Origin of the sequence: Tabrizicola sp., from assembly GCF_051645465.1 — a bacterium.
Classification (GTDB): Bacteria; Pseudomonadota; Alphaproteobacteria; order Rhodobacterales; family Rhodobacteraceae; genus Tabrizicola.
The window spans coordinates 1-56,585 of sequence record NZ_JBOFBI010000237.1; the positions used below are offsets into that span (position 1 = coordinate 1).

49 protein-coding genes are annotated in these 56,585 nt (G+C 64.2%); 22 read left to right on the forward strand and 27 right to left on the reverse strand.

The genetic code is table 11. The features are described 5' to 3' along the window. Positions 1–29: 29 nt before the first annotated feature. The 4 genes from ACRCSW_RS15325 to ACRCSW_RS15340 are packed head-to-tail and all read left to right on the forward strand — an operon-like array spanning position 30 to position 4,017. Positions 30–830 carry a carbohydrate ABC transporter permease gene (locus ACRCSW_RS15325; protein ID WP_438706549.1) on the forward strand — a complete coding sequence of 267 codons (801 nt, stop codon included), beginning with the start codon at positions 30–32 and terminating at the stop codon, positions 828–830. A 7-nt stretch (positions 831–837) separates the two neighbouring features. Continuing rightward, positions 838–1,827 carry an ABC transporter ATP-binding protein gene (locus tag ACRCSW_RS15330; RefSeq protein WP_438706461.1) on the forward strand — a complete coding sequence of 330 codons (990 nt, stop codon included), beginning with the start codon at positions 838–840 and terminating at the stop codon, positions 1,825–1,827. Then, positions 1,824–2,588, forward strand: a complete 765-nt coding sequence (locus tag ACRCSW_RS15335) for an L-iditol 2-dehydrogenase (RefSeq protein ID WP_438706463.1) — start codon at positions 1,824–1,826, stop codon at positions 2,586–2,588. Before ACRCSW_RS15330 ends, ACRCSW_RS15335 begins: the two co-directional genes overlap by 4 nt. Position 2,589: 1 nt before the next feature. Continuing rightward, positions 2,590–4,017 carry a mannitol dehydrogenase family protein gene (locus ACRCSW_RS15340; RefSeq protein WP_438706464.1) on the forward strand — a complete coding sequence of 476 codons (1,428 nt, stop codon included), beginning with the start codon at positions 2,590–2,592 and terminating at the stop codon, positions 4,015–4,017. Here the strand turns inward: ACRCSW_RS15340 and ACRCSW_RS15345 are convergent. From ACRCSW_RS15345 to secA, 3 genes are all read right to left on the reverse strand, one after another. Then, positions 4,014–5,516 (reverse strand): OmpA family protein, encoded by a 1,503-nt coding sequence (locus tag ACRCSW_RS15345; protein ID WP_438706466.1) that lies wholly within the window; start codon positions 5,514–5,516, stop codon positions 4,014–4,016. The genes ACRCSW_RS15340 and ACRCSW_RS15345 overlap by 4 nt on opposite strands. Before the next feature lie 18 nt (positions 5,517–5,534). Further along, positions 5,535–6,404 (reverse strand): hypothetical protein, encoded by an 870-nt coding sequence (locus ACRCSW_RS15350; RefSeq protein ID WP_438706468.1) that lies wholly within the window; start codon positions 6,402–6,404, stop codon positions 5,535–5,537. 199 nt (positions 6,405–6,603) lie between these two features. Further along, the gene (secA, locus tag ACRCSW_RS15355) at positions 6,604–9,336 is read right to left on the reverse strand and encodes a preprotein translocase subunit SecA (protein WP_438706470.1); all 2,733 of its coding nucleotides are present in this window, start codon (positions 9,334–9,336) and stop codon (positions 6,604–6,606) included. Between the two features lie 187 nt (positions 9,337–9,523). Between secA and ACRCSW_RS15360 the strand changes: the two genes are divergently transcribed. The 4 genes from ACRCSW_RS15360 (at position 9,524) to ACRCSW_RS15375 (ending at position 13,942) form a co-directional block, all read left to right on the forward strand. Continuing rightward, positions 9,524–10,429 (forward strand): peptidylprolyl isomerase, encoded by a 906-nt coding sequence (locus ACRCSW_RS15360; protein ID WP_438706472.1) that lies wholly within the window; start codon positions 9,524–9,526, stop codon positions 10,427–10,429. 22 nt (positions 10,430–10,451) lie between these two features. After that, positions 10,452–11,789: a bifunctional glutamate N-acetyltransferase/amino-acid acetyltransferase ArgJ gene (gene argJ, locus ACRCSW_RS15365; protein ID WP_438706474.1), complete on the forward strand. Its 1,338-nt coding sequence runs from the start codon at positions 10,452–10,454 to the stop codon at positions 11,787–11,789. Continuing rightward, positions 11,786–12,184: a (deoxy)nucleoside triphosphate pyrophosphohydrolase gene (locus ACRCSW_RS15370; protein WP_438706476.1), complete on the forward strand. Its 399-nt coding sequence runs from the start codon at positions 11,786–11,788 to the stop codon at positions 12,182–12,184. The genes argJ and ACRCSW_RS15370 overlap by 4 nt, the downstream gene beginning before the upstream one ends. A 189-nt stretch (positions 12,185–12,373) precedes the next feature. Further along, a complete protein-coding gene (locus ACRCSW_RS15375; RefSeq protein WP_438706477.1) occupies positions 12,374–13,942 on the forward strand; it encodes a hypothetical protein in 1,569 nt (522 codons plus the stop codon). 64 nt (positions 13,943–14,006) lie between these two features. Here ACRCSW_RS15375 and infB read toward each other — a convergent pair whose 3' ends face one another. Genes infB through rimP form a run of 4 tightly spaced genes read right to left on the reverse strand, consistent with a single transcriptional unit; the run spans position 14,007 to position 19,489 of the window. Beyond that, positions 14,007–16,586, reverse strand: coding sequence for a translation initiation factor IF-2 (infB, locus tag ACRCSW_RS15380; RefSeq protein WP_438706479.1), 2,580 nt, complete (start codon positions 16,584–16,586; stop codon positions 14,007–14,009). A 5-nt stretch (positions 16,587–16,591) separates the two neighbouring features. Then, positions 16,592–17,239 (reverse strand): RNA-binding protein, encoded by a 648-nt coding sequence (locus ACRCSW_RS15385; protein WP_438706481.1) that lies wholly within the window; start codon positions 17,237–17,239, stop codon positions 16,592–16,594. Positions 17,240–17,260: 21 nt separating this feature from the next. Beyond that, complete coding sequence (gene nusA / locus ACRCSW_RS15390) at positions 17,261–18,871, reverse strand: transcription termination factor NusA (protein WP_438706482.1); 1,611 nt, start codon at positions 18,869–18,871, stop codon at positions 17,261–17,263. A gap of 12 nt (positions 18,872–18,883) precedes the next feature. Continuing rightward, positions 18,884–19,489, reverse strand: coding sequence for a ribosome maturation factor RimP (rimP, locus tag ACRCSW_RS15395; protein ID WP_438706484.1), 606 nt, complete (start codon positions 19,487–19,489; stop codon positions 18,884–18,886). A 229-nt stretch (positions 19,490–19,718) separates the two neighbouring features. On the opposite strand from rimP, the gene ACRCSW_RS15400 reads away from it, so the two are divergent. Together ACRCSW_RS15400 and ACRCSW_RS15405 are read left to right on the forward strand one after the other, a co-directional pair. Next, positions 19,719–19,991 (forward strand): hypothetical protein, encoded by a 273-nt coding sequence (locus ACRCSW_RS15400; protein ID WP_438706486.1) that lies wholly within the window; start codon positions 19,719–19,721, stop codon positions 19,989–19,991. Next, on the forward strand, positions 19,981–20,394 hold the full coding sequence (locus ACRCSW_RS15405; protein WP_438706488.1) for a type II toxin-antitoxin system HicB family antitoxin: 414 nt from the start codon (positions 19,981–19,983) through the stop codon (positions 20,392–20,394). The genes ACRCSW_RS15400 and ACRCSW_RS15405 overlap by 11 nt, the downstream gene beginning before the upstream one ends. 12 nt (positions 20,395–20,406) lie before the next feature. Here the strand turns inward: ACRCSW_RS15405 and ACRCSW_RS15410 are convergent, their stop codons facing one another. After that, entirely contained in the window at positions 20,407–21,033 is a 627-nt protein-coding gene (locus tag ACRCSW_RS15410) for a class I SAM-dependent DNA methyltransferase (protein ID WP_438706490.1), read from the reverse strand. A 197-nt stretch (positions 21,034–21,230) separates the two neighbouring features. Between ACRCSW_RS15410 and ACRCSW_RS15415 the strand changes: the two genes are divergently transcribed. The 3 genes from ACRCSW_RS15415 (at position 21,231) to ACRCSW_RS15425 (ending at position 26,982) form a co-directional block, all read left to right on the forward strand. Further along, positions 21,231–23,033, forward strand: a complete 1,803-nt coding sequence (locus ACRCSW_RS15415) for an autotransporter assembly complex protein TamA (RefSeq protein ID WP_438706492.1) — start codon at positions 21,231–21,233, stop codon at positions 23,031–23,033. Continuing rightward, positions 23,033–26,560, forward strand: a complete 3,528-nt coding sequence (locus ACRCSW_RS15420) for a translocation/assembly module TamB domain-containing protein (protein WP_438706494.1) — start codon at positions 23,033–23,035, stop codon at positions 26,558–26,560. The genes ACRCSW_RS15415 and ACRCSW_RS15420 overlap by 1 nt, the downstream gene beginning before the upstream one ends. 92 nt (positions 26,561–26,652) lie before the next feature. Continuing rightward, the gene (locus ACRCSW_RS15425; protein ID WP_438706496.1) at positions 26,653–26,982 is read left to right on the forward strand and encodes a hypothetical protein; all 330 of its coding nucleotides are present in this window, start codon (positions 26,653–26,655) and stop codon (positions 26,980–26,982) included. Here the strand turns inward: ACRCSW_RS15425 and ACRCSW_RS15430 are convergent. The 6 genes from ACRCSW_RS15430 to ACRCSW_RS15455 form a co-directional block, all read right to left on the reverse strand. Further along, positions 26,964–27,641 (reverse strand): YjbF family lipoprotein, encoded by a 678-nt coding sequence (locus ACRCSW_RS15430; protein WP_438706498.1) that lies wholly within the window; start codon positions 27,639–27,641, stop codon positions 26,964–26,966. The two genes, ACRCSW_RS15425 and ACRCSW_RS15430, sit on opposite strands and share 19 nt — an antisense overlap. After that, positions 27,638–29,722: a YjbH domain-containing protein gene (locus ACRCSW_RS15435; RefSeq protein ID WP_438706499.1), complete on the reverse strand. Its 2,085-nt coding sequence runs from the start codon at positions 29,720–29,722 to the stop codon at positions 27,638–27,640. Before ACRCSW_RS15435 ends, ACRCSW_RS15430 begins: the two co-directional genes overlap by 4 nt. A 157-nt stretch (positions 29,723–29,879) precedes the next feature. Next, positions 29,880–30,329: a MarR family winged helix-turn-helix transcriptional regulator gene (locus ACRCSW_RS15440; RefSeq protein WP_438706501.1), complete on the reverse strand. Its 450-nt coding sequence runs from the start codon at positions 30,327–30,329 to the stop codon at positions 29,880–29,882. Continuing rightward, a complete protein-coding gene (locus tag ACRCSW_RS15445; RefSeq protein ID WP_438706503.1) occupies positions 30,326–31,156 on the reverse strand; it encodes a carbon-nitrogen hydrolase family protein in 831 nt (276 codons plus the stop codon). The genes ACRCSW_RS15440 and ACRCSW_RS15445 overlap by 4 nt, the downstream gene beginning before the upstream one ends. Beyond that, positions 31,156–31,413 (reverse strand): glutaredoxin 3, encoded by a 258-nt coding sequence (grxC, locus tag ACRCSW_RS15450; RefSeq protein WP_438706504.1) that lies wholly within the window; start codon positions 31,411–31,413, stop codon positions 31,156–31,158. Before grxC ends, ACRCSW_RS15445 begins: the two co-directional genes overlap by 1 nt. Positions 31,414–31,448: 35 nt before the next feature. Continuing rightward, positions 31,449–32,171, reverse strand: coding sequence for a double zinc ribbon domain-containing protein (locus tag ACRCSW_RS15455; protein WP_438706506.1), 723 nt, complete (start codon positions 32,169–32,171; stop codon positions 31,449–31,451). Positions 32,172–32,194: 23 nt separating this feature from the next. Between ACRCSW_RS15455 and ACRCSW_RS15460 the strand changes: the two genes are divergently transcribed. From ACRCSW_RS15460 to ACRCSW_RS15470, 3 genes are all read left to right on the forward strand, one after another. After that, on the forward strand, positions 32,195–33,034 hold the full coding sequence (locus ACRCSW_RS15460) for an SAM-dependent methyltransferase (RefSeq protein ID WP_438706507.1): 840 nt from the start codon (positions 32,195–32,197) through the stop codon (positions 33,032–33,034). A 53-nt stretch (positions 33,035–33,087) separates the two neighbouring features. After that, on the forward strand, positions 33,088–34,188 hold the full coding sequence (gene hemH, locus ACRCSW_RS15465) for a ferrochelatase (RefSeq protein WP_438706509.1): 1,101 nt from the start codon (positions 33,088–33,090) through the stop codon (positions 34,186–34,188). 468 nt (positions 34,189–34,656) lie between these two features. Next, complete coding sequence (locus ACRCSW_RS15470) at positions 34,657–35,919, forward strand: ankyrin repeat domain-containing protein (protein WP_438706510.1); 1,263 nt, start codon at positions 34,657–34,659, stop codon at positions 35,917–35,919. A 216-nt stretch (positions 35,920–36,135) separates the two neighbouring features. Here the strand turns inward: ACRCSW_RS15470 and ACRCSW_RS15475 are convergent, their stop codons facing one another. Beyond that, positions 36,136–36,729, reverse strand: a complete 594-nt coding sequence (locus ACRCSW_RS15475) for a L,D-transpeptidase (RefSeq protein WP_438706512.1) — start codon at positions 36,727–36,729, stop codon at positions 36,136–36,138. Between the two features lie 176 nt (positions 36,730–36,905). Here ACRCSW_RS15475 and ACRCSW_RS15480 point away from each other — a divergent pair, with 176 nt between their 5' ends. Then, positions 36,906–37,418, forward strand: coding sequence for a CAP domain-containing protein (locus ACRCSW_RS15480; RefSeq protein WP_438706514.1), 513 nt, complete (start codon positions 36,906–36,908; stop codon positions 37,416–37,418). Between the two features lie 37 nt (positions 37,419–37,455). On the opposite strand, the gene ACRCSW_RS15485 is transcribed toward ACRCSW_RS15480, so the two are convergent. The 3 genes from ACRCSW_RS15485 to ACRCSW_RS15495 all read right to left on the reverse strand — a co-directional run bounded on the left by ACRCSW_RS15485 (position 37,456) and on the right by ACRCSW_RS15495 (position 41,106). Next, positions 37,456–37,947, reverse strand: a complete 492-nt coding sequence (locus tag ACRCSW_RS15485) for a L,D-transpeptidase family protein (protein ID WP_438706516.1) — start codon at positions 37,945–37,947, stop codon at positions 37,456–37,458. Between the two features lie 79 nt (positions 37,948–38,026). Beyond that, positions 38,027–39,256 (reverse strand): class I SAM-dependent RNA methyltransferase, encoded by a 1,230-nt coding sequence (locus tag ACRCSW_RS15490; RefSeq protein ID WP_438706518.1) that lies wholly within the window; start codon positions 39,254–39,256, stop codon positions 38,027–38,029. Further along, positions 39,253–41,106, reverse strand: a complete 1,854-nt coding sequence (locus ACRCSW_RS15495) for an ABC transporter ATP-binding protein (protein WP_438706520.1) — start codon at positions 41,104–41,106, stop codon at positions 39,253–39,255. The genes ACRCSW_RS15490 and ACRCSW_RS15495 overlap by 4 nt, the downstream gene beginning before the upstream one ends. A gap of 253 nt (positions 41,107–41,359) precedes the next feature. Between ACRCSW_RS15495 and ACRCSW_RS15500 the strand changes: the two genes are divergently transcribed. Beyond that, a complete protein-coding gene (locus ACRCSW_RS15500; RefSeq protein WP_438706522.1) occupies positions 41,360–42,304 on the forward strand; it encodes a formylglycine-generating enzyme family protein in 945 nt (314 codons plus the stop codon). Between the two features lie 9 nt (positions 42,305–42,313). Here ACRCSW_RS15500 and ACRCSW_RS15505 read toward each other — a convergent pair whose 3' ends face one another. The 4 genes from ACRCSW_RS15505 to ACRCSW_RS15520 all read right to left on the reverse strand — a co-directional run bounded on the left by ACRCSW_RS15505 (position 42,314) and on the right by ACRCSW_RS15520 (position 47,080). Next, positions 42,314–44,161, reverse strand: a complete 1,848-nt coding sequence (locus tag ACRCSW_RS15505) for an ABC transporter ATP-binding protein (RefSeq protein ID WP_438706524.1) — start codon at positions 44,159–44,161, stop codon at positions 42,314–42,316. A 179-nt stretch (positions 44,162–44,340) separates the two neighbouring features. Then, entirely contained in the window at positions 44,341–45,486 is a 1,146-nt protein-coding gene (locus ACRCSW_RS15510; protein WP_438706526.1) for a CCA tRNA nucleotidyltransferase, read from the reverse strand. Then, on the reverse strand, positions 45,483–46,082 hold the full coding sequence (locus ACRCSW_RS15515; RefSeq protein ID WP_438706528.1) for a CoA pyrophosphatase: 600 nt from the start codon (positions 46,080–46,082) through the stop codon (positions 45,483–45,485). Before ACRCSW_RS15515 ends, ACRCSW_RS15510 begins: the two co-directional genes overlap by 4 nt. Beyond that, positions 46,079–47,080 (reverse strand): Hsp33 family molecular chaperone HslO, encoded by a 1,002-nt coding sequence (locus tag ACRCSW_RS15520; RefSeq protein WP_438706530.1) that lies wholly within the window; start codon positions 47,078–47,080, stop codon positions 46,079–46,081. Before ACRCSW_RS15520 ends, ACRCSW_RS15515 begins: the two co-directional genes overlap by 4 nt. A gap of 76 nt (positions 47,081–47,156) precedes the next feature. Here ACRCSW_RS15520 and ACRCSW_RS15525 point away from each other — a divergent pair, with 76 nt between their 5' ends. Then, positions 47,157–47,597 (forward strand): NUDIX domain-containing protein, encoded by a 441-nt coding sequence (locus tag ACRCSW_RS15525; protein ID WP_438706532.1) that lies wholly within the window; start codon positions 47,157–47,159, stop codon positions 47,595–47,597. On the opposite strand, the gene ACRCSW_RS15530 is transcribed toward ACRCSW_RS15525, so the two are convergent. Next, on the reverse strand, positions 47,520–48,830 hold the full coding sequence (locus ACRCSW_RS15530; RefSeq protein ID WP_438706550.1) for a PP2C family protein-serine/threonine phosphatase: 1,311 nt from the start codon (positions 48,828–48,830) through the stop codon (positions 47,520–47,522). The genes ACRCSW_RS15525 and ACRCSW_RS15530 overlap by 78 nt on opposite strands. Before the next feature lie 176 nt (positions 48,831–49,006). Between ACRCSW_RS15530 and ACRCSW_RS15535 the strand changes: the two genes are divergently transcribed. Beyond that, positions 49,007–49,345 carry an Hpt domain-containing protein gene (locus ACRCSW_RS15535; protein WP_438706534.1) on the forward strand — a complete coding sequence of 113 codons (339 nt, stop codon included), beginning with the start codon at positions 49,007–49,009 and terminating at the stop codon, positions 49,343–49,345. Here the strand turns inward: ACRCSW_RS15535 and ilvA are convergent. Beyond that, positions 49,342–50,589, reverse strand: coding sequence for a threonine ammonia-lyase IlvA (gene ilvA / locus ACRCSW_RS15540; RefSeq protein WP_438706536.1), 1,248 nt, complete (start codon positions 50,587–50,589; stop codon positions 49,342–49,344). The genes ACRCSW_RS15535 and ilvA overlap by 4 nt on opposite strands. A 138-nt stretch (positions 50,590–50,727) precedes the next feature. Between ilvA and ACRCSW_RS15545 the strand changes: the two genes are divergently transcribed. Continuing rightward, positions 50,728–51,957 (forward strand): argininosuccinate synthase, encoded by a 1,230-nt coding sequence (locus ACRCSW_RS15545; RefSeq protein ID WP_438706537.1) that lies wholly within the window; start codon positions 50,728–50,730, stop codon positions 51,955–51,957. A 57-nt stretch (positions 51,958–52,014) separates the two neighbouring features. On the opposite strand, the gene ACRCSW_RS15550 is transcribed toward ACRCSW_RS15545, so the two are convergent. Together ACRCSW_RS15550 and ACRCSW_RS15555 are read right to left on the reverse strand one after the other, a co-directional pair. Beyond that, positions 52,015–52,959, reverse strand: coding sequence for a hypothetical protein (locus ACRCSW_RS15550; RefSeq protein WP_438706539.1), 945 nt, complete (start codon positions 52,957–52,959; stop codon positions 52,015–52,017). A 21-nt stretch (positions 52,960–52,980) separates the two neighbouring features. Then, positions 52,981–54,891 (reverse strand): alpha/beta hydrolase, encoded by a 1,911-nt coding sequence (locus ACRCSW_RS15555; protein ID WP_438706541.1) that lies wholly within the window; start codon positions 54,889–54,891, stop codon positions 52,981–52,983. Between the two features lie 266 nt (positions 54,892–55,157). On the opposite strand from ACRCSW_RS15555, the gene msrA reads away from it, so the two are divergent. Next, positions 55,158–55,751 (forward strand): peptide-methionine (S)-S-oxide reductase MsrA, encoded by a 594-nt coding sequence (gene msrA / locus ACRCSW_RS15560; protein WP_438706543.1) that lies wholly within the window; start codon positions 55,158–55,160, stop codon positions 55,749–55,751. A 16-nt stretch (positions 55,752–55,767) separates the two neighbouring features. Here the strand turns inward: msrA and ACRCSW_RS15565 are convergent, their stop codons facing one another. Continuing rightward, positions 55,768–56,511 carry an SDR family NAD(P)-dependent oxidoreductase gene (locus ACRCSW_RS15565; protein ID WP_438706544.1) on the reverse strand — a complete coding sequence of 248 codons (744 nt, stop codon included), beginning with the start codon at positions 56,509–56,511 and terminating at the stop codon, positions 55,768–55,770. Positions 56,512–56,585: the final 74 nt, after the last annotated feature.

Below are 56,585 nucleotides of genomic sequence, written 5' to 3' on the forward strand. Positions count from 1 at the left end.
TGGCACGCGCCCTTTCCCCCCGCCGCAAGCTGATCACCACCATCGCAGCCTGGTCGGTGGCGCTGATCATCTTCTTCCCCGTGCTGTGGATGATCCTGACCAGCTTCAAGACCGAAGCCTCGGCCGTCGCCTCGCCGCCCGAGCTTTTCACCGCGGACTGGACCTTGGAGAACTATGCCGATGTCTGGGCCCGGTCGGACTATCCGCGGTTCTTCTGGAACTCGGTGGTCATCTCGGTCGGCTCGACGCTTCTTGGCCTGCTGATCGCGGTTCCGGCGGCGTGGGCCATGGCCTTCGTGCCGGGCAAGAAGACCAAGGACCTGCTGATGTGGATGCTTTCCACCAAGATGATGCCTGCGGTTGCAGTGATGATCCCCCTGTACCTTCTGTTCCAGCGGATGGGGCTTCTCGACAGCCGCATCGGCCTTGTGGTCGCGCTGATGCTGATGAACCTGCCGATCATCGTCTGGATGCTTTACACCTACTTCAAGGAAATCCCCGGTGAGATCCTGGAAGCCGCGCGGATGGACGGGGCGGCTCTCTGGAACGAGATCGTCTACGTGCTGACCCCGATGGCGCTGCCCGGCATCGCCTCGACCATGCTCTTGAACATCATCCTGGCGTGGAACGAGGCGTTCTGGACGATCATCCTGACCACCACAAAGGCGGCACCGCTTTCGGCTTTCATCGCCAGCTTCTCGGCGCCGCAGGGGCTGTTCTACGCGAAACTTTCGGCGGCCTCGGCCATGGCCATCATGCCGATCCTTATCCTTGGCTGGTTCAGCCAGAAACAACTGGTCCGCGGCCTGACCTTCGGCGCGGTGAAGTGAGGCAGAGATGGGCAAGATCGAACTGACGAAAGTCCGCAAGTCCTTTGGCCAGGTGGATGTCATCCCCGGCATCGACCTGACGATCGAGAACGGCGAGTTCGTCGTTTTCGTCGGTCCTTCGGGCTGCGGGAAATCCACGCTTCTGCGCCTGATCGCGGGGCTGGAGGACACGACCTCGGGCACGATCGAGATCGACGGCAAGAACGCGACCTACCTGCCGCCCGCAAGGCGGGGTCTGGCCATGGTGTTCCAAAGCTATGCGCTTTACCCGCATATGACGGTCAGGAAGAACATCGCCTTCCCGCTGAAAATGGCGGGGATGCCCCCGTCCGAGCAGAACAAGCGCGTCGAACGCGCGGCGAAGGTGCTGAACCTGTCGAACTACCTGGACCGCCGCCCTGGCCAGCTGTCGGGCGGCCAGCGGCAGCGGGTTGCCATCGGTCGGGCCATCGTGCGGGAGCCGGCGGCGTTCCTGTTCGACGAGCCGTTGTCGAACCTGGACGCGGCGCTTCGGGTGGGGATGCGGCAGGAAATCTCGGAGCTGCATCAGTCGCTGAAGACCACGATGGTCTATGTGACGCACGATCAGGTCGAAGCGATGACTATGGCGGACAAGATCGTGGTGCTGAACGCAGGGCGGATCGAGCAGGTCGGCGCGCCGCTGGAACTGTACAACCACCCGCGCAACCTGTTTGTTGCGGGCTTTATCGGCAGCCCGAAGATGAACCTGATCGAGGGCGCCGAGGCTGCGAAGCACAACGCCCACACCGTTGGCGTCCGGCCCGCGCATATCACGGTGGGTGACGGCCCATGGGAAGGCATCGTGGGGTTGTCCGAGCAACTGGGCTCGGACAGCTTCCTGAAGGTCGCGGTCGAGGGGATCGGCACGCTGACCGTTCGTACGCCCGGCGAAGTGAACGCCCGGCACGGCGACCGCATCCGTCTGGCGCCGGCCGGAAAGATCCACCGCTTCGACGCAAATGGAATGGCCATATGAGGCTCGACGGAAAAACCGCGCTGATCACCGGCGCCGCGCGGGGCATCGGGCTGGCCTTTGCACGCGCCTATCTGGCCGAGGGCGCCCAGGTGGCCATCGCCGATGTCTCGGGCGCCGAGGCGGCTGCGCAGACGCTTGGCGAGAAGGCGTTCGGGCTGACCATGGATGTCACCGATCCCGCCTCGATCGAGGCGGGCGTGGCAGCGGTGGCGGAGTGGGGGGGTGGCATCGACATCCTTCTGAACAACGCTGCGGTCTTCGACCTTGCCCCGATCGTCGAGATCACCCGCGAAAGCTATGACCGCATCTTCAGCGTGAATGTTGCGGGTACGTTGTTCCCCCTCCAGGCTGTAGCCAAGCGCATGATCGCGCAGCGCCGTGGCGGCAAGATCATCAACATGGCCAGCCAGGCGGGCAGGCGTGGCGAGGCGCTGGTGGCGGTCTACTGCGCGTCGAAGGCTGCCGTGATCAGCCTGACGCAGTCGGCGGGCCTGGACCTCATCAAGCACGGGATCAACGTCAACGGCATCGCTCCGGGCGTGATCGACACGCCAATGTGGGGCGAGGTCGATGCGCTTTTCGCGAAGTACGAGCATAAGCCGCTTGGGCAGAAGAAGCGCGAGGTCGGCCTGGCTGTTCCCTTCGGCCGCATGGGCATGCCCGAAGACCTGACGGGTGCGGCCGTCTTCCTTGCCTCTTCCGAGGCCGATTACATCGTTGCCCAGACGCTTAACGTCGACGGCGGGAACTGGATGAGCTGACATGACCCCTGCCCTGCCCGCTTACGACCGATCGAAACTGACCCCCGGCATTGTCCATATCGGGCTTGGCAACTTCCATCGCGCGCATATGGCGGTTTATCTGGATGACCTCTTCGCCCTTGGCGAAGGGCATGACTGGGCGATCATCGGCGCCGGGGTGCGTGAGGGCGATGCCCGGATGCGTGAGGCGCTGAAGGCTCAAGGGTGCCTGTCGACGGTGATCGAGCTGGACCCGAAGGGCAAGTCGGCCCGGCGGATCGGGGCGATGATCGATTTCCTGCCGGTGGAGCCCTCGAATGATGCGCTGATCGCCGCGATGTCACGGCCGGAGATTCGCATCGTCTCGTTGACGGTGACCGAGGGGGGCTATTTCATCAACCCGGCGACCGGGGAGTTTGATCCAGGCCACCCCGAGATCCTTGATGACGCTCCCGAACCCCGCCGCACCGCCTTTGGCGCGATTATAGCTGCGCTGAAGGCCCGGCGTGAGGCGGGGGTGCCGCCGTTCACGGTGATGAGTTGCGACAACCTTCCCGGCAACGGTCATGTGACGAAAGCTGCGGTCACGGGCCTTGCCGGGATCGAGGACCCGGACCTTGCCTACTGGATTGCCGACAACGTCGCCTTTCCGAACGGGATGGTGGACCGGATCACCCCCGCGACCGGCCCGCGCGAACGGGCGATGGCGGCGGCCTTTGGTCTGGGCGACGACCCCGTGCCGGTGACCTGCGAGCCGTTCCGGCAGTGGGTGCTGGAGGACAACTTCCCCTCGGGCCGCCCGGCGTTCGAGAAGGTCGGCGTCACGCTGACCCCGCATGTCCATGCCTTCGAGATGATGAAGATCCGCATCCTGAACGGCGGGCACGCGACAATCGCCTATCCCGGCGGGCTGATGGATATCGAGTTTGTCCACGAAGCGATGGCGGACCCGCTGATCAAGGGTTTCCTCGACCGCGTCGAGACCCGCGAGATCATTCCCTACATCCCGCCGGTCCCGGATACGGATATCGCCGAGTACTACAAGCTGATCGTTCAGCGCTTCTCGAACCCCGAGGTTGCCGATACCGAGCGGCGGCTGTGTCTGGACGGGTCGAACCGGCAGCCGAAGTTCATCGTGCCGTCGATCCGCGATGCTCTGGCGGCGGGTGGGTCGGTCGAGGGGCTGGCGTTGGTGTCGGCGATGTGGTGCCGGTACTGCTATGGCGAGACCGACAGTGGCACGGCGATTGCCCCCAACGACCCGGACTGGGACCGGCTGGTCGAACGGTCGAAGGCGGCGAAGGGCCGTCCGGCGGCATGGCTGGAAATGACGTCGGTCTACGGTGAGGTGGGGAGCGACGCGCGGTTCGGGGCGGCGTTCGAGCGGCATCTGAACCGGCTTTGGCAGGTGGGGACGCGACAGGTGCTGACGGACTTCCTTTCAGCCTAAGGCTCTGCTGGCGCGAAGTCAGGCACGACCCAAAGCTCGACCCTGCGGTTCAGGTGGCGGCCGATGGCGGTTTCGTCGCAGGCCATGGGGAGCGCTTCGCCGAAACCCTCGACCACCGGAAGGTCTGTGGGGTCAAGGTCCGGCGCGATGGCGGCCAGCTCTTGGGCCACTTTGGCCGCGCGTTCGACCGAGAGCGCGAGGTTCGCTTCGGCCGCGCCGGAGCCGTCGGAGAACCCCGCCAGAACCAGCTTTTCGTTGCGGTACTGGCCCGAGGCGATGATCTGCGCCAGGTCTTCAAGGTTATCCTGCGACTGGGCGTCGAGGGTCGACGACCCATCCTCGAACCGGAAGGTCAGGGACACCCGGTCGGCGCCGTCCATGATCCCGACAAGCCGCTTCAGATCGGCAAGCGTGATATCCTCACCCGCGCCCTGGATCGCGTTGATCAGGCGAAGGCCGTCCGAGGTCATCGGCTGACGTGAGGCGGAGCGGTCGATGTACCCCGCTGCGGCCACGGCGTCCTGCGCGGCCGGGGTGCGGAGGAAATCGAGGAACTCGCGGGTCAGAAGCGGCAGGCGGCGCTTGGGGGCGAGCAGCATCACCGGAAGCGCCAGGGGATAGTCCTCGGCCTTGATCGCAAGCGCGGTGGGGAGGAGAGGGAAGCCGCAGGAATCCGTCAGCGGGATGCGGCGGGCGGGGGCGATGGAGGAGCGGCCACTGATCGCGATGGCCCAGGGGTCTTTCGCGACCGCTTCGGCCAGGCTTTGCAGGTTGGAATGCAGGACCTCGGCCGTCTCGCTGGCCCCGAGGCGGCTGGAAAGGGCAAGCTGTACATCGGTTTCGGGCCTTAGCGCGTGAAGCACGATCGGCATGTCCGGGCCGCCGATCTGGGCCCAGTTCGTCACTTCGCCCGAAAGCACCCCGGCCAGTTCGACCGTGGAAATCTCGGGCGTCGGGTTGTCGGGAGCGACGATGGCGACCAGCGCGTCCATGGCGACGGAATGGGTGCCGAAGGCGTCTTCGGGCTGGAACGAAAGCTTCAGGTCTGCGGCCCCGGCCTCAAGCGCGGCGGTTGCCTCAAGGGGCGACAGGGGGGCGAAGGAGAGGTCGGCGAGTTCCTTGCGGCTTTCGGGGTCGAGGATGCGGGCCTGATAGCTGGCGCCCTCCCCGGGCTGATAGATCAGGCCGCGGCTGGCGGCGAATGCCTGGAACAGGGTTGGGAGAAGGTCGCTTGCGTCCGATGCGCCGACGACACGGATCACCGCCTTGGGGGCGATCAGGTCGGGACAGGCTGGGCCTTCGCAGATCACGCCCTGACCATCGACAGTCAGCGTGCCGTAGGAGGTTTCGATCCGGTAGAACTCGCCATCATAGCCCTGCAGCGTGCCGGTCAGCACGATGCCGCCTTCGCGGGCCACCAGCGTGACATCCTGCGCAAGGGCGGAATCTGAAATGAACACGGCAGCGCATAGCGCCGCGATCCCTGCCTTCACGCCCATTACCTGCCAATCCGGCCTTTACTCAGGAGCGGCGAGTTTCAGCGCGGGCGCGAGATTTTTCAACACCAGAATGTCGCCAGAGGTGCCACAAAGCGGGACCGAAATCGACCGTTCGGCGGGGGTTACAGTCCCGGCCACTGACAGCACGGTTTCTACCCGCAGGGTCCGCCCGCAGGTGGCCGGGGTGATACGGAGTTCGCCGGTGATATCGGCGGCACCAAAGTCTTCCCCGCGCACGGAGTAGACGCGGGCCAGGACGGGGGACTGCACACTGGTAGAGCCAAGCGCCATGACCGGATGTGCCGCGCCGCCCGAAAGGACATCGCTGCCGACCAGAACCTTTCCGTCTTCGTTGACGCGAAGCTCCAGTTCGGTCGGATGCTCCCAGACGATGGCAAAGCGGGTGTAGGATGCGGCATCCGGCACATCGACCTTGCCCAGGACAAGGCGGGCGTCGTTCAGATAGACGGCAACCATCGCCTCGGACTTAAGCGCAGGCAACACTGCCACCGCGCGACCGTCCGATCCGGTGCGGGCCGAGAACGACAGGCCCGAATGGCGGACAACGATCTTTTCGCTGCGGTTGCAGGGCGCCGAAAGCGTCAGCTGGATCATGGCGCCGGGTGCTGCGGCCAGGGTGAGCTCGGGGCTGCAACGATCGCCGTTGGCAGGCGGGACAGTTCCGGCGACCGACGTGATGCCGGTGATTGCCCCGAGATCGCCCGTAGGGCTGCCGCTGAGCGAGGCGGATTTCGGGATGGAGGCGTCGGTCGGAGAGACCGACTGACGGGCTTCGGTTGCAGCTTGCGCGGCGGAAAGCAAAAGTGATTGCTCGACCGCGGGGGCCCGCAGCTTCTCGGCCGTATGCGCGGCCGAAAATGCGACCACCAGGACGGCAGATACTTTAACTAAGCGCTTTCCCCAAAGCATGGCAGTGCCCCGGCACGAGAATCGTACTGTCTTCGGCTAAAGCCCAATGGAGGCGGAGAAGTGGCATTATTGGGGTCGGCTTGCGATCTTCCCGCAAAAACGCCACAAAGACGCCGCGTCACTTAACGCGGCGCCTTTATTCTTAACGCGCGAAGCGTCAGACGACGCGACCGTGGCAGTGCTTGAACTTTTCGCCCGAACCACAGGGACAAGGGTCGTTGCGGCCGGGGTTGCCCCAAGTTGACTGGTCGCTTTCGTCGAATCCGGTCAGGCGGGTCGCCACTGGTTCGGCCACCGGCCCGGCAACGGCTGCGACGGCGACCGGAGCCGCAGCCTCGACCACTTTCGGCTGGGCCGCCTGTTGCGCTGCAAGCATCTGCCGCATCATCGCTTCCTGCTCTTCCTTCGAGACCGGACGGATACGGGAAAGCTGCTGGGTCACCTGCTCGCGCAGAGAGTTGAGAAGCCCCCCGAACAGCTGGAAGGCTTCGGTCTTGTACTCGTTCAGCGGATCGCGCTGGGCATAGCCGCGGAAGCTCACGACCGAACGGAGATGTTCCAGCCGCATCAGATGCTCCCGCCACTTGCTGTCGATGGACTGCAGAAGCACCTGCTTCTCGATGGTCTGCATCGTCGACTTTCCGAAGGCTTCGGTCTTTTCGGCCATCATCTTGTCCGAAGCTTCGATGATGCGTTCAAGGATGCCGTTCTGGTCCACACCTTCTTCGGCGGCCCAGTCGGCAATCGGCAGGTCCATGTTCAGCATGTCGCGGCAGGCGGCGGCCAGGCCGTCGGTGTCCCAGCTGTCGGGGTAGGACTTTGGCGGCATGTTCAGGTCGACGAGGTCCTCGATCATCTGATGGCGCATATCCTTTGCGACATCTTCCACATGATCCGCCTGGAGGATTTCCAACCGCTGGCTGAAGATGGCCCGGCGCTGGTCGTTCATCACGTCGTCGAACTTAAGAAGCTGCTTGCGGATGTCGAAGTTGCGGCCTTCGACCTTGGCTTGCGCCTTTTCCAGGCTCTTGTTGACCCAGGGGTGAACGATGGATTCGCCTTCCTGCATGCCGAGGGTCGACAGGATCTTGTCCAGCCGTTCCGATCCGAAGATGCGCATCAGGTCGTCTTCCAGCGACAGGAAGAAAGCCGAGCGGCCGGGGTCGCCCTGGCGACCGGAACGGCCGCGGAGCTGGTTGTCGATCCGGCGGCTTTCGTGGCGTTCGGTGCCAAGAACGAAAAGCCCGCCCGCGGCCTTCACCGCCTCTTCCTCGTCGATGTGGTCGGCCTCGATCTTTGCGCGGATCGCGACGTGGTCACCTTCGGGGTCGGCTTCGATGGCCTCCATGATCTTGAACTCGACGTTGCCGCCAAGTTTGATGTCCGTCCCGCGCCCGGCCATGTTCGTGGCGATGGTCACCGCGCCAAGCTTGCCGGCATCGGCGACGATCTTGGCTTCCTGTTCGTGCTGGCGCGCGTTCAGGACGTTGTGCGGGATGTCCGCGCCTTTTAGAAGGGCGGCAAGCTGTTCGGACTTCTCGATCGAGGTCGTGCCCACAAGGATCGGCTGGCCCTTGGCATGGGCTTCCTGGATCGACTTGAGGATCCCGTCGAACTTTTCGCGGGCGGTGCGGAAGACCTGATCATGCTCGTCAGCCCGCGCGATGGGGCGGTTGGTCGGCACCTCGACAACGCCAAGGCCGTAGATCTCGCGGAATTCCTCGGCCTCGGTCGCGGCGGTGCCGGTCATGCCGCCCAGCTTTTCGTAAAGCCGGAAGTAGTTCTGGAACGTCACGCTCGCGTAGGTCACGTTCTCGGGCTTGATCTGGACGCCTTCCTTGGCCTCGATCGCCTGGTGCAGACCGTCCGACAGGCGGCGGCCCTTCATCATGCGGCCGGTGAATTCGTCGATCAGCATCACCTCGCCGTCGCGGACGATGTACTGCTGGTCCTTGAAGAACATCTTGTGCGCCCGGAGCGCCTGGTTCACGTGGTGGACGATCGACGTGCTTTCCGCCGCATAGAGGTTCTGGTCCTCGGGCAGGATGCCTGCCTTGCGCAGAAGGTCCTCGATCGCGTCGTTCCCCTCTTCGGTCAGGGTCACATTCCGCGCTTTTTCGTCCAGCTTGTAGTGATCGGGCTGAAGGCTTGGGATCACCGCGTCGACCGCCTGGTAAAGCGGGCTGCGGTCCTGGCTTGGGCCGGAGATGATCAGCGGGGTCCGTGCCTCGTCAATCAGGATCGAGTCCACCTCGTCGACGATGGCATAGTAATGCCCGCGCTGCGCCATATCCTCAAGCGAGCCCTTCATGTTGTCGCGAAGGTAGTCGAAGCCCAGCTCGTTGTTCGTGGCATAGGTGATGTCGGCGCGGTAGGCGGCCAGCTTTTCGGCGTCCGGCTGGTGCGAATAGACGACGCCGGTGGTCAGGCCAAGCTGGGAATAGACCTTGCCCATCCATTCGGAGTCGCGCTTGGCGAGGTAGTCGTTCACAGTGACAACATGGACGCCACGCCCGTTCAGCGCGTTCAGATAGGCGGCGAAGGAGGCGACAAGGGTCTTGCCCTCACCCGTCTTCATTTCGCTGATGTTGCCCTGATGCAGGAACATCGCGCCTTTCAGCTGCACGTCGAAAGCCCGCAGGCCCAGCGCCCGGCGCGCGGCTTCGCGGCAGTTCGCAAAGGCCTCCGGCAGGACTGCATCCAGGCTTTCGCCGCCCTCTTGCACCCGCTTTTGCAGGGCGCGGGTCCTGGCGATGATCTCGTCGTCCGACAGCTTCTGGAACTCGGGCTCAAGCGCATTGATCTGCGCCACGACCGGGCGGGCGGACTTTACCTTGCGGTCGTTCGGCGAGCCGAACACCTTCCGCGCCAGCGATCCAAATCCAAGCATGCTTTCTCCGTCGGGCGGCTTCTGACAGCATCGTGTGGCCCTTGGACTTGCCCGCCCTCACGGCCTTCCATAGAAGGGCCAGAGAATGACCGGACGGCCCCATTCCACGCGACTGTCGCGATGTAAGGGTAAGGACCGGGATAGTCAACGCAAGCGGGCGGATCGACCCGATCAGGAGATGGTGAAAATGACGAAACGTTCAGGCTTCTGGTCGGTTCTGGCATTGACGACGGCTTTGGTCTCGCCCGCCTGGGCAGAAGGCGAAGCCGCCAAGCCGGCCGAGACCACGACGCCCGCGGAAACCACAGAGGCCACGACGCCCACGGAAACCGCCGATACGGTGGTCGCAACGGTGAACGGGGTGAAGATCACCCTGGGCCACATGATCGCGCTGCGTGAAACGCTGCCGGGCGAATACCAGTCGCTGCCGGACGATGTGCTGTTCAAGGGCATCTACGAGCAGCTGATCCAGCAGGAAGTGCTGGCCCAGTCGGTCAAGGACCTGGGGCCGCGCGGACTGGCGATGATCGACAACGACAAGCGCGGCTTCGTCTCGGGCGTGGCCATCGAAGGCATCGTGGCCGAGGCGGTGACGGATGCGGCGCTGCAGGCTGCCTATGATGCACGCTTCAAGGATGCGGCCCCGCAGACCGAATACAGCGCCGCACATATCCTGGTTGAAACTGCGGAAGCGGCTGAAAAGCTGAAGGCCGAGCTGGCTGCAGGTGCGGATTTCGCGGAACTGGCCAAGGCCAATTCGACCGACACCGGAACGGGCGCCAATGGCGGGGACCTGGGCTGGTTCGGCCTTGGCATGATGGTGAAGCCGTTCGAGGATGCCGTCGTCGCGGCCAAGGTCGGCGAAGTCGCGGGCCCGGTGCAGACCGACTTCGGCTTTCACCTGATCCTGGTCAAGGAGACCCGCGTGGCCGCCAAACCGACCCTGGACCAGATGCGCGACGAGCTCGCCGCCGAGGTCGAGAACACGGCGATCAATGCGAAGATCGAAGAGCTGACCAAGGGCGCGACCGTCACCCGCGAGGGCGAGGGGCTTGACCCGGCGCTGCTGAAGAACTCCACCTTGATCGACTGATTTCTGGAAACAGGGGCGCAGCATGGGCAAGACCGACTGGAAGGCCGAAACGAAGGCTTTGAAGAAGAAGGTCCGCAAGCTGAAGGACGCCCTGTCCGAAGCTCCGGTGCCAGCGGTGGCGAAGAAGGCCAAGCCCGTCTCGCCGCTTGCCCCTGCTAGCTTTCCGTCGCTTCCCACCATCAAGGGCGCCGAGTTTGCCGCCGTGGAAGCGGGTGTCCGCTACCAGAACCGCAAGGACGTGATGCTGGTCCGCTTGGCGCCGGGCACGACGATGGCGGGGGTCTTCACCCGGTCGTCCACCCGGTCTGGGTGCGTGCGGGATTGTCAGGCGAAGCTGGCGATGAAGGTGCCGGCTGGCGCGGGCGCGGCGATTGTCGTGAACTCGGGGAACTCCAACGCTTTCACTGGCAAGGTTGGCGACAAGGCCGTGGCCGCCGTGACCGGCGCTGTGGCCAAGGCGCTGGGGGTTCCGGCGTCGCGTGTGTTTTCGTCTTCGACCGGTGTGATCGGCGAGCCGCTGCCCTTTGAGAAGATCACCGCCAAAGTGCCGGACCTTCAGGCGGCGCTGACGGAAGAAGCGATCGAGATGGCCGCGCAGGCGATCATGACGACCGACACTTTCCCGAAAGGTGCGGCGGCGACGGTGCAGGGTGAGGGTGGGGTGATCCATATCTCTGGCATCGCCAAGGGATCGGGGATGATCGCGCCGGATATGGCGACGATGCTGGTCTACATCTTCACCGATGCAAAGATCGGGGCGGCCCAGCTGCAGAAGATGATCTCGCGCAATGTGGATGCCACGTTCAACTCGATCACGGTGGACAGCGATACGTCGACTTCGGACACGCTTCTGATCGCAGCCACGGGTCAGTCCGATGCTGCTGAGGTCAAGGGGCCGGTCGCGAAGGCCTTTGAAGTCGCGCTGCACGGGGTCATGCGTGATCTGGCGCTGCAGGTGGTGCGGGATGGCGAGGGGGCGACGAAGCTGGTCGAGGTGCGGGTGACCGGGGCGGCGAGTGATGAGGATGCGGCGAAGGTGGCGTTCTCCATTGCGAACTCACCGCTGGTCAAGACCGCCGTCGCCGGGCAGGACCCGAACTGGGGCCGGATCGTCGCGGCTGTCGGCAAGTCGGGCGCGGCGGCGGATCGGGACAAGCTGACCATCCGCTTCGGCGATATCCTGGTGGCCGACAAAGGCTGGCGGAACCCGGAGTACCGGGAGGACGACGGGGCGGCTTACATGCGGGGGCAGGAGTTGGTGTTCGCGGTGGACTTGGGCCTTGGCCGCGGCAAGCGGTCGGTCTGGACCTGCGATCTGACGGCCCGCTATGTGGAAATCAACGCTGACTACCGGTCGTGAGGACTCTGCTGGTTTCGGCCGTTGCCCTGATCGACCCCGATGGCCGGGTGCTGCTGGCCCAGCGGCCCGAGGGCAAGTCGCTGGCGGGGCTTTGGGAGTTTCCGGGGGGCAAGGTCGAACCGGGGGAGACCCCGGAGGCCGCGCTGATCCGGGAGCTGAAGGAAGAGCTGGACATCGATACCTGGTCCAGTTGCCTCGCCCCCCTGACTTTTGCGAGCCATACTTACGAGGACTTCCACCTTCTGATGCCGCTTTTCGCCTGCCGCCGCTGGCAGGGGACAGTGCGGGCGACTGAGGGGCAGAAGCTTGCCTGGGTGAAACCCAGTGCTTTGCGGGACTATCCGATGCCCCCGGCTGACCTGCCGCTGATCCCGATCCTGCGGGACTGGCTTTAGGGTGGGCACAGTGCGCAAGATTTTGACCCACATAATTTCAAATAGTTACGGGTCTGCCTTCAGAAATTGTTAAGGTTTGACCCGATTGGTCAGCCAGACAGTCTGGCGCTGAAAGCGTATCCGTAGGCCGGACTTGACGCACCATCGGCAAGGCCTCACCTTCCGGTCATCTGCTCCCCTGAAGGTTTGATGATGACGTCGTTCCGCACCGCAAGACCCGCCGCGCTTGTTGCCCTGTTTCTGTCCCTGTCGGCAACGGCCGCATCAGCACTTACTGCCGAAGAGGTCTGGGCGGACTGGCAGCGTCTTGCGAAGAACGAAGGGGTCGACATCACCGCCATCGCCCGCCGCGACGGAGACCGGCTGGTTCTGACGAACATCGCCATCCCCATCGGCCCGGCGAATGACGTGGCGGATATCAAGATCGGGCGGATCGAGCTTCAGGATCGCCCGGACGGAACCGTTGCGGTCGTTCTTCCGCCAACGTTCCCCGTGACCATCGATCTGCGCGATGACAGCTCGCCGGGTCCCGACCTGGTAAGGATGGCGGCGTCGGCACCAGACTTTGCCATGACGATTGCGGGGATAGGCGACACGGCGGCATTCGACATTGCTGCCACCAGCTTTGTCCTGTCGGTTGAAGAGGTCGCGCCGGTGCTGGGCGTCGACGAAAAGTTCGATCTGAATTTGGCGATCGCGGACCTTGCACTGCGGAGCAAGATGGACGGAATCTCGGAGACCAAGACTCTCTCGGCATCGCTGAGCCTTGGTACGCTACACGCGGACTTGCTTTTCGATTTCGACACAGAGGATGAGACCGGCGCGATGTCTGTTGACCTTTCGAGCCTGGCAGGCAGTTTTGACTTTGCCATGCCGCCATCTTGGGAAGAAGTGTATGGAGTGGCGAGGCCCGAGGACGAGAACGTCCTGCCCCAGATGCTTGAGGCGCTTGCTGATGGGCTGTTGATGAAGGTGGATGTTTCGCATGGCGGATTGAAGACGCTGGTCGACATGAAAGGTTTGGACTTTCAGACGAGAAGCGACTTCAGCTCGGCGTCCGGCCACTTCAGGGGCGGGATCGATGCGGCGGCAATGGTCTATGATCTTGCCATGGGCAAGACCTCTTTGACCCACGACATGACGACGGCACCGGACATCGGCATGCCGAACGTCAGCATGGGTATTGACGAGCTCGCATATGGCCTCTCAGCCGGAATCGGCGATTTGGTCACGCCGCAGGAGCTCCGATTCACGGCGCGGGTGATCGGCCTGACGATTCCGCCTGAATTCTGGGCTTTGGCCGATCCGACGGGTGCAGTCGATCTTACGCCACTATCGTTCGGCGTCGAGCAGACGATGCGCTATGCGCTTGGTCCAGAGATGCTTGACCCAGAGTGGAGGCCGGAGCCGGATGTCTTCCCCCCGATGGACATCATCGACTATAGCATGAAGGATCTTATGTTTGCGGGCTTTGGCATGACCCTTGATGGCGGTGGATCGCTGACCTTCGACGAAGCCGATCTGGTGACGTTCGAGGGTGTTCCCGCGCCGGAGGGCGAGCTTTCGTTTGAGGCGACCGGTGTCAATGCGTTCGTCGACCGTCTGGCTGTTGCCGGGCTTGTTCCACCGGATCAGCTGACCGGCTTGCGCTTTGGGCTTATGTTCATCGCCAAAGTGGGCGAAACGCCGGACAGTCTGGTGTCGAAGATCGAATTCCGGGAAAAGTCCTTTTATCTCAACGGTCAGAAGATTCGCTGAGACTGCCGCTGAAATGAAAAAGGCCGGGCTGCGTGCCCGGCCTTTTCAGTTCGATACAGCCCGGTCAGGCCAGAGTGCGCTGGACTTCCTCGCGCTCGAAGATTTCGATGACATCGTTCTGGCGGATGTCTTCGTAGTTCTCGAACGCCATACCGCATTCCTGGCCCGAGATGACTTCCTTCACCTCGTCCTTGAAGCGTTTCAGCGTCTTCAGCGTGCCTTCGTGGATCACGACATCCTCGCGCAGCAGGCGGACGCCAGCCGAGCGGCGGGCGACGCCTTCGGTGACGAGGCAACCCGCCACCTTGCCGACGCCCGAGACCTTGAAGACCTCAAGAATCTTGGCGTAGCCGATGAAGGTTTCGCGCACTTCGGCCTTGAGCAGGCCCGACGCGGCGGCTTTGATGTCGTCGACCAGGTCGTAGATGACCGAGTAGTAGCGGATCTCGACGCCCTTCTGGTTGGCGGACTGCCGGGCCGACGCGTTGGCGCGGACGTTGAAGCCGATGATCGGGGCGCTGGAAGCTTCGGCCAGACCCACATCGGTGTCGGTGATGGCACCGACGCCCGAATGGAGGACGCGCACGCGGACTTCCTCGTTCCCGATCTTCTCCATCGCCTGGACGATCGCTTCGGCAGAGCCCTGAACGTCGGCCTTTATGAGGATCGGCAGCTCGGCGACCGAAGCATCCGCCTTGGCCTTGGCCATCAGCTGTTCCAGCGTGGTCGCGGCACCGGCGGCGGCGCGTTTGTCCTTGGCGGTCTTGATGCGGTAGTCAGCAATCTCGCGCGCTGAAGCTTCGGTTTCGACGACGTTCAGCGTGTCGCCTGCCGATGGGGTGCCGGAAAGGCCCAGCACTTCGACCGCAGAGGACGGCCCGGCTTCCGCCACCGTCTCACCCTTGTCGTTGATCAGGGCGCGGACCTTGCCCCACTGCTCGCCGACGACGAAGATGTCGCCCTTCCGCAGCGTGCCGTTCTGGACCAGCACCGTCGCGACCGGGCCACGGCCCACGTCGAGCTTGGCTTCGATCACGGCACCAGAGGCGGCGCGGTTCGGGTTGGCGCGGAGTTCAAGGAGCTCGGCCTGGAGCGCGATGGCTTCCAAGAGATCATCAAGCCCGAGGCCGGTCTTGGCCGAAACCTCGACATCCTGGACGTCGCCCGACATGGCTTCGACCACGACTTCGTGCTGCAGAAGGTCGGTGCGGACTTTCTGCGGGTTGGCCTCATGCTTGTCGATCTTGTTGATCGCCACGATCATCGGGACCTTGGCGGCCTTGGCGTGGTTGATCGCTTCGACCGTCTGGGGCATCACGGCGTCATCTGCCGCAACGACCAGGACGACGATGTCCGTCACCTGTGCGCCGCGTGAGCGCATGGAGGTGAAGGCGGCGTGGCCGGGCGTGTCGAGGAAGGTGATGACCTGGCCGTTCGAGGCTTTCACCTGATAGGCGCCGATGTGCTGGGTGATGCCGCCAGCTTCGCCCGTGGCGACAGTGGTATGGCGGATCGCGTCCAAGAGGCTGGTCTTGCCGTGGTCGACGTGGCCCATGATCGTGACGATCGGCGGGCGCGGCGTCAGGTCTTCCGACTTGTCCTTGACCGTGTCGATGGCCTGTTCCACGTCGGCATCGGTGACGCGGACGGCCTTGTGGCCGAATTCCTCGATCACCAATTCCGCCGTGTCGGCGTCGATGGGCTGGTTCATCGTGACCATCATGCCCATCTTCATCAGGCTTTTCACCACGTCCGCGGCGCGTTCGGCCATGCGGTTCGCCAGTTCGCTGACCACGATGGTTTCCGGCAGCTGCACATCGCGCACCTGCTTTTCGGCCTTGTGGCCCAGACCCAGGGCTTTCGCCCGGGCCTTTTCCTGCTTGCGCTTGATCGCGGCGAGGCTGCGCTGGCGCCCGCTTTCGTCCGAGATCGCGTCGGACAGCGTGAGCTTGCCCGAGCGGCGGCCTTCGTCGCCACGCTTGGCGCCGCGGTCGCGGTCGGTCGAGCGATCGTCCTTCTCGCGGTCGGTCTTGCGGGGGCTGAGGCCGGGTTTGGCGGCAGCGGGGCCGCGCGCTTCTTCGGTGGTCGCAGCCGGTGCGGCCCGTTCCGCCGGTTTGGCGGCCGGGGCAGCAGGCGCCGTCGAGCGCGCGCGGGTGCCGAGGACATCGGCCCGGCGGGCTTCGGCAGCGGCGACCTTGGCGGCAGCTTCGGCCTTGGCGGCGCGTTCCTCTTCCTCGGCCTTGAGGCGCAGGGCTTCGGCGCGTTCGCGATCTTCACGCTCTTTCGTCTCGATCTCTTCGCGGCGACGGGCACGCTCTTCCTCGCGGGCCTTGTCTTCTTCGACCCGGCGCGCGGCATCATCGGCGGCCTGGGCCTTGTGGATCGCCAGCGCCTTCAGGCGACGCTCCATCTCGGCGTCGGAAATCCCGGCGGGCCGCTTCGACGGATCACCAAGGCCTGTGGACATTGCTGGCGCACCAGCGCCGGGAGCCCCCGGCTTGACCGGTGAAGGCACCACAACGCGCTTGCGTTTGGTTTCGACCACGACGCTCTTGGTCCGGCCATGGCTGAAGCTTTGCTTCACCTGTCCGGAACGGGGGGCGCCCCCGAGGCCAAGAGGTTTCTTGCCGTCTGTATCGCTCATGCGTCCTACGTATCCTTCATGGCGGTCACACCGCCGTCATGCCCGCCCGCCCGAGTTGGCAAATGCCCACGCAGACCGGCAAGCTTTGCCGCTTCCTCTACAACACGGGTTCTGAGTCCACCAGCGGCAAGCGCGGCGTGTATCGCACGTTCGCGTCCGAATGCCAAACCCAATTCCCCGGCGGTCAAAACACCAATAAAACCGCCGTTACCTTCGGGCGGATGCAGCTTTGTCTTGCCGCGTTCCGACCCGTCGCTGGCCTGGATCAGCGTTGCCGCCGAGCCCTTGGTCAGCCAGTCCTTCACCTTCTCGTAGCCCATCACCGCATCGCCCGCCTTGCGCGCCATGCTGATGAGGTCGATCACCCGCTGAGTGACCAGACGCTCGACCAGATCAGAGAGCCCATCGGGCACCTTCACCGGCTGGCGGGCGGCGCGGGCGAAGAGGCCTTTCTTCGCCGCCTTGTCAATCTGCGCACGGTCAGCCGAGACATAGATGCCCCGACCGGGAAGCCGCCCGAGGATATCCGGGACGACCTGGTCATCGGGACCCAGGCAGAACCGGATCAGCCCCGCCTTCGGCTGGCTTTCCCCGGTCGCAATGCACTTGCGTTCGGGGTCGTCCCTGTCCTTTTCCCGGCCGCCGCGCGTCATGCGCGTACCCGAGGCCTGAGATCAGGCCTCGGCCTCCTCGTCTTCGGCCGCTTCTTCCTGCGGCTTTTCCAGCTCGGCCGGGTCGACCCAGCCCAGCATGACGCGGGCGGTCATGACCAGGGTCTGCGCCTCTTCCAGAGTCATCTCGAACTTTTCAAGCACGCCCTCGTCCTTCTTGCGGACCCCGTTCTCGGTCGTCCAGCCGCCCGCCAGTTCCCAGTCGGCGCAGGTGGCGAAGTCTTCAAGCGTCTTGATGCCGTCCTGGCCAAGCGCTTCCAGCATCTGGGGCGTCAGGCCCTCGAATTCGACAAGGCTGTCTTCCACACCCAGAGCACGGGCGTTTTCCATGGCCTTGGCGTTGGCCGCTTCCAGATAGTCGCGGGCGCGGGCCTGACGTTCACCGGCCGTGCCCTCATCGAAGCCATCGATCGACAGAAGCTCGTCCAGCTCGACGTAGGCCACTTCTTCCAGGTTGGTGAAGCCTTCCGACACCAGAAGCTGCGCCATCATCTCGTCCACATCAAGCGTGTCCATGAAGAGCTTGGTACGCTCGGCGAATTCGGCCTGGCGGCGCTGGCTTTCCTCGGCTTCAGTCAGGATGTCGATGTCGAGGCCGGTAAGCTGGCTGGCCAGCCGCACGTTCTGGCCGCGACGGCCAATGGCAAGGCTGAGCTGTTCGTCGGGGACGACGACTTCGATCTTGCCGGCCTCTTCGTCGAAGACGACCTTCGAGACTTCGGCGGGCTGCAATGCGTTCACGAGGAAAGTCGCGGTGTCGCCGTTCCACGGGATGATGTCGATCTTTTCGCCCTGAAGTTCGTTGACCACGGCCTGCACGCGGGAACCGCGCATACCGACGCAGGCGCCGACGGGGTCGATCGAGTTGTCATAGCTGATCACGGCGATCTTGGCGCGGCTTCCAGGATCACGGGCCACGGCCTTGATCTCGATGATGCCGTCGTAGATTTCCGGCACTTCCATCTTGAAGAGCTCGGCCATGAACTGCGGGTCGGTCCGCGACAGGAACACCTGCGGCCCGCGCGCCTCGCGGCGGACATCCTTGATGTAGCAACGGATGCGGTCGCCGATGCGGTAGGCTTCGCGGCCGATCTTTTCGTTCCGGCGCAGGATGCCTTCGCCCCGGCCGATATCGACGATGACGTTGCCGTATTCCTCGCGCTTGACGGCGCCGTTGATGATGGTGCCCTTGCGGTCCTTGAATTCCTCGAACTGGCGGTCACGCTCGGCTTCGCGGACCTTCTGCAGGATGACCTGCTTTGCCGACTGCGCCGCGATCCGGCCAAGGTCGACCGGGGGGACTTCGTCCACGATCTCGTCACCGATCTGTGGGTCGGCGAGGTACTGCTTGGCCTGCTTCACGGTCAGCTGGGCGTGGTGGTTTTCGGCCAGTTCATCTTCCACCACGGTCCGGACGCGGGTGAACGACGCACGGCCGGTCTTACGATCGATCTTGACGCGAATGTCCATCTCGGCGCCGTAACGGGACTTGGCGGCACGGGCGAGGCTGTCCTCCATCGCCTGGATCACCAGATCCGGGTCGATCATCTTTTCGCGCGCAACGGCTTCGGCGGTCTGCAGAAGCTCGAGCTGGTTGGCCGATGTGATTGCCATGGGGTTGTCTCCCTAGTGTTTCGTCTCGGGGGCGGGCTCGTCGTCCTCATCCCCTTCGGTTTCTTCGATTTCGTCGAACTGGCCTTCGGTGGGCTCGGCCACCTTCTTCTGGCGCAGCATTTCGGTGATCAGCTCTTCGGTGAGGATCAGCTTGGCGTCGCTCAGCCAGTCGAACTTGAGCCCGATGGTGACCTCTTCGCCACCCTCTTCGATGGTGATCAGCACTTCATCGCCTTCAACCCCCGCGAGGTCGCCCTTGAAGCGGCGGCGACCGTCGATGAGTTCCGAGGTCTCGATCCGCGCTTCCCAGCCCTTCCAGACGTCGAAATCCTTAAGCCGGGTGAGCGGCCGGTCGATGCCGGGGGAAGAGACTTCGAGGACATAGTTCTCCTCGATCGGGTCTTCAACGTCGAGGGCGGCTGAAACGGCCGTGGAGATATCGCCACATTCGTCAACGCCAATGCCGCCATCGGGCCGGTCCGCCATGATCTGCAGAACGCGCGTCTTGCCGCCCATCAGCCGCAGGCGGATAAGCTCGAAGCCCATGCCTTCGATGACCGGCTGGACGACGTCGGCCAGGCGGCGATCGATGGCGGTTTTCGCGACGAGATCGGACATCAGGGTTCCAGAAACGAAAAAGCGGACCCTGCGGCCCGCCTGTGAAGATCGGTAGCTTCGAGTGTGGACCCCGAAACCGCTGTTGAGGGGGATATACGCGCCGCGGAGTGAGTCTGCAAGAGCCGCTGTTGCGCTCAGGACTCACAAGCCTAGTTCCGCTCGTTGGACTTGCGAACAGCGCTGTTGTGGATCATGGATGGGTGCTAGCCTCTGGCCAAGAGGTTGAGTAATGGCCAAGAAGAAGCCGCTGCTTGAGGAGATGCGAGGCAACCCGCGCGGCGACTGGGGCATCCGTGATATTGAAAGGCTGTGTGCTGAACTTGGAATGGAATGTCAGCCGCCGCGCGCCGGAAGTCACTACAAGGTGATCAGTGAGCACCTTGCGGACATTCTGACGATACCGGCTCATCGCCCTATCAAACCTGTCTATGTTCGTCTGTTGGTCAGCTACTCAGATGCCCATGTCATTGCAGCGGGAAAGCGAGAACAAAATGGCAAATGATTACCCGATGGTAGTCGTTCCTCTCGAAGCCGAAGACGGTGGAGGATACTTCGCGTTTGCCCCAGATTTGCCCGGCTGCATATCCGATGGGCCAACTCCGCAGGAAGCTCTCGCTTCGTTGATGGATGCGGTCGGCGAATGGCTTTCTGCACAAGCCGAGCGTGGGGTGGAAGCCCCAGCTCCGGGCGACGCCAATCGTCGAGCGTTGGAGCGCGAGGAAAAGCTCTATCAGGCGATGGAAGCCGCTCTTGAGGCCCGCAAAGGGGCTGATGAAAAGATCCAGAAGCTTGAGCGACAACTCGCAGAACTTCTCGCGTTGACGCGAGACGAACTTGGCCGACCACGTGTTACCATGGCCGACCCAAGATCAGAGATCGGTCGGGAAGTCAGGACAAAGCACTGATCCACAATTTCTTCACAGCCTCTGGAACACCATCACCAGCCCGCGGTCGTCCTTGTGGGGGTGCTCGGCGCCTTCGTAGATCGGGATGTCGCGCCAGGCGACGGGGGTGATCTTGCCGTGCGCCACCATGCGGGCGAGTTCGGACCCGAAGCCTGCGCTGTCGACCACCGGGCCGATGGCGCCGCAGGCGAAGACGGCGCCTGGTTTGGTGATGCGGAGAAGCTCGGGGAAGCATTCGGGGCCGACGTGGCCGTGGGTGAAGGTGCCGCAGCTGACGATCGCGTCGTAGCTTGTGTCGGGGATATCCAGCGTTTTGGTCAGATCGCCTAGCATGAGGGTGCGGTAAAGGCCCTTGGTTCGGGCGGCCTCCAGCATCTCGGGCGTGATGTCGAGTGCGTCGACGGTCAGCCCGCGCAGGTGTTCGGCGACCAGGCCGGTTCCGGCCCCGATGTCCAGGATCGCGGCGTTGGGCGATATCTCGGCTTTCAGGATCGCGGCAATCTCACGCGGGGCGATGTAGCCCCAGGCCGTGCCGAAGCTTTCGTCGTAGGTCGGCGCCCAGTCGGCATAGAGGCGGCGTGCGTCGTCGGGGCCGTTGATCTGGTAGGCTTCGTCAAGGTCGTATTCTGCGTCGGTCATCCGTGACCCTCCTGATTGTCGAAAAGGTCTGGCAGGATGAGGTGACAGTTCGGTGACGGCTTGTGTCGCCCCCGATTGGGAGCACGATCACAAGTTCGCCCATCGGCCGGGGCGCGGATTGCCCCACCCAGACCAAGCTGCAATAGTCCGGCTGACCCCCAAAAGGAGCCCTTCCCGCCATGCCTGCCGGACAGAGATTGTCACGTTTCCGGTTTGTGGCGGCATTCGCTTGCGTGACAGCGGTTGCGGGGCCTGTCGATGCGCTTGAGCGGCTGGATATCGCGGTTGCGGGGGGGTCGGAGGAGCTTACCGAAGCGGTGAATGCGGCGTCGGCGGTCAAGTCGCTGCAGGATCAGGGGACGACGGACGCCCAGGACATCCTGGCTGCCGCGCGGTCGGACTATGGGCGCATACTGGCTGCGCTTTACGCCAAGGGGCATTACTCGGCGGTCATCCAGATTCAGGTCGACGGGCGCGAGGCGGCGGATATTCCGGTGCTGGAGGCTCCGTCGGTGATCAGCGCGATCCGGATCGTGGTGGATCCCGGTGCTCCGTTCCGGTTCGGTCGCACCGAAATTCGGCCGCTTGCCACCGGCACCGAGCTTCCCGAAGGGTTCCGCAGCGGCGCGCCGGCTGAGAGCGGTGCGGTGTCGTCGGCTGTTGACACGGCCATTGTGGCCTGGCGCGAAGCGGGCCATGCGAAGGCCGAAACAGCGTCGGAAGAAGTGGTGGCCGATCACCGGGCGGCGGTTCTGGATGTCGATGTGGGGCTGAACCCTGGTCCGAAGCTGCGGTTCGGGCGGCTGGTGGTGGAGGGCGAAGAGCGCATGCGTGAGCGGCGCATCCAGAAGATCGCCGGGTTGCCGGAAGGGGAGACCTTCAGTGAAACCGAGCTGCGGCGGGCCGAGACGCGGCTGAGGCGGACCGGGATATTCTCGTCGGTGTCGATGGTCGAGGATGAGGCGATCACGGCGCCCGATCTTCTGGGCATCACGGCGCAGGTGGTTGAGCAGAAGCCGCGGCGCTATTCGTTGGGGATCGAGCTCGCCAGTATCGACGGGATCACGCTGTCGGGGGCGTGGCTGCACCGGAACCTCCTCGGCGGGGGTGAGCGGCTGGGGGTCAGCGCCGAGATTTCAAACATCGGCTCGGGGGAAAGTGGCGTCGACTATGGGCTGGAGGTGACGCTGGATCGCCCGGCCACTCTGACGCCGGATACGACCGCCGGGCTGATCCTTGGCTATGAGCATCTGGACGAAATCGACTATGCGTCGGACAGCCTGGAGGTCGGGCTGCAGTTCTCGCATGTCTTCACAGAGCGCCTGACGGCCCGTGTCGGGCTGACCTACAACTATCTTGAGGGTGAAGATCCGGGGGGTTCCTTCAAGTTTCGCAACCTCTCGCTGCCGTTCGGGGTGACCTGGGACAAGCGGGATATCGTGAACAACCCGACCAAGGGGTTCTACATCGACGCCACAGCCAAGCCCTTCCTGGGGTTCGGCACCACGGACTCGGGCCTTCGGGCGACTGTGGATGGCCGGGTGTATCAGAGCCTGGGCGAACCGGGGCGGTTTGTCGTGGCGGCACGGGCGCAGGCGGGGGCGGTCTTTGGCGCTGATCTCTTGGATACGCCGAGGGACGAGCTGTTCTTCTCGGGCGGCGGCGGGACGGTGCGGGGGCATCCGTACCGGTCGCTGGGTGTCCTGGTGACGCGAGATTCGGGCCCCGAGTTTCTGATTGGTGGTCGCTATTTCCTGGCCGGGTCGCTGGAACTGCGCGCGAAGGTCAGCGACCGGATCGGGGTTGTGGGGTTTGTCGACTGGGGCGCCGTCGGACTTGACGGGTTTGCCGGAGACAGCGCGGAATCGCATGCCGGGGCGGGGATTGGTGTGCGGTATGACACCGGGCTTGGGCCGATCCGTTTCGATGTCGCCACCCCGATCAGCGGAGAGACGGGCGACGGCGTGCAGTTCTACGTCGGCCTGGGGCAGTCGTTCTGATGCGGCGGGCGCTGGTCATAGCAGCCTGCCTTGCCGGTGGAGCGGCCTGGGCGCAGGAGGACGACCGCGACTATCTGACGGCGTTTCTGGAGGATACCCTGTCGGATGCGGGGCGGCAGGTCACTGTCACCGGGTTTGAGGGGGCGCTGTCTTCACAGGCAACAATCGAAAGCCTGACGATTGCCGATGATGAGGGGATCTGGATCACGCTGAACGGGGTGGTGCTGGACTGGAGCAGGTCGGCGCTGTTGTCGGGCGAGGTTGAGGTCAGCGAGCTATCGGCCGCCGAGATCATCCTGACGCGGATTCCGCAGACCGACCAGACCGCCGCGCCATCGCCCGAGGCTGCGGGGTTCAGCCTGCCGGAGCTTCCGGTCTCGATCAACATCGACCGGGTGGCTGCGGAGTCGATCGAGCTTGGTCCCGAGGTGCTGGGCGAGAAGATTACTGGCACGTTCGAGGCCTCGCTTTCTCTGGCGGATGGGGCGGGAGAGGCGCAGTTCAACCTGCTGAGGACGGGGGACGGCCCCCAGGGCAAGATCGCGCTTGAGGCGGCTTATGCCAACACGTCGCGCGAACTGGCCCTTTCGCTTGTGGCAGAGGAGGACGCGGGGGGGATCGTCGTTCGTCTTCTGGACATTCCGGGTGGACCTTCCGCTGCGCTGACGGTCGAGGGGCAGGGCCCGATTGACGATTTCGCTGCGCAGGTCCGGCTTGCCACGGATGACGAGGACCGGCTAGCGGGGACGGTTACCATCAGGAACGAGCCCGACGCGGGTTACCGCTTGCTGGCGGACGTTGCAGGAAACCTTGCACCGATCCTGGCGCCGGAGCAGGTCGACTTTTTCGGCACGGACGTTGGTTTGAAGCTTGATGCCGTTCGCTCTGATACCGGTGCCCTGCGGGTAGACCAGTTCGAAATCTCCGCCCGTTCGGTGAAGCTGAGCGGGACGGCCAGTCTGGCGGCCGATGGTCTGCCTGAGTCGGTTGACGTCACCGGTACACTGGCTTCGCCAGACGGTGCGCCGGTGTTGCTGCCGTTTGGCGAGGCGCAGACCTTGGTGGACCGGGCGGAGTTCCGTCTGCGCTCGGAGCAGGGCGATAGGGACAGCTGGTCGGGTGAGGTGACTGTCGACGGCCTGGCCCGCAGCGATGTGAGCATCGGGCTGTTGCGCCTGAAGGGGTCGGGGCGGATTGGGCGGACCGAGGCGGGGAACAGTTTTGGTGGGACGCTGAACCTGACGACCACCGGCCTCGCGCCCAAGGACCTGGCCTTGGCCGAAGCGCTTGGCAGCGAGATCGCAGCGTCGGTCCGGCTGCATTATGCCGAGGACGCCGGGGCGCTGCGGTTGTCGGACATCAAGCTGACGGGGGCGGGTCTTGCCGGGACCGGGGCGCTGAGGATCGAGGGGCTGGATGAGGCGTTTCTGACGAGCGGCAGGCTTTCGGTGGCGGCGGAGGACTTCTCGCGGTTTTCGCGGCTGGCGGGGCGGGCGCTTGGGGGGTCGGGCACGCTGGAAATCTCGGGGTCGGCCAGCCGGTTGTCGGGGTTCTTCGATACTGAGCTGACCTTCAGCGGGACCGGGCTGCGGCTGGATGTGGCCGAGGTTGATCGGCTTCTGTCGGGGCGTTCGACGGTCTTCGCATCCATTCGGCGGGATGAGAGCGGCACGTTGCTGCGATCCTTCGACGTCGCGGCGGGGGGTTTGTCGGCAAAGGCCTCGGGCAAGGTGGCGTCGACGGGGTCGGAGCTGTCCGGCACAGTCAATCTGGCTGACCTGTCGGCGCTTGGGCCGCAGTATTCCGGTTCGGTGGCGCTGGAGGGCAGCTTCAACGGAACCCCGGCGGATGGGCAGTTGAAGCTTGCGGGATCGGGGCGGTCGCTGGAGATCGGTAATGCAGAGGCGGATCGGCTGCTGGCAGGGGCAAGCGAGCTTGCTATCGATCTGGCGCTGAAGGACGGCAAAGTGCAGATCCGGGATGCGCGGCTTAGCAATCCGCAGCTGTCTGCCACAGTCAGCGGAGAGATTGCCGGTAGCGACCGGAACCTGGTCGTCGACGCGCGGCTGGCGAACCTTGGGCTGATCGTGCCCGATGTTACCGGACCACTGACCGTTTCGGGGACGGTGGTGCAGAATCCGGAGGCGTATGTCCTGGATATCTCTGGCCGGGGGCCGGGCCAGGTGAGCGCTTCGGTCGAGGGCCGCATTGCCAGCAGTTTCCGCTCGGCCAATCTGACGATCCGCGGTTCGGGGCAAGCGGGGCTGGCGAACCTGTTCGTCTCGCCTCGGTCGGTTTCCGGTCTGGTGGGGTATGACCTGCGGCTGGCAGGGGCGATTGCGCTGCGGTCGCTTTCCGGGCGGGTTACGCTTTCGGACGGGCGCATTTCCGACCCGGACTCGGGCCTTTCGCTGCAGGAGATCGAGGCGATCGGCCAGCTTTCGGCGGGCGAGCTTGGGCTGTCGGCGACCTCGACGCTGTCGTCTGGCGGCAGGTTGCGGGTGGATGGGCCGATCGCGCTGGCGGCGCCGAACAGGGCGGATCTGACGATTGCGCTAGATGGGGTGCGACTTTACGACCCCGAGCTTTACGAGACCCGGGTCAACGGAAACCTGTCGTTGGCGGGGCCGATTGCGGACGGCGCGCTGCTTGCGGGCACGCTGCGCCTTTCGGAGACCGAGGTCAGGGTGCCGTCATCGGGGTTCAGCTCGGCTGCGGACCTCTTGAACGTCCGCCATGTCGGGGAACCGTCGGACGTCCGGAACACGCGGCGCAAGGCCGGGCTTTTCGGCACAACGGGGGGGCAGTCGGGCGGGGGGAGTTCTGGCAGGCCGATTGCGCTGGACCTGACGATCGAGGCCCCAAGCAAGGTCTTCGTCCGTGGTCGTGGGATCGACGCCGAGCTTGGTGGCGAAGTTCGCCTGTCGGGGACCACTAACGATGTCATTCCCTCGGGCGCATTTCGTCTGATCCGGGGGCGGATGGATATCTTGGGCAAGCGGCTGGTTCTGTCACGGGCCGATCTGGTGCTGGAGGGCAGTCTGGTTCCCCAAATCGGCGTTTCGGCCAGCACCGAGAACGACGGCATTGTCAGCACGGTGACGGTGGAGGGGCCCGCGGATGACCCGGAGGTGAGCTTCTCGTCCTCGCCGGAGCTGCCGCAGGAAGAGGTTCTGGCGCAGCTCTTGTTCGGGCGCAGCCTTGAGACTATCTCGGCGTTCCAGGCGGCGCAGTTGGCCAATGCCGTCGCGGTTCTGGCCGGGCGTGGGGGTGAGGGGCTGATCGGAAAGCTGCGGAAGAACTTCGGTCTGGACGATCTGGACGTGGCCGTGGCTGACGATGGGACAGCTGCCCTGCGGGCGGGCAAGTACATATCCGAAAACGTCTATACCGAGATCGAGGTTGGTCAGGACGGCAAGAGCCGGATCAACCTGAACCTGGACCTGCGCGAGGGTGTGACGGTGAAGGGCAGACTGGAGGCCGATGGCGAGACCGGTATCGGCGTCTATCTGCAGCGGGATTACTGACCGGGCGAGCTCTGTCAGTCGCTAGCAAGGCGCGCGCCCAGGCTTACTCGTCGTCGTCGCCACACATGACGATGCACAGAAGAAGCGGCACCATGAGCCAGGGAACGACGCCCTTGCTTGAAGCGGACTCTTCTTCGACCACGGGCGGGGGCTCTTCAACCACGACAACGGGACCGCCGGCATTGGCGGGTGATGCAAGCGCCAAGGCGCAGAGCAAGATTGCTGGCAGCGGTTTCATGCCGGCTTCCCGTAACATTCCGGCCTTGATGATAGCACTTCGGCGGCAAAACTTACAGATTCTGGTCTTGCGCGCGCAAAAGTGGCCGGGTGTGAGCCGATTCAGCACCAGTTTCGACCGGACTCCGGCTTTCCAGTACCGTTTCGTGCCCTTACGACCGGAAAATCAGTCGATCACCCGCTGAAACTCGACGTAGCTGATCTGCCCGCTGACCCACTGCCGGGATTTCCGAATCGATGCGCCTTCGATCCAGTATTCGTTGGTGATCTGGGTGTTGCCTCGGGCGCAGACCTCGGAAACGTGGGTCACTTTGTGGCTGCGGCCAACGATTTCAATGGTCTCCCGGCCAACGACAGAGGTTGTGCAGTCGTAGGTCCGCCGGGTGCCACGGTCGTCATCGCCAAGGAAGAAGTAGACGCGCTGATGGGTGCCTCCGGCAGTCTTGAGTTGCGCGACCGACGGCACGTCGGCAGACATGAGATCGGCACCAAGACCGCGCGTCTGGATCAGCACCCCGTTTCGCAGAGAGAAGGTCACGCCATCCGAAGTGGCCCAGGTGACGACGTCGTCCTTGGCGTCGCTGATGGTCAGAAAACCGTCCTGGCCAAGGGGCTTGGACGTCACGCGAAGGATCGGCATCCCGAACTTCTCAAGATCGGCCCGCGTTGTCGGGGCTGGAGCTGCGGCGGTGCCGGACTTCTTGGGGTTCAGCTTGGCGACGCTGGCCTTCGCCATGCCTCCGACTGCCGCGACAACCGGGTTCGGTCCCGAGCCATCATTGCCGCAGGCAGCAAGAAGAGACAGCGCGACCAGCGCAGCGCACAGACGGACCGGAAAAGTCACCGCCAGACCCTTCCCCAATCGGGATCCAGGCCATCGGAATGATACTCGCGGATCGATTCGTAGAGGCGCCCATCAACTTCGACCCGCGCGCCGCCGTCGCCGCGGCCCGGCCGCAGCGTCATGCCAAACCCACGGCGGGTTTCGGTGCCGAGCGCCCAGTTGAAGGGGATGGTAAAGCGGACACCCTTGTCGAAGCCCGACTCGCCGAACTCGGACGCGCTGACATCGGTGACGGTGGCAAATGCGCCAACCCGCCAGCCGTTCGCGAAGACGCGGTCGAGCGAGATTGTCGCGCCGACATCGCCAGCCAGATACCGACCGACATCAAGCTGCCCGAGGTAGCCATTGCCGAAGTCGTAGTAGGCCGAGACATGGCCGGTGACGACGTCATAGTCGTATTCGTCGAAGCCAAGACCGCCGTCCGTGTCACGCTGCTTGGTGTAGTTAAGCTCGACCCCAAGCGCGAGCTGGCTGTCGACCGGCTTCCAGAGAACCTCACCCGAAATGCCGGCGTGCATCCGTTCCAGGTAGCCGACTGTGATGCGCGAGTAGACGTCGGGCGCCGGGCGGGCGTACCAGGCGAGCGTCAGCTTCTCCAGGCCGGGATCGCCGAATTCGGTATAGCGCGAGCCGTCTGAGCGGACGGGCTGCAGGGCTGATGTGGAGGGATCGGTGTCGCGGTCGACGTTGCTGGCGACCTCTTTGTAGACCGACCCTGCAAGCACAAAGCCAGGTGCAATGTCGTATGTGGCTGAAAGCCTAAGGCCGATATCGCCCTTCATCGGTTCCGAAAGCCGGACAGCCGGTTTCAGGCCCCAGCGGAACCTGGGATAGAGGTCTTCGTCGCCGATGGCATAGGCCGGGACAGGCCCGGCGTCCGTCACCGACACGCGTTCGTAGAGAAGCGTGGAATTGTCGGCGGCGTATTCCAGGCTTTCAAGGTCGCTGCGGCGAATGGTGATCTTCGAGGCGCCGATGCCATTGACGACCGGCACGATTTCAAAGACCTCGACCGAGGCTGGCATGACATGGCTCAGCGCGCGTGCCGTCCGGCCGATGGCCTGCGAGCCCGCGTCGATCCGGCTGTTCCGGATCCGGATCTGAACGGTCGTTGCCGTATAGGCCAGGTTCTCGATAGCAATCCCGTCAGCGGCCAGCCGCTTCGCCAGGTTCTTGCGCAGGATCGGCCCGGCGTCAGTCTGGGTCACCCAGCCGCCGTCGTAGGCGTCGGGGTCCTGGGATCGCGACGGGCGCGCCTTGACGGCTGCCGGGGCCGCCCCGGTCACACCGCCTGTCAGCCGGCTTTTCGGATCAAGGATGACGTGGAAGGCAAGGCCGACCTCTTTGCCGTAAAGCGAGTAGATGCCGAACCGCATGTTCGGGCCGCGCTGGTATTCAAGACCGAAGTTGAACGGGCTGTCGCGCTCGATCAGCCCGCGTTCGTCGTCTTCCAGCAGATAGTCATCCGACGAGTATTCAGCCTTCAGCGTCCAGTTGTCGTTGATCTTGTACTCGACGCCGGCGAAGGGAGCAGCCTCGCCTCGGAACCACTGGTCGGCATTGGGCACCCCAGTGGGGTCGACGGGCGGGCGGTCGCCGAACACATCACCGATCCCGCCGTAGCTGCCAAGCCGTCCCCAGCCGAGGCCAGCGGTCACCTTGACCCGGTCGCCGAACGTCTTGGTCGCGGCGATGTATTCGGACGAGAACAGCCCTTGTCCGGTGAAATCCTGCAGCCCGACAGTCAGCGCGGGCCTGTACTTGCCCTCTTTCAGGATCTGATAGCGAAGGTCGATGCTGCGGTCGCTTTCCTTGGTGTCGCCGGGGATGATGTTGTCCCAGTCGCGCCAGGTCTGGAAACGGAAGGATGCGGACAGCCGCTCACTGATCTGGAAGCTGAGCGTCGTGCGGGTGATCGGCCCGACAACGCCGACGCTGAACGAAAACGTGGCGTCTGGCTGGGCATCGCCCGAGGGCATGTCGATAAGGCCGGTCGCGCCGTTAAGGTTCAGCGACTTCGTCATCTCGGCCAACGCAGGAGCGCTGGAAAGCGCAGTGCTGATGGCGAGCGAAGCAAGCAAGCAACGAGGCGAAATCTGCATGATGACCGGGGCTGAGGATACCGCCCCAATCTATGCGAAGATAACGGCGAGAGGGCAAGACCTATCGGCCATCCGCGGCCGCAATCGCGCGGGGCTATGGCTTTTCGGACATCCCAGGAAGCACTGCCCGATGAGGTCAGGGCGTATCGTCTTCCAGCTTGACCCGCAGCTCACGCAGGACCGACACCAGCGCCCGCACCCGATCGGCGCCCATCGACTGCACGACTTCGGCAATCAGCGGCACTACGCTGGCCATCGCCGATTCGCGTGCCGAGCGACCGCTGGGGCTGATGGCCACGAACTTCCGCCGCGCATCCTCCCAGTCGGGGCGGATGTGGACATGCCCCGCCCATTCCAGCTTGGTCAGGGTGTTGGTCATCGCGCCACGGGTCACATGGAAGGACCGGGCCAGTTGCGCGGGCGTCCGTTCGTCGTTGATCCGCGCCAGGTGGTTCAGGACCGAGAAATGCGAGAGCTCCATGCCCTTCGGGAGGACCTTGGAAATCCGGTTCCGCGCCAGCTGGTCGGCCATGAAAAGCTCACCGAAGAGCGCGACCGCGATGTCTTCGGCCTTCTCGCTGCTCATGGCCCGTCAAAGCTCCGGTCATGGGACAGGGACGGTACGCGGTGACGCGCCTCGGCGACGCGTGATAGGTCGAGGTCGACAAGGGTCACCCCCGGCTCGGTTCCGCCATCGGCGAGGATTTCGCCCCACGGCGCGATGGCGAGCGAGTGGCCATATGTCCGACGGCCTTTGCCGTTCGCTTCCGGGTGAAAGCCGGTCTGGGCCGGGGCCAGGACGAAACAGCCAGTTTCGATTGCGCGGGCGCGGAGAAGCGCCTCCCAATGCGCGGCGCCAGTGATGTGGTTGAAAGCGGCTGGGACAGTCAGGATTTGTGCCCCGGCTTGCGCCAGCCGACGGTAGAGCGTGGGGAAGCGAAGGTCGTAACAGACGGTCATGCCGATCTTGGCGAAGGGCGTCTCGGCCAGCACTGCGTGCTTTCCGGGCCGGTAGCCTTCGCTTTCGCGGTAGACTTCGGTCGCCGAGACATTCACGTCGAACATGTGGATCTTGTCATAGCGCGCGGCGATGCTGCCATCCGGGGCGACAAGGAAGCTGCGGTTGGCGAACCGTCCGTCGGCATCGTCCGTCAAAAGGCCAAGCGAGCCGATGAGAAGCCAGATGCTGGCCGCCTTCGCCTCGGCCCGCAGCGTTGCCAGCGTCTCGTCCGCCTGCTCGCTACGGAAAACGTTGCGCTGATGCTGACGGCTGGAGGATAAGCCGTTGGTCAGTTCGGGCGTCAGGACGAAGCCCGCACCCTGGGCCACGGCCTGGCGCACCAGCGAGGCCGTCGCCGGCAGGTTGGCCACCGGATCATCCGTCACCGTCAGCTGGACCAGCGCTGCCCGCATCAGTCGGCCAGAAGCGGGTCAAGCTTGCCCGCGTGGTCGAGCGCGTGGAGGTCATCGGACCCGCCGACATGAACCTCGCCGATGAAGATCTGCGGCACAGTCCGGCGGCCTCCTGCCCGTTGGGTCATCGCCATGCGCAAGGCAGGGTCGCGGCTGACGTCGATCTCGGAGTATGTCACCCCCTTCCGCTGCAGAAGGCGTTTGGCCGCGACGCAATAGGGGCAGATCGGGGTGGTATAGATTTCGACGGAACGCATGGCGGAAACCTCATTGGCGCCATGACTATAGGGGCTCAGCCGTCTTTCGCAACGCGCGCCAGAGCCAGAACCGAAACCGACCGCGCTCCAGCAGCAAGAAGCGCGTCGGTTGCCGCCGCAAAGGTCGCGCCCGAGGTCATGACGTCGTCAACCAGAAGGATGTCGCGATCCCGCACCCGTTTCTCCCGCCCTTTCGGCACAGTGAATGCCCCAACGAGGTTGGCGAAGCGGGCGTCCCGCGTCTTGCCCTCCTGGCTACCGGTCGAGCGCCGCCGGATCAGCGCGTCCGGGCAATGCTCCAGCGCCGCCGCCTTGGCGATGGCACGCGACAGCAGCACCGCCTGGTTGAAGCGCCGTCGGAACAGGCGGACCCAGTGGAGCGGCACGGGGACGACCAGCATTCCAGGCTGCAGGATCGGCTGCGCCGCTTTCAGCATCCAGCCGGAGGCCGGTCGCGCAAGGTCCATCCGGTCGCCGTGTTTCAGGGCAAGGACCAGCCGCCGCCCGTTCTCGTGGTACATCAGCGCAGCACGCGCGCGATCCCAGGGCCGCGCGATGGTCATGCAGTCATCGCAAAGCGCCCGCTCGCCGGTATCTGCGCCCGGCAAAGGTACGCCGCACTGGTCGCAGACGAGGCCGGAGATGAAGGGCGTCTCACGCCAGCAGTCGGCACAAAGCCCGAAGTCGGTCTGCACCAGGGCCGAGCAGGAAATGCACTGCGGCGGGTAAAGAAGCTGCAGCGCGCCTTGCAATCCCATCTGACCCTCCTAATGTCCCGCCGATGACGCAACCCCCCGCCCTGACCGACCGCGAGGCCCTTGCCCGCCACCGCCGCCGCGCGAGGCGTTTGCCGGGCCACGACGCGGCGATGTTCGTCCACCGGCTGGCCCGTGACGACATTCAGGAAAGACTGATTGAGGTTAACAGAACCTTTACGAGCCCTGCTGTCGTCACTGGATTTCCCGAAATCTGGGAGGATCTGCGCCCAGGGGCCGTGATGGTTCCGGATGATGAGGTGCTGGCCCTTGAGGTGGGGGCGCACGACCTGGTGATCCATGCAATGGGCCTGCATTGGGCCAATGACCCGATTGGGCAGTTGGTTCAGTGCCGTCGGGCGTTGCGGCCGGACGGGCTCTTCATCGCTGTTCTTCCCGGCGGACGCAGCCTGAATGAGCTCCGCGCCAGCCTTGCCGAGGCCGAGGCCCGCGTAACCGGCGGCCTTTCGCCGCGGGTTCTGCCGATGGGCGAAATCCGCGATCTGGGTGCCTTGATGCAACGGGCGGGCTTTGCGCTGCCGGTTGCCGATAGTCTGGTGCAGACGGTTGAGTACCGGGACTTCGCGGCGCTTATGGCCGATCTGCGCGCCTCGGGCGAGACCAATGCGCTTGCCGCCCGCCTCCGCCACTTCACCAGACGGTCGGTTCTGGCCGAGGCCGCGGCGCTTTACGCTTCCAGTTTTGCCACCGGTGATGGCCGATTGCCCGCTACGGTGGAGCTTGTTTTCCTCACCGGCTGGGCCCCGGACGAAAGCCAGCAGCAGCCCTTGCGTCCCGGCTCGGCCAAGCAACGGCTTGCCGATGCCCTTGGTGTGGCGGAGGAGCCCTTGCCCAAAGACAGTTGACCCCGCCGACCCAACCTTTATCTCCGCACCCTGAGAACATGGGAAAGACCGAGATGCTGGATCCCCGGACCGGAGCTGCGACGGAGGCCGACGACACCCCCGGTCGGGGCCGCCTTGCCCATGCGCCAGCGGACCACCCACCGGTCCGGAAACCGCGCATCGGTGTGCTTCTGGCGAACCTCGGGACGCCCGATGCCTATGACTACTGGTCGATGCGGCGGTATCTGAACGAATTCCTGTCGGACAAGCGGGTGGTCGACTACCCGAGCTGGAAGTGGCAGCCGCTTTTGCAGCTGATCATCCTGACGAAGCGGCCCTTCACTTCAGGCGCGAACTACAAGCTGATCTGGAACGAGGCGCTGAACGAAAGCCCGCTTCTGACCATCACCAAGGCACAGACCGCAGCTATCGCGGCGCGAATCGCGGAGCGGCACGGGGCCGAGGTCATGGTCGACTTCTGCATGCGCTATGGTAATCCGTCGACCGACACCAAGGTTCGGGCCATGGTCGCGGCGGGGTGTGAGAAGGTGCTCTTCTTTCCGCTCTACCCGCACTATGCCGGGGCGACCTCGGCCACTGCGAATGACCAGTTCTTCCGCGCCATGATGAAGGAAAAGCGGCAACCCGCGGTGCGGACGGTGCCCGAGTACTTCAGCCACCCGCTCTACATCGACGCGCTGGCGCAGTCGGTGACGTCGGCCTACGCAGCGCTGGATCAGAAGCCCGACGTGCTGGTCGCGAGCTACCACGGCATGCCGCAGCGCTACCTGCGCGAGGGCGACCCCTACCACTGCCACTGCGCGAAGACGACGCGGCTGTTGCGGGAGCGGTTGGGGTGGGAGAAGGCGGCGATCGACACGACGTTCCAGTCGGTCTTCGGGCGCGAGGAGTGGCTGAAGCCCTATACGGTCGAGCATGTGGCCGAGCTGGCGAAGCAGGGCAAGAAGCGGATCGCTGTCATTGCCCCGGCGTTCTCGGCGGACTGCATCGAGACGCTGGAAGAGATCAACGGGGAGATCCGGGAGGCCTTCGAGCACGCGGGGGGCGAGAGCTTTACCTACATCCCCTGCCTGAACGACGATGCGGCCCATATCCAGGCGCTGGTGTCGATCATCGAAGAGAACCTTTCGGGCTGGCTTCCCCGCCCGGTGTGAGACGTGGGCACGGTGCGCAGAGAGTCTGAGCCAACGATTACAATGGGTTGCCTGGGGGGCATTTACGTGGGCTTAAGACTTTGAGGCCTGCGCAAACGAGAAGTGGAAGGCTGGGTTTGCAAGTCGCGTTTGTCCGCTTTGCGGAACAATGCGGTCATGAGCTTCTCTGCATTGCAACGGACTGAAGTCCAGTTTCGGCGGAGAGCTGTCGCTAGCTGACCGCGCAAGCTGTGGCGAAAGAAGTAGCTGCCTTGCCCACGACAAGCTGCTGACAACGCTTGAAACCGCAGGCACGCTTGAGGCCGCCGCGATTTGACAAGAGGTCCTTCGTCGGGAATAATCCGCGCAGGTCGAGCAGGCGACCAACAGTCCGCGTAAAGGGTTGAACCCGCCTCACACACCAGGTGCTTTGCATCTTCTTTCTTGCCCGAGCCGCGGACACCGGGCGCATGAGAAAGAAGGTATCTGATGGCGAACAAACTTCCCGCTCAACCCAATCTCGACTGGCTCAAAAAGACAGCCAAGGATCGTCTTGCCGAGATACGATCGCACGATCCGGCTGCGCGGCTGCACCATGCCCAGTCCGAAATAGCCAAAAACTACGGCTTCAAGAATTGGCCTGCGCTCAAGGCTTACGTCGACAGCATCAGTGTTGAAGGTCAGATTGTCGGCGCAGCTGTGCGAGGGGATACGTCCGCCTTGGCGCGGCTGCTAAGCGAGCATCCAACCAAGGTCAAATCGATCGTTGGCGGTCAATGGAACCGCCCATTGTTGCACTTGGCGTCCGAAGGCGGACATCTTGACTGCATCAGGCTGCTTCTCGCCCGCGGCGCGGAGGTGCATCAGCGTGATCGGCTGGACCGCGCGACCGCATTGCACTGGGCGGCAACGGAAGGTCATGTCGAGGCCGTGAAGCTTTTGGCGGAAGCCGGCGGCGACATCAACGCGGACGATGAGCATGAGCTCGGGGTAATCGGATGGGCGACCTGTTTTCGCACGGTTCATCGTGACGTCGCAGAGTTGCTGTTGAAGCGCGGCGCCAAGCCAACCATTTTTTCAAGTATCGCACTTGGGCGCGGCGACCTCTTGCGCTCGCTTGTTGGAGGTGATCCTCGGCTGCTTACAACACGGATGAGCCGGTTCGAGCATCGGCGGACGCCTCTGCACTTTGCTGTCTGGAAAAACAAACCGGAAATGGTGGAGCTGTTGCTTCAGTTGGGTGCCAACCATGCCAACAAGGATGATCGAGGCAACACACCACTCAACGACGCCTCTGCGAGAACCGACAAGCGAATCGTCGACCTGTTGGTCGCGGCCGGTGCTAACCCGAAAGAGCAAGGCCTCAACCGGTTTGAGGGGGTAACCCCGATCCTGAGCGTGAAGAGCGTGCCGACATCGATCGCTTACTACGTCGAGAAGCTGGGATTTATCAAAGAGTGGGATTGGGGCTCACCGCCGACGTTTGGCTGTGTCCAGCGTGATCAAGTTCGAATCTTCTTTTGTGAGGGCGCTCAGGGCGCTGCGGGCACCTGGCTTTCGATATTCGTGCATGACGTCGACGACCTCTATGGAGACTACCAGCGACGCGGCGCAATCGTCCGTCAGCCGCCAACCAACTTTCCTTGGGGTGTGCGCGAAATGAACGTTGAAGACCCGGACGGGCATCGGCTGCGCATCGGCAGTGACGTAACAGGTCCGGCTGACGGCACCTTGCTCGACGAAGCGTCATGAGGCGAACCGCTTAGCGCATAGTCAATATCAGAACGACCTACGAACTTCTGTTTTGGCAATGCAGAACAGAAGTTCGTTTGCGCACCGGGTGTCGACGAAGCCAGGACCGCTTCGGGCTCTACGCGGACAAATGCGGTGTGCGGGCGTTGCCAAAAACAAAGGACCGCAGCGCCATATCGGCGCTGCGGTCCCCTTTTCGTCCAGCTTTGCAGCCCGTCAGATCAGCAGCACCTGCGTTCCGACAACGGCGTATTCGAACAGCTCTTCGATGTGTTCGTTGTAAAGACCGATGCAGCCGTTCGACGAGCGGCGGCCGATCTTGCGGGTGTCGTGGGTGCCGTGGATACGATAGTAGGTCCAGCCCAGATACAGGGCGCGCGTGCCGAGCGGGTTGTCCGGCGCACCGCCTTCGACCAGATCGGGCCAGTCCGGATTACGTTCCTTCATCGAGGCGGTCGGGCGCCACGGGGGGTTGACCACTTTCTGCACCACCTCGGTGTTGCCACGGCGGGTGAGGTCTTCCGACAGCGGAACCGACGTCGGGAAAAGGCGATATGTCGACTGATCCTCGGACCAGTAGTGCAGCGCCCGCGAGGTGATGTCGACCAGGATCGCACCATTGCGGGTGCTTTCGAAATAGTCCTGCCACTGCAGGATGCGGAAGCTTGAGCTGTTGTTGCGCACCGAGGCAGACGCCGGCTGCGTAAACTCGGTGGTGCCGTCCTGCGCAAATGCGGGCAGAGCTGCCAGACCAGCGGCGCCTGCAAACCCACCCAGAACTGCGCGACGGTTGACTGTACCGTTCGCCATGGCTGTCACTCCTGATAGACCTTATTTGCGGGGCGTATAGACACTTTCCCGCAGAGTCGCAATTCAAACGCTCGTCAGCTTCCGCCGATAGGCATAACCGTGTTTGAACCTCTCGCAAGCTTCCGCTAAGGAGATGCCGAACAGCCGCGACAGTCGGTGTAGATTTGGTGGACCTGATGGATAGACGCGTTCTCCTGCTGCAGGGTTTCGGCCTTTTGCTGGCAGGTTGTGCTACGACGAGCCAGCCGACTGTAGGTGCTGATGGCAAACCCCTGCCCCAGGTCTATCGGATCAATCCATCGGACGAGCAGGCAGTGTCGTTCCGTTTTCTCGACGCCGCGAACACGCTGCGTTCGGCGAAGTCGCTGCCGCAGCTGTCGTTTGACGCCAATCTGAACGCGGCGGCTGCCACGCATTCGCGCGACATGTCGGTGCAGAACCGGCCGTGGCACTTCGGGTCTGACGGGTCGTCGCCCCTAGTCCGGGCCCAGCGCAGCGGCTTTAACGGCCGGCTTCTGGGCGAGCTCATTTCCGAGACCTACGAGACCGAGCTTGAGACGCTGTCCTCGTGGATGGCCAAGCCGGAGACCCGTGGGGTCATCATGGACCCGCTGGCCAGCCGTGTCGGCTTTGCCTGGTTCCAGGAGCCCAGTGGGAAGCTTTGGTGGACGATGATGACCGGCGCGTGATCGCCGAAGCTTGATCGGGGGCCTTCGGGCCCCTTTTTCATGGGAAGATGTAGATCGGCGTTCCCGGCTTTACCATCGAGTAGATCTGTTCGATCTCGCGGTCGGTCACAGCGACGCAGCCCAGGGTCCAGTCGCGGCGCGAGACCTTTTCGTTCGGGGCGCCGTGGATGAAGATATCGCCGCCGGGGGCCTTTTCGTTCTTTTCGGCGAAGGCGATGTCGGCCTCATTCGGGTAGGAAATCCGGAGCGAGAGGTGATAGTTCGAGTCCGGGTTCTTGTGGCTGATGTAGTACATGCCCTCGGGCGTCTTGCCGTCGCCTTCGAACTGCTTGTGGCCGGTCGGCGCAAAGCCAAGTCCGATGTCGTAGGACTTCAGCACCCTGTCGTTGTGGATGAGGTACATCTTCCGGTCGGTCTTGTGGACCTGGATCTGCGTCACCTCGGGGCCGTAGTACTTGCGGAATTTCGAGCCGCAGCCCGAAAGGCTGAGTGCCACCACAAGGATGACGATCAATCGAAGAATCCGCATGCCCGCTTCCGCCTGTATTTTTTCCGAAGTTTTACAGGAAATTGCCTGCGCTGCCTAGTATGGCGTCAGCCGGGCGGCTTCACGGCTTTGTCATGAAAAAGCGGGCGACGAGTTCGACATGGGTGGACCAGCGGAACTGGTCGACGACCTGGACCCAGTCGAGCTGGTATCCGGCGGCGACAAGCACGCGGGCGTCGCGGGCGAAGGTGACCGGGTTGCAGGACACGGCGGCGATCACGGGGATGGCGGAGCGGGCGAGCCGGTCGGTCTGGGCTTCGGCGCCGGCGCGGGGCGGGTCGATGATCGCTCCGGTGAAGGTTTTCAGCTCGTCGGGTTCAAGCGGGCGGCGGAAGAGGTCTCGCGCTTCGGTGGTGACGCGGTGGAGGTTTGGGGTGTTCCGGGCGGCGAGTTCGAGGGCCAGGGTCATGGGCTTGTCGCCTTCGACGGCGTGGACTTCCGTGTCGGTGGCAAGCGGCAGGGTGAAGGTGCCGATGCCGGAGAAGAGGTCGACGATGCGCTTTTGCGGGCCGAGGGCGGCGCGGACGCCTGCCAGAAGGGCGGCTTCGCCTTGGGTGGTGGCTTGCAGGAAGGCTCCTGCCGGGGGGACGACGGTGGCGGGGCCGATGGTGAGGGCGGGACGGTCGCGGAGGGCGACGGTTTCGCCGTCCCAGGTCAGGCGGGCGAAGGCGTGGGTTTCGACGAGGCGGGCGAGGTCCATGCGGAGGGCGGCATCGAGGGGCTTGCCGCCGGTGACGACGACATCGGGTCCGCCGCGGGTGAGCGTGATCTGGAGCGAGAGTTCCTGCGAGCGGGAGCCGCCGGTCTGGACCAACGCCTCAAGGCCTGGGAATGCGGCGATGAGGGCCGGGTCGAGTAAAAGGCAGTCGGGCACCGGGGTGATCGTGTCGGAACCTTTGGCGTGGAAGCCGAGGAGGACGCCGCCCTTGGTGCGCCGGGCCGAAAGGGTGGCGCGGCGGCGGGATTTCGCGGGCGAGGTCACAAGGGGTCGGAACTGGGCGGTGAGACCCTGCGCGGCGAGGGCGGTGCGGACGACGTCTTCTTTCCACTGGGCGACGAAGGGATCGGCGGCGTGCTGAAGCTGGCAGCCGCCGCAGGCTCGGGCATGGCGGCAGGGGGGTTTCACGCGGCTGGTCGAAGGGGTGACGATCTTCGGGTCGCTCAGGCGGTCGCCGGTCAGGGTGCCTTCGACCTCTTCGCCGGGAAGGGTGCCGAGGACGAAGATGGCCCCCTCCGGGGTTTGCGCCACTCCGTCACCCAGGTGGCCAAGGCGGTCGATGGTCAGCTTCACTCTGCCGCTTCCGCTTCGTCGTCGGTGCCGATGAAGCCGCCGGACTGGCGGTTCCAGTAGCGGGCGTAGAGGCCGTTCTTGGCGAGGAGCTCGGCATGGCTGCCGATCTCGACGATGCGGCCGACGTCCATGACGATGATCCGGTCCATGGCGGCGATGGTCGAGAGCCGGTGGGCGATAGCGACGACGGTCTTGCCTTGCATCACGCGGGAGAGGGCGTCCTGGATGTTGGCCTCAACCTCGCTGTCGAGGGCGGAGGTGGCCTCATCAAGGACAAGGATCGGGGCGTCTTTCAGGAACGCGCGGGCAAGGGCGATGCGCTGGCGCTGGCCGCCGGAGAGCTTGACGCCACGCTCGCCCAGGAAGGCGTCATAGCCTTTGCGGCTCTGGTGGTCGATCATGCCTGCGATGAACTCGTCCGCCTCGGCGGCGCGGGCGGCGGCGATGATTTCGGCTTCGCTGGCCTCGGGCCGACCATAGGCGATGTTGTCGCGCGCCGAGCGGTTGAACATGGCGGTTTCCTGCGTGACCATGCCGATCTGGCGGCGGAGGGATTCCTGCGTGACCGCGCGGAGGTCGTGGCCGTCGATGGTGATCCGGCCTTGTTCGGGGTCGTAGAGGCGGAGGAGGAGGGAGACGAAAGTCGACTTGCCCGCCCCCGATGCGCCGACGATGGCCAGCTTTTCGCCAGCTTTGATGGTGAGGTCGATCCCCTGCAGCCCGCCGCGCTGGCGACCGTAAGCGAAGGTCACGTTGTCGAAGCGGACCTCGCCCTTGACGCGCGGCAGGGCTTCGGCGTCGGGCGCGTCGGTCAGCGTGTGGGGGGCAGAGAGGGTGCGCATGCCGTCTTCGACTTCGCCTACGGAGGTGTAGATCGACATGAGCGTGAAGCTGACCCAGCCCGACATCTGCGCGATGCGCATGGCGATGGCCCCTGCGGCGGCGATGGCGCCTTCGCTGGCCGTCCCCTGCTGCCAGAGGATCAGGGTGCCGCCGATGAGGAGGACGGGCAAGATGCCCGCCAGTGTCATGAGGGCGAGGCGGAACCAGGTGGAGATCACGCCGAACTCAAGGCTGCGCTCGCGGAAGACATCCATGGATTTGAGGGCGACCTGATCCTCGAAATCGGCATGGGCGAAGAGCTTGACCGTCTTGATGTTGGTGATCGTGTCGACGACCTGCCCCGTGACCATGGCGCGGGCCGAGGCGCGGGCGGCAGAGTTCACCTTCACCTTGGGCAGGAAGTAGCGGATCATGAAGATGTAGGCGACAAGCCAGACCGCCAGGGCGGCGGCGATGCGCCAGTCGACCGACAGGAGGTAGATGACAGAGCCGATCACGGAAGCCAGTGCGAAGGCGCCGGTATTGATGGCTTCGGTCACGACATCGGTGACGGCGCGGGCGGCCTGCATCTGTTTCTGCGCAATGCGCCCGGCGAAATCGTTGTCAAAAAAGGTCACGGACTGGCCCAGCGTCCAGCGGTGGAGGCGGCTGAGGACGAGGGGCAGGACGTTCGGACCGATGACGACGGCGTTCGAGGCTGAGGCGAGCCCGAAGGCCAGCGGGCGGACGATCAGGTAGAAACCGAGGACAGCGAGAAGCGGCCAGAGGTAGGTCGTGAAGAACGCCTGCGGGCCGTTGGCGATGGCGGCGTCGATCACCCAGCCCATGATCATCGCCGAGGCGACCTCGGTCACCCCCGCAAGCGCCGAGAAGAGGGCGGCGAGCCAGAGCATTGGCCACGACCCCTCCAGGCACCAGCGCATGAAGGCGCCCAGCCGTTGCGGCGGGGGGCCGTCGGCGTGGCGGAAGGCATCAATGAGGGAGCCGAGGCTTTGGAGGGCGCTCATGACCAAGGACTTAGGCCGGTGTGGCGACAGTTTCCAGCGCCAAAATGGCGTGCAGGGATTTGTGGGCGAAGAAGGGCGGATTGGATCAGGTCTGGGGCGACTGCACCTTGGTCAGAACGGCGATAAGCTATGGATCGGGCATGACGGTCTTGTGATCTTTATTATCCGTTGTCAACGGATATTGTCGACACCAGATACAATGGCATACCACGGGCCCCCGCCCGGCGCCACCGCTGCACAGAGGAGAATGCCGATGCCTGTCCGTACTGTTTCCATCGCGGTTCTGAGCTTGTCCCTTGCCCTGCCCGCCAAGGCAGATGCGCCGCCGGACTTCGCCCGACTGGCCGCTGAGCCTCCGTCACCGGCGTCGGCCCCCGAGTCGCTTGCGGCGCAGGGTGCGATGCTGTCCGTACCGGCGGGCAACTGGACCATCGGGCGCGATGATGCGCGGCGTGATCAACGGCCAGCGCATACGGTCGCATTGGAGACGTTCGGTATCGACCGGACTGAAGTGACGAATGCGGCGTTTGCGGAGTATCTGAATGCGCTTGGTCTTCAGGTCGCCGGCGACTTTGCGGCGGGCGAAGCCGGATCAGCCGGTCTTGCGCCGGAGGTGCTGGCGCTGCTGGCCGAGGGTGCGGAGGGAAGCGGCGGCTACCCGATCATCGCGCTGGACGACGCCCAGGCGCGGATCGGAGTGACGGGTGGGCGGTTCGTCGTGACCCCGGGGTATGAGGATCATCCGGTGACGGAAACCACCTGGGCCGGAGGGCGGGCCTATTGCCTCTGGCGCGGGGCGCGGTTGCCAACCGAGGCGGAGTGGGAGGCTGCAGCTCGGGGGGCGGACGATCGGCCCTATCCATGGGGCGATGCCGCGCCTGACGCGGCGCGCGCCTTTGTCAGCAACCGCACGGGTGAGACGGCAGAGGTGGGTGGCCGCCCGGATGGCGCGGGTCCGTTCGGGGCGCTGGACATGGCGGGCAGCCTGGCGGAATGGACCAGTTCGCTGAAGCAGCGCTATCCGTATGACCCTGCAGATGGACGCGAGGACCCCGCGCTGCCCGGCGAACGGGTCACGCGCGGGGGCGACTATATGTATGACAGCGACCCCGAGACGCTGACCGTCAGCCACCGCAACGGGTTCTCCAACGCGCCCGAACGGGGGCACCGGCATATCGGCTTTCGTTGTGCGGCGTGAGGCGGCGGATTACTCCGCCGCTTCTTCGTCCAGCCCGATGAACCCGCCCGATTGGCGCGCCCAGAACCGGGCATAAAGCCCGCCCTTGCGCAAAAGCTCGGCATGGGTGCCGTCTTCCATGATCTGGCCGTCTTCGAGGACGACGATCCGGTCCATGGCGGCGATGGTGGACAGCCGGTGCGCGATGGCGATCACCGTCTTGCCTGCCATCACGCCGTAAAGCGCCTGCTGGATCGCGGCTTCCGCCTCGCTGTCAAGCGCGGAGGTCGCTTCGTCCAGGATCAGGATCGGCGCGTCCTTCAGGATCACCCGTGCAAGGGCCACCCGCTGGCGCTGGCCTCCGGAAAGCTTGACGCCCCGTTCGCCGACGTGCGCCTCATAGCCCTTGCGGCCTTGCGGGTCTTCCAGCGTCAGGATGAAGTCATGCGCTTCGGCCTTCTTCGCGGCGGCGATCATCTCGGCCTCGGTCGCATCCGTGCGGCCGTAGAGGATGTTGTCGCGCACCGAGCGGTGGAGGAGGCTGGAGTCCTGCTGCACCATGCCGATCTGGCGACGCAGGCTTTCCTGCGTGACGTCGCCGATGTTCTGGCCGTCGATCAGGATCTGGCCCGACTCGGTGTCGTAGAATCGCAGGATCAGCTTGACGAGCGTGGATTTGCCAGCGCCGGACCGGCCTACGATACCGATCTTTTCCCCGGGCCGGATTGTCAGGTCGACATCCTTCAAGCCCCCGAAGCCGCGGCCGTAGTGGTGGCTGACATCCTTCAGTTCCAGGAGACCCTGCCGGAAGTCCAAGGCCTTTGCACCTGACTTGTCGACGAGTGTGATCGGCTGGGCAATCGTCTCCATCCCTTCGGCCAGCGTGCCGAGGTTCTGGACGAGGCTCGTCGAGGCCCACATGATCCAGTAGGTCATGGAGTGGATGCGCAAGACCAGCGCGACGGCGGCTGCAACCACACCGATGGTGGCAGAGCCCTGGACCCAGAAATAGAGCGCCAGGCCGCCGACCCCAAGGATCATCAGCCCGTTGAGGAAGGTCAGCGCCATGTCCATCTTGGTGACAATGCGCATTTCGGTCTGGAAGGTCTTGCGCGACTTCTCGATCGCTTCCTTGGCGTAGTTCAGCTCGCTGTCCTGATGGGCGAAGAGCTTGACCGAGTGGATGTTGGTGTAGCTGTCCACCACCCGGCCCGTCACGGTGGAGCGGGCTTCGCTTGAGGCGGTCGAGGCGGGACCGGCGCGGCGGATCGTCCAGCGCATCAGCGCCAGATAGCCGATGAGCCAGGCCAGAAGCGGCAGCATCAGGCGGGGGTCGGCCTCGGCCAGCATGAGAAGCGCGCCGATGAAGGTCGCGGCAGCGAAGGCGGCCATGTCGAAGACCTGGAACACTGCCTCACCCGCCGCCGGGGGGGCCTGCATGATGCGGTTGGCGATTCGCCCGGCAAAGTCGCTTTCAAACCAGCCGACGGGCTGGCGCAGGACGTGCCGGTGTGACCGCCAGCGCATCATGGTGCCGAAGTTCGTGAGGATCGTGTTGTGCAGAAGGCCCACCGAGCCGCCTGCGACCAGGGGCCGGAGGACGAGGATCACGATCGCGACGATGACGATTTCCAGCCAGTGCGCGGCGAGGAAGTCTGCCGGGGCCTGCCCGGACATCAGGTCGACCAGACGGCCCAGATACCAGATCATCCCCACATCGAGGACGGCGTTCCCGACCGAGAAGAGCGCGGTCCAAGCGAAGACGCCCCGGAAGGGCTGGACATACTCTTTCAGGAAGGGCCACAGCCGGGTGGGCGGGGCGTCCTGTTCAACATAGGGTTGATAGGGATCAACGAGATTTTCGAAGAAGCGAAACATGGAGGAAACCCGAAGAAAGGTGTGGCGATGGGGTGAAGCGGTGCCTGCAAGCGACCGCCACGACGGGATCGGTCAACTCAGGCGAGTCTAAACGAAATCCCGTGGTCCATGCCGCGCCTCCATCTTGGGGTCGGCTTTCCATAGCGCAACCGGAGCGGGTTGTCACTCCCCCTTCGAGGTCAGGATTTCAGAAGCTCGTCCCGGCTGAGGATGAGCCCGCTTTGCAGCCATTTCGTCTGGAGCGCCTTCATTTTTGCGCCCAGTGCTTCGCCTTCCAGCGCGGGCATGAGGTCGGCGGCGGTGATCGGAAACTGCGCCTTGGCGCCGCGGGTGACTTCTGTCTCCCAGCCTTCGGGAAGCGGCTGTTCCATGATGGCCGCCCGCGCGAGGATGGCGTCGGTGCCGCGATCTTTGCCCAGGGTCCAGCCCAGCGCGGCTGGGGTGTCGGTGCCGCCGATGGCCTGGCGGAGGGCGGTCAGGTCCCGGCTTTCGGAGCGGGAGAGGCGCAGCGCATCGTCAAGACCCTCGCCGCCCAGAACGGCAAGGCGCCGGAGCCAGTGCGGGGGGCGGGCGTTCTCTAGATGAACCAGCGGGGCGAGTGCCTTTGGGTCAGCACCGGGCAGCGCCTTCGCAAGGACCCCGGCTTGGGTCATTGCTGCGACAGCAGGCGCTGGGTCGGGCGCGGCAAGCAGTTTTCGGATCTCGGCGCCGATCCTTTCGTGGGAAATCGTTTCCAGCCCTGCGGAAAGTGCGGCGCAAGCGGCAAGGCCTTCGGGATCGAGGCCACCTTCGGGATCGCCGTAGCAGGCGTGGAAGCGGAAGAAGCGGAGGATGCGCAGGTAATCCTCGCGGATGCGGGTTTCGGCGTCACCGACAAAGCGGACACGGCGGGCCAATGTATCGGCGAGGCCGCCGAGGGGGTCGATCACGGTGCCCTCGGCATCGGCATAAAGGGCGTTCATCGTCAGGTCGCGCCGGTGGGCGTCTTCCTCGATTCGGGTCGAGAAGGCAACGACGGCCCGGCGACCATCGGTTTCGACATCGCGGCGGAAGGTGGTGACCTCGTGCGGTATGCCTTCGACGACGACAGTGACCGTGCCATGGTCGATGCCTGTCGGGATGACCTTGAATCCGGCGGTTTCGGCAATGTTAGTGACGTTTTCCGGGGTCGCGTCAGTGGCAAGGTCGACGTCGCCGACCGGCTCGTCCAAAAGCGCGTTGCGGACACAGCCTCCAACGAAGAGCGCGCGGAAACCGGCGTCTGTGAGCGCTGCACAGAGCTTTTGCGTTCCGGGATGCGAGAGCCAGTCGCCGGTCACCTTCATTCGCCGACCCTTTCGGCCAGGCCCCGCAGGATGCGCGCGGTGGCGCCCCAGATGTAGTAGGGGCCGTAGGGGATGGCGTAGTATTGCCGCATGACCCCCATCCAGCGCCGCCGTTCGATGGAGAAGCGGGCGGGGGTGAGGGTGTGGGAGAGGGGAACGGTGAAGACCTCTTCGACCTCGCCAGCCTCGGGCACGGGGTCGAAGGGACCGCGGAGGAGGCCGACGAAGGGGGTGACCGCGAAGCCGGTTACCGTTTCGTGGACTGGAAGGGTACCGATGATCTCGACCCTAGCGGGATCAAGCCCGATCTCTTCGCGCGCCTCGCGGAGGGCGGCGGCTTCGGGGCTGGCGTCGGTCAGGTCGACCTTGCCGCCGGGAAAGGCGATCTGGCCGGGGTGGTGCTTCAGGTGCGAGGCGCGCTTGGTCAGGACAAGCGCCGCCCCTTCGGAGCGGAGCCAGATGGCCACCAGTACGGCTGCCGCGCGCAACGGTTTGCCGGATGCAGGCCGCATCCCGGGGTTCAGGTCGAAGTCCGAGGACGAGCCGGCTGGCCGGTCGAGCGCGCGCCTGAGCTTCGCCTCGACCGGATCGGTCATGGTGTAGCGGTGCCTTGCTCGGGCGTACCCTCGAAGCCCAGCGTCTTCGGGTCCATCTCGTAATGGGCGCCGCAGAACTGGCAGTCGGCGGTGACCACGCCTGCTTCTGTCGTCATCTTGGCGATGTCTTTCTGGCTGTAGATCGACATCGTGCTGCGCACTTTGTCTTCCGAGCAGGAGCAGCCGAAGCGCACCGGTTGGGCGTCGAAGACGCGGGGGCCCTCTTCGTGGAAAAGCCGCACCAGCAGTTCGGTCGGGGCGACCGAGGGGCCGATCATCTCAAGCTCTTCGACCGTGTCGAGGAGGAGATTTGCGCGGTTCCAGTTGTCCGACTCGGCGCCGCCCAGGATGTCGGCGTGGGTCAGAAGCCCGCCCTCACCGCTGCCGCCTTCGGCTGCAACGCCACCCTCGACCGGCATGTGCTGCAGCATGATGCCGCCCGCGCGCCAGTGGAGCGGTCGACCAGGCTCGGCGCTTTCGCCGTAGGCCAGGGCGAAGCGAGTGGGGATCTGTTCGGACTGGGCGAAGTATGTCTCGGCGCAGTCGGAAAGCGACCGCCCAGCAATGGGCGTGAAACCCTGGTAGGGCAGCATGCCTTCGCCCTGATCGAGCATGACTGCGAAGTAGCCCTCGCCGATCTGGCTGAACGGGTCGGCCTGCAGATCAAGCCGATCGGGGTCGTAGCTGGCGTAGGCGCGGATGCGCGCGGGCTGTCCGTCATCGGTCGGGCCGTAGTAGTCGGTCGCGATCAGCCGGGCCGCGCCCTTGCCGCGCACCTGGAGCGAGAGCTTCCACCGGAGCTTGATGGTCTGGCCGATCAGCGCGGTCAGAAGGGCGGTTTCCGCCACCAGCGCCTCGATGACGGAAGGGTAGGCGTGCTGCTTCAACACCTGGTCGAGGACACCGTCCAGCCGCGCGACGCGGCCGCGGATGCCCGAGGCATCAAGCTGGAATGGCAGGACGGTATCGTCCCAGGCGATTTGCGAACCGGTGGTCATGGGGGTTTCCTGAATCTGCCAGTGCTGGCATATCGCGCCTATATAGGCAGAGCAACCGCACGTCCAAGGGGGAGCGATGATCCGACGTCACGGCGAGCCGGTCAAACACGGCCAGCGCTATATCCGGCGGCCGGGGGTTTACGCGATACTACTGCGAGGCGACCACATCCTTGCGACCCATCAGGCCGAGCCGATCCCGGAGTTCCAGCTTCCGGGCGGCGGCATCGACCGTGGGGAGCAGCCGATCCCTGCGCTGCACCGCGAAGTCTTTGAGGAAACAGGCTGGAGGATCGCAGTCGAGCGGCGGCTTGGGGCTTTCCGGCGCTTCACGTATATGCCGGAGTACGACCTGTGGGCCGAGAAGTTGTGTTCGGTCTACCTGGCCCGCCCGGTTCGACGTCTTGGTCCACCTTCGGAAGCCGGGCATACGGCGATATGGCTACCACTCGACGAGGCGCTCGCGCGGTTGGGCAGTGCTGGCGACCGGGGGGTGCTGGCCGATTTCCTGCGGAAGTAGGTCAAGCACGATGCCGGAGACGTCGTCCGGAAACGAATCGCTGCCGGATTGCTGCGAGAGATCCCAGACCAGCGCTTCCAGAAGGTCGGAGCCTGAAAGATGGGCGGATCGCTTAAGGCTTTCGGTCAGCCCTTCCTCACCGAAGTCCTGGCCGGATGGCATCGGGCATTCGGTGAATCCGTCGGAGGACAGGAGAAGCCGGTCGCCCGGTCCGAACTGAACGTCATGGCGCTCAAACTCGGCCTCCGAGATCAGGCCGACCGGGAGCCCGCCCTGCCCCAACCGCTCGATCCTTCCGTCCTGCCGAAGGAGCATCGGATGGGGATGGCCCGCCTGAACCAGGCTTAGCGTGCCAGAGCGCCGGTCAATGACGGCAAAGACAATCGTGAAGTACTGCTCGGCCTGGATTTCGTCGAGCATCAGCCGGTTGAACCGCCCCACCACCACCTCGGGCGGCAAGAGGACATTGGTGCCGTCCGGGCCCTTCTGGAACGCAAGGTTCTGTTCCGGCGAGGACCCGGTCAGGAACCCGGCCAGCCGCGCCGTCATCATGGCAGAGGCGACGCCGTGCCCGGAGACGTCGATCGAATAGACCGCGACCCGGTCATCGTCGACCCGGAAGCTGCCCACGAGGTCACCCCCGACGCGACCGGAGTTTCGCAGAAGCAATGAGACCTGTGCCCAGCCATAGTTGCGCACGCGGTCGCGGATCAGCGTTTGCTGCAGCTTCCGCGCCTCGATCAGATCACGATCGAGCGAATCGTAAAGTTTTTGCAATTCCATGAGCGTGTTGGCGATGACCTTGTTCTTGGCCAGAACCTCTGCCTGCATGGCGAGCATCCGCTCCCCCGCGCGGAGCCGGGCGCGCAGTTCGTTGCTGGCGACGGGTTTGGTCAGGAAGTCATCGGCCCCGGCCTCCAGCCCGTCGGCGATTTCGGTCTTTTCGGACTTCGAGGTCAGAAGGACGAAGTAGCCATAGCTTTCGCGGTTCAAACCACGGAATTCACGGCAAAATTCCAGGCCCGTCATCCCAGGCATCATCCAGTCGCTGATGATGATGTCGATGGGGACGGTTCGGCACAGGTCCATTGCGGCAATGGCCGATTCACATTCGGTCACCCGGTAGCCCCAGCGGCGGAGCTGCATCGATACCACATGGCGCTGCGCCCGACTGTCATCGACAACCAGCACGTGGCGGGGCGTTTCGACCGCCTGCATTCCATCTTCAGCCATCATCGTATTGGCAAACACGTCCAGACCTTTCCACGGCTGAGGGTCACCCTGCATGCCGGAACTTAACCAGGGGTGAACGTTAAAATTCGTCGCGCTTGGCAGGGCGCGCGGCCACCATTTGTTAACGGCGAAAGGGCCAGACTGCGGCCTTGGGTGGCGAACAGGGGTGTGGTGCCATGATTGACTGGAAACGGGTTGAGGAATTGCGGGAAGAGATCGGCGCCGATGGCTTTGCCGAGGTCGCGGATATGTTCCTGGATGAGGCGGAAGAGGCGGTACAGGCGCTTGTGGCGGGTCTGCCAGCGGGAGAGGTTGGGGGGCAGCTGCACTTTCTGAAGGGCAGCGCGCTGAACCTTGGGCTCTCTGATCTGGCGGCGGTCTGCCAGGATGGGGAACGGAAGGCGGCGGGAGGCCACGGCGAATTGGTCGATACGGCGCAGGTGGCCGCGGTCTATCGTGCGTCCCGCGCAAGTCTGCTTGGCGGGCTTTCGCTGGACCGGGCGGGCGCGGCCTAGATCAGGAACTCGGACAGGGCTTCGTCGGAAGTGATATCCCGGAAGGCCAGGCCCGCCGCATCCATACGGTCGGTGAACTGGGCGAAGCTGCCTGCATCCTTGGTCTCGATACCGATCAGGACCGAACCGAAGTTGCGGGCCGATTTCTTCAGATACTCGAACCGGGTGATGTCATCATCCGGGCCAAGCATGTTCAGGAACTCACGAAGGGCACCCGGGCGCTGGGGCATGCGCAGGATGAAGTATTTCTTGAGGCCCGAGTAGCGCTGAGCGCGTTCTTTCACTTCGGGCAGGCGCTCAAAGTCGAAGTTCCCGCCGGAGGTGACGCAGACCACGGTCTTGCCTTTGATGGTGTCGGCAAGCTTGGGCAGAACATCGACCGAAAGCGCGCCTGCGGGTTCCAGGACGATGCCTTCGACGTTCAGCATTTCGAGCATGGTCACGCAGATGCGGTCCTCGGGCGCGAGCAATACCGTTTCGGGTGGCACCCAGGATAGCATGCCGAAGTTCGCATCGCCGATGCGGGCCACGGCGGCGCCGTCGACAAAGCTGTTTATGCGCGGGAGTTTGGTTGGGGTACCCTTCTGGAGCGCTGCGGTCAGGCTGGCGCCACCCATGGGTTCGACAAATCGATATGCGACTGTGGGTGCGGCTTCACGCAAGTAGGCGGTGACGCCCGAGGCAAGACCGCCTCCGCCAACAGGCAGGACCACCAGGTCGGGAGCTTGGCCCAACTGCTCCAGGATTTCGACGGCGACCGAGGCTTGGCCCTCGATCACGTCGGGATCGTCGAAGGGCGACAGGAAATGGGCGCCGTTCTCGGCACAGAAAGCCTGAGCGGCCGCCAGGGTCTGGTCGAAGTAGTCGCCGGTCAACTGGATCCGGACCTGATCGCCGCCGAAGATCCGCGTTTTGTCGATCTTCTGCTGCGGCGTGGTGACCGGCATGAAGATCGTGCCATGGACCCCGAAATGACGGCAGGCATAGGCCACGCCCTGGGCATGGTTGCCGGCGCTGGCGCAGACGAATTCCTGCTGGTCCGGGTGCCGCGCCCGGACCTTGCGCATGGCATTGAACGCGCCGCGGAGCTTGTAGCTGCGGACGGGTGAGAGGTCCTCACGCTTGAGCCAGATGTCGGCGCCGTAGCGGGCGGACAAGTGGTCGTTCCGCTGCAGCGGCGTTTCGGGAAAAAGCTCACGCAGGGCGGCGGTGGCAGAGCGGGCATTGGCGGCGAATTTGGTCATCCGCCTTCGATGCCGGATGCGGCGGGGCGTGGCAAGGAATGCCTTCGCATACGGCGATTGTACCCGATACGGGGGCGATCCTTGCCCTTGGCCCGGTTTCGCTTTAAGCGCCAGCAAAACCGGGACGGAGCCTTCCTCATGCTGAAGCCGAAGAAAGTGGTGCTGGCCTATTCGGGCGGGCTGGATACCTCGATCATTCTGAAGTGGCTGCAGACGGAGTATGGCTGCGAGGTGGTGACCTTTACCGCCGATCTGGGTCAGGGCGAAGAGCTGGAACCGGCAAGGGCCAAGGCCCTGCTGATGGGGATCAAGCCGGAGAACATCCATATCGTCGACGTGCGGGAAGAGTTCGTGCGCGACTTTGTGTTCCCGATGTTCCGGGCGAATGCGTTGTATGAGGGGCTGTACCTGCTGGGGACGTCGATTGCCCGCCCGCTGATCTCGCAGCATCTGGTGCGGATCGCGCAGGAGACCGGGGCCGATGCGGTGGCGCATGGGGCGACGGGGAAGGGCAATGACCAGGTCCGGTTCGAGTTGTCGGCGGCGGCGCTGGACCCTGCGATCAAGGTGATCGCGCCGTGGCGGCTGTGGGACCTGACTTCACGGACGAAGCTTCTGGAGTTTGCAGAGGCGAACCAGATCCCGATCGCAAAGGACAAGCAGGGCGAGGCGCCGTTTTCGGTGGATGCGAACCTTTTGCACACCTCGTCAGAGGGGCGCGTGCTGGAGAACCCGGCGGAGGAGTTTCCGAACTACGTGCTGCAGCGTGTGGTGCCTGTGGAAGAGGCTCCGGACCAGGCCGAGATGGTGGAGATCACCTTCGAGAAGGGCGATCCGGTTGCGGTGAATGGCGAGGCGATGAGCCCGGCTGCGATCCTGACCCTGTTGAACGAGATCGGCGGCAGGCATGGCGTGGGTGTGCTGGACCTGGTCGAGAACCGCTTCGTCGGCATGAAAAGCCGGGGGGTCTATGAGACGCCGGGGGGCACGATCCTGATGGAGGCGCATCGGGGGATCGAGCAGATCACGCTGGACGCGGGGGCGGGGCATCTGAAGGACAGCATCATGCCGCGCTATGCGGAGCTGATCTATAACGGCTTCTGGTTCAGCCCGGAACGCGAGGCGCTGCAGGCGTTGATCGACAAGACGCAGGAGCATGTCACCGGGACGGTGCGGGTCAAGCTTTACAAGGGGCGGGCGGTGACGGTGGCCCGGTGGTCGGATCACTCACTTTATTCCGAGAAGCACGTGACCTTCGAAGAGGATGCCGGGGCCTATGATCAGAAGGATGCCGAAGGGTTCATCCGGCTGAACGCCCTGCGGTTGCGGTTGATCGCGACGCGGAATGCAAGGGTGGCGAAGACATAGTGTCCCACGGTGGGACAACATTCCAAGTGATTGAGAAGACTGGTATAAAAGTACCGCTCAGGAAGCGTTAACCGCTTTCGACATCGCAGCTTCTTCCGCTTCGATCAGGGCCTTGGCAAGCGTCAGGGGGATGGTCAGGTCCTGCATGGCGGCGCGCACGTCCTGAAAGAGCTCATCCTCGTTCGGGAAAAGACCGCCGAGCCGAAAGAGGTTGCGCTTGTGCGACAGGGCCACGTGCATCTCTTCGCCATTCGAGGTCGCCGCATAAAGTTCGGTCCCATAGCCCAGGTGGTTCTCGATCCGGGTCAGCACTTCGACGGCGGCGGCAAGCGTCGGGGCCTCTTCCGTCGACGGCCGGGAGGTCCAGATGCCATAGATCCGCCCGCCGTTGCCAGAGACGTTCCGCAGATGGTTAAGCCCGTCAGTCGAAATCTCGCCGCCGAAAAACATGCCGGGGCGGGTCTTGTCTTCGAGCGCAATGAAGAAGGCAGGCATCATTGCGCGGTTCGGGAACTGCGCTACGATCCCCTTGAACAGCGTCCTGGAGTTTTTGCCCCCGGTCTCGACATGTACCTCGGCCATCTGGATCGCGTGGGCACCAAGCTTGCCCTGGACATGGTCCTCGCCTTTGCGGATCCCGCGCGCAGGCAGAAGACGGACTGGCAAAGCCGACACGAACGACCCCGCTTCCTTGGAATAGGACAGCCCGACGGCTGTGGCGAGCAAAGGCATCACCAGCGCCTCTTGGCGCTTTTGCATAAGTTTGTAAGCGCCGTAGATCGCTGCACCGCCCACAAAGATGGCCAAGACGGTTAGTTTGGTCTTACCCTCGCTATCCATGTCCTGGCCGCGTACCCATATGGCCGCCATCCCAGCCGCGAATGCAGCAGCGACCATAAAGCCAGCTGCCATGAAGGCCATGCGTCGCAGCGCGGGCATCAGGTTTCGGACGGCGCTGGCCACTTCCGTCGAGGCATCAGGGGCGTCAGCTATGTCCGTCACGATGGCATCCCTTCGGTCCGGTCAGGGTTTGCTGCGTGGCAGACCCGCCGGTTGACCGTTCCAGGTTCCCGACAGGCTCCAGGCCTCGTCCGCCGTGCTGTAGTGATAGGTGAGATCGCCTTGCTGCGGGCCTGAGACCTTCAGCGTCAGCGTCAGGCCGTCGTCGCCTTCTTCCATCGCGATCTCTTGCCCGGTGCCGCTGATGGACAGTTCCGGCCAGAACCCGCAGTCCTTGAAGGCATAGTCGGTGCCGCGGTCGGCCGTTGTTGCCGAGAGGGTGCCGCCGTAGGGGCAGCCGAAGGTTACCGGGTGCTCACCGTCCCAGTTCAGAAGCGGGGAGTAATTGAGAAGTTCGGTATCGACTGCGCGGGCGACGGTGAACGGTTCGGCCATCTGGGCCGGATCGGTGAGCGTAAGGGGGGCGTATTCGCCGATGGGATCCTGTTCGCAGATCTGTTCACGCGACGCCGGAAGTTTGCCTTCGTAAAGCAGCGCCTGGACGATGGTGTCGGGGCAGGCGAATCCGCGGCCCCAGATCACGTGCGGGCCGCCGCGCATGAAGACGCCGTAGCTGTTCTTCGCGTTGTCGAGCACGGAATAGGCCATGGAAATCGGCGTGATCGGATCATGGTCGCCGTTCAGCACCAGGGTCGGCCAGTCGCCGCCGGCAAAGGGCTCGGGCCGGGTGTCGGAACCTTGGTGGGGCCAGAAGGCACAGGCAAGCCGTTCAATGTAATAGGACCGCAGAAGCCGGGGGGCGTTGGGCGCAAAGGCGCGGGCTTCATCCATGATCCGGGCCGCGCGCTCCTCCGGCGTGCCGGTGCCGCTGCCGTAGTCGGTGCAGGTGATGGCGTAATAGGCCGCGCCGAACCAGCCGGGATCTTCGATGCCGATCTCGGTTTCCGGATCGATGTACATGTTGGAGTAGCCGAGGAGCAGCATGGGCTGCAGGTTGCCGCGACCGGCCGCTGCCAGTGCCCGAAGAAACTCGGCGCGGCCGTCGGGGGAGTAGAGGGCGTAGAAGGCGTTGGCTTCCAGAAGTCCCGTCGTAAGCTGACGTTCGGTTTGGGTGCCGTCAGCCAGGGTGAAGGGAACCATCAGCCTGGTCTTCTCGACGCGATCCGCGAGCGCGTCGTAAACCTGGGCCGCGTCACCACCCATGTCCGCTTTGCAGGCCGGAATGTCGGCGCAAAGGGCGAATGTCTCGGCCAGGAGCTGTTCAGCGGCAAGCGTGTATCGGCTGTAGAACCCTTCGGGGCTGAGGTTGAGGTCGACGACGCCGTCAACGATGACGCCGCGGACCGCCTGCGGGAACAGGGTTCCGTAGGCCTGAACGAACTGGGTGCCGTAGCTTTCGCCATAGAGCCAGACCTTCGGCCCGCCGATTGCCTGGCGGAAAAGCTCGGAATCCCGGATGGCCTGTTCGGTGTTCACCAAAGGCAGAAGCTCGTCTGCATCAAGCTCGGCGATGCAATCGCGGACGTAGGTCTGCGCGGTTTCGATAGCGGCGTTGGGGTCATCAAGCGAGGCGGGGGCGATGTCGAAGGTTGCCTGAGCCTTTGGGCAGGACAGGCCATGCACCGGGCCGGTTCCGCGCTGGTCCACGAAGACGATGTCCATGTACTCGGTCAGGCTGGGATCGAAGGCCGACAGGTAGCTGTCAGCCGAGGCAAGGCCCGAGCCGCCGGGTCCGCCGACGAAGTAGAAGAGAATGCCTTTGCTTTCGACGGTGGCGAAGGAAAGCGCGAACGTGATCTCCATCGTCTTCGAGGGGTCGTTGGCGCGGTGGTCGAGCGGGACAGTAAGCGTGGTGCAGGAGAGGTTGCTCAGCTCGCAAGGAGCCAGATCGAGGCCGGCGGCCCCGTCTTGCAGCGAAATTTCGGCCGCGGCGGGGCTGGCCAGGAGCCCGAGGGCGAGAACAGCGTGGCGCATGGGAACCTTCCGGCTTGGAGGATGAATACTGGCCGTGGCCAGCACGGCCCGGTTGTTTTGCCGCCACGGTAAGGCTGCTGCGGCGTTTGGCCAAGGGCTTTGGTGGTGGCGGCGATTTGAAACATTCAGGGCAGGAACAACGGCGGAACGGCGCTCAGGGGCCTGCGAAATCACCTGTCGGTGATCCCACGTATCGGTGATTGGACGGGGTGCTGACGGGCCCGCAAGCATTTGGGCAGCAGAAAAGGGGGACGGATATGTGGCGAATGGCTTTGGTTCTGATGCTGGCCTTTGTGGGCACGGCAAAAGCAGAGACGGCAATCGTTGCCGGCGGCTGTTTCTGGTGTGTGGAGTCGGACTTTGAGAGCGTGCCGGGGGTAAGCGAGGTTGTCTCGGGCTATACCGGCGGCGATATGAAGAATCCGACCTACAAGAACCATGAGGGGCACTATGAGGCTGTAGAGATCACCTTCGATCCTGCGGTGATTTCCTACGACGAGGTGATCGCCAAGTTCCTGCGGTCGGTTGACGTGCTGGACGACGGCGGGCAGTTCTGTGACCGGGGCAGCGCCTATCGCACCGCGATTTTCGTCTCGAACAAGGCGCAAAAGCAGGCGGCACAGGCCGCCGTTGCAGAGGCGGAGGCGGCGTTGGGGCAGAAGATCGTGACGCCGGTCCTGAGCGCCAAGACGTTCTGGATCGCCGAGGACTACCACCAGGATTACTACAAGGGCACCGATATCGTGCTGACCAGGGCTGGTCCGAAGAAGCAGTCGAATGCCTACAAGTTCTATCGCAAGTCCTGCGGGCGGGACGCGCGGGTGCGTGAGCTTTGGGGCGATCAGGCGTTCTCGCACTAGGCGGGGATCTGAAGCCTCAGGCCAGGGGCGGCAGGCCGACGGCGGTACGCAGGTCCAGGGCGCGGATATCCAGTTCCTGTCCCGCAAGCGCGTCGGCGGCCGGGGTGCAAAGCCATGCAATGACGCGGGCGGGTTCGTGGGTCGGGGCGAGATCGGACCGCGGGATCTTTGAGACCGGGTTCAGCCCCGACGCGCGGATCGCGCCCTGCATGTCGGTATCGACCACACCGGGGGCGAAGCCGAAGATGCGGATGCCCTGGTTGCCATACTCCATGTGAACCGAACGCGTCAGCATGGCGAGTCCGGCCTTTCCGGCGCAGTAGGCGCTCCATCCTTCCTGCGGTCGGTGGGCTGCGCCGGAGGAGATGTTGACGATGGTGCCGCTGCGGTTGGCGACCATGCCGCGAAGGGCAAGCTGGGTGGCGTGGAAGGCCGAGGTCAGATTGACGTCGATGTTCTGGGCCCAGTCTTCGACCGAGACGTCGAGGATGCGGCCGATTGGGCCGATGATCGCGGCGTTGTTGATGAGGATGTCGAAGCCCTGCTCGAAGAGCGTGGTCATGGCGATGCGGTCGGTCATGTTCGCGTGATGGCCGGTTGCGCGGATATCCCCAAGCTCACGCTGGGCGGCGGCGATGTTGGCCGAGCTGCGGGCGGTGAAGTGAACCTCAGCTCCTGCTTCAGCCAGGGCACGCACGGTTGCAAGACCGATGCCGCGATTGCCACCGGTGACGAGGGCCTTCTTGCCGGTAAGGGTCATTTCTTGCTCCTTTGCTGGGCGCGTTCGGTTTAGCGGTGGCGGAGGGTCGCTGTCCATGGTGGGATGGCGTGACG

Coding starts and splice junctions, on each gene's coding strand:
- ACRCSW_RS15330 (WP_438706461.1), top strand. CDS start 838: ATGGGCAAGATCGAACTGACGAAAGTCCGCAAGTCCTTTGGCCAGGTG.
- ACRCSW_RS15335 (WP_438706463.1), top strand. CDS start 1,824: ATGAGGCTCGACGGAAAAACCGCGCTGATCACCGGCGCCGCGCGGGGC.
- ACRCSW_RS15340 (WP_438706464.1), top strand. CDS start 2,590: ATGACCCCTGCCCTGCCCGCTTACGACCGATCGAAACTGACCCCCGGC.
- ACRCSW_RS15345 (WP_438706466.1), bottom strand. CDS start 5,516: ATGGGCGTGAAGGCAGGGATCGCGGCGCTATGCGCTGCCGTGTTCATT.
- secA (WP_438706470.1), bottom strand. CDS start 9,336: ATGCTTGGATTTGGATCGCTGGCGCGGAAGGTGTTCGGCTCGCCGAAC.
- ACRCSW_RS15360 (WP_438706472.1), top strand. CDS start 9,524: ATGACGAAACGTTCAGGCTTCTGGTCGGTTCTGGCATTGACGACGGCT.
- argJ (WP_438706474.1), top strand. CDS start 10,452: ATGGGCAAGACCGACTGGAAGGCCGAAACGAAGGCTTTGAAGAAGAAG.
- ACRCSW_RS15375 (WP_438706477.1), top strand. CDS start 12,374: ATGATGACGTCGTTCCGCACCGCAAGACCCGCCGCGCTTGTTGCCCTG.
- infB (WP_438706479.1), bottom strand. CDS start 16,586: ATGAGCGATACAGACGGCAAGAAACCTCTTGGCCTCGGGGGCGCCCCC.
- ACRCSW_RS15385 (WP_438706481.1), bottom strand. CDS start 17,239: ATGACGCGCGGCGGCCGGGAAAAGGACAGGGACGACCCCGAACGCAAG.
- nusA (WP_438706482.1), bottom strand. CDS start 18,871: ATGGCAATCACATCGGCCAACCAGCTCGAGCTTCTGCAGACCGCCGAA.
- rimP (WP_438706484.1), bottom strand. CDS start 19,489: ATGTCCGATCTCGTCGCGAAAACCGCCATCGATCGCCGCCTGGCCGAC.
- ACRCSW_RS15400 (WP_438706486.1), top strand. CDS start 19,719: ATGGCCAAGAAGAAGCCGCTGCTTGAGGAGATGCGAGGCAACCCGCGC.
- ACRCSW_RS15405 (WP_438706488.1), top strand. CDS start 19,981: ATGGCAAATGATTACCCGATGGTAGTCGTTCCTCTCGAAGCCGAAGAC.
- ACRCSW_RS15410 (WP_438706490.1), bottom strand. CDS start 21,033: ATGACCGACGCAGAATACGACCTTGACGAAGCCTACCAGATCAACGGC.
- ACRCSW_RS15420 (WP_438706494.1), top strand. CDS start 23,033: ATGCGGCGGGCGCTGGTCATAGCAGCCTGCCTTGCCGGTGGAGCGGCC.
- ACRCSW_RS15425 (WP_438706496.1), top strand. CDS start 26,653: ATGAGCCAGGGAACGACGCCCTTGCTTGAAGCGGACTCTTCTTCGACC.
- ACRCSW_RS15440 (WP_438706501.1), bottom strand. CDS start 30,329: ATGAGCAGCGAGAAGGCCGAAGACATCGCGGTCGCGCTCTTCGGTGAG.
- ACRCSW_RS15445 (WP_438706503.1), bottom strand. CDS start 31,156: ATGCGGGCAGCGCTGGTCCAGCTGACGGTGACGGATGATCCGGTGGCC.
- grxC (WP_438706504.1), bottom strand. CDS start 31,413: ATGCGTTCCGTCGAAATCTATACCACCCCGATCTGCCCCTATTGCGTC.
- ACRCSW_RS15455 (WP_438706506.1), bottom strand. CDS start 32,171: ATGGGATTGCAAGGCGCGCTGCAGCTTCTTTACCCGCCGCAGTGCATT.
- ACRCSW_RS15460 (WP_438706507.1), top strand. CDS start 32,195: ATGACGCAACCCCCCGCCCTGACCGACCGCGAGGCCCTTGCCCGCCAC.
- hemH (WP_438706509.1), top strand. CDS start 33,088: ATGCTGGATCCCCGGACCGGAGCTGCGACGGAGGCCGACGACACCCCC.
- ACRCSW_RS15470 (WP_438706510.1), top strand. CDS start 34,657: ATGGCGAACAAACTTCCCGCTCAACCCAATCTCGACTGGCTCAAAAAG.
- ACRCSW_RS15475 (WP_438706512.1), bottom strand. CDS start 36,729: ATGGCGAACGGTACAGTCAACCGTCGCGCAGTTCTGGGTGGGTTTGCA.
- ACRCSW_RS15480 (WP_438706514.1), top strand. CDS start 36,906: ATGGATAGACGCGTTCTCCTGCTGCAGGGTTTCGGCCTTTTGCTGGCA.
- ACRCSW_RS15485 (WP_438706516.1), bottom strand. CDS start 37,947: ATGCGGATTCTTCGATTGATCGTCATCCTTGTGGTGGCACTCAGCCTT.
- ACRCSW_RS15495 (WP_438706520.1), bottom strand. CDS start 41,106: ATGAGCGCCCTCCAAAGCCTCGGCTCCCTCATTGATGCCTTCCGCCAC.
- ACRCSW_RS15500 (WP_438706522.1), top strand. CDS start 41,360: ATGCCTGTCCGTACTGTTTCCATCGCGGTTCTGAGCTTGTCCCTTGCC.
- ACRCSW_RS15505 (WP_438706524.1), bottom strand. CDS start 44,161: ATGTTTCGCTTCTTCGAAAATCTCGTTGATCCCTATCAACCCTATGTT.
- ACRCSW_RS15510 (WP_438706526.1), bottom strand. CDS start 45,486: ATGAAGGTGACCGGCGACTGGCTCTCGCATCCCGGAACGCAAAAGCTC.
- ACRCSW_RS15515 (WP_438706528.1), bottom strand. CDS start 46,082: ATGACCGATCCGGTCGAGGCGAAGCTCAGGCGCGCGCTCGACCGGCCA.
- ACRCSW_RS15520 (WP_438706530.1), bottom strand. CDS start 47,080: ATGACCACCGGTTCGCAAATCGCCTGGGACGATACCGTCCTGCCATTC.
- ACRCSW_RS15525 (WP_438706532.1), top strand. CDS start 47,157: ATGATCCGACGTCACGGCGAGCCGGTCAAACACGGCCAGCGCTATATC.
- ACRCSW_RS15530 (WP_438706550.1), bottom strand. CDS start 48,830: ATGGCTGAAGATGGAATGCAGGCGGTCGAAACGCCCCGCCACGTGCTG.
- ACRCSW_RS15535 (WP_438706534.1), top strand. CDS start 49,007: ATGATTGACTGGAAACGGGTTGAGGAATTGCGGGAAGAGATCGGCGCC.
- ilvA (WP_438706536.1), bottom strand. CDS start 50,589: ATGACCAAATTCGCCGCCAATGCCCGCTCTGCCACCGCCGCCCTGCGT.
- ACRCSW_RS15545 (WP_438706537.1), top strand. CDS start 50,728: ATGCTGAAGCCGAAGAAAGTGGTGCTGGCCTATTCGGGCGGGCTGGAT.
- ACRCSW_RS15555 (WP_438706541.1), bottom strand. CDS start 54,891: ATGCGCCACGCTGTTCTCGCCCTCGGGCTCCTGGCCAGCCCCGCCGCG.
- msrA (WP_438706543.1), top strand. CDS start 55,158: ATGGCTTTGGTTCTGATGCTGGCCTTTGTGGGCACGGCAAAAGCAGAG.
- ACRCSW_RS15565 (WP_438706544.1), bottom strand. CDS start 56,511: ATGACCCTTACCGGCAAGAAGGCCCTCGTCACCGGTGGCAATCGCGGC.